This window comes from Synechococcus sp. M16.1 (genome assembly GCF_014279895.1).
Classification (GTDB): domain Bacteria; phylum Cyanobacteriota; class Cyanobacteriia; order PCC-6307; family Cyanobiaceae; genus Parasynechococcus.
Window position 1 is genome coordinate 761,961 of the sequence record NZ_CP047954.1, and the last position, 53,074, is coordinate 815,034.

General features: G+C 56.5%; 64 protein-coding genes, 1 tRNA gene and 1 pseudogene (1 of these 66 running past the window's edge). 28 read left to right on the forward strand and 38 right to left on the reverse strand.

Annotated features, from left to right (window positions below; genetic code table 11):
• The 3 genes from SynM161_RS04240 to SynM161_RS04250 all read right to left on the reverse strand — a co-directional run.
• Nucleotides 1-519 carry the 5' portion of a hypothetical protein gene (locus tag SynM161_RS04240; RefSeq protein ID WP_186542079.1) on the reverse strand. It extends 291 nt beyond the left edge of the window, so the window shows 519 of its 810 coding nt (coding positions 1-519); its start codon is at nt 517-519; its stop codon lies beyond the left edge, outside the window.
• Complete coding sequence (locus tag SynM161_RS04245) at nt 516-2,540, reverse strand: hypothetical protein (protein WP_186542080.1); 2,025 nt, start codon at nt 2,538-2,540, stop codon at nt 516-518. The genes SynM161_RS04240 and SynM161_RS04245 overlap by 4 nt, the downstream gene beginning before the upstream one ends.
• Before the next feature lie 472 nt (nt 2,541-3,012).
• On the reverse strand, nt 3,013-3,465 hold the full coding sequence (locus SynM161_RS04250; protein ID WP_186542081.1) for a hypothetical protein: 453 nt from the start codon (nt 3,463-3,465) through the stop codon (nt 3,013-3,015).
• A gap of 20 nt (nt 3,466-3,485) precedes the next feature.
• Here SynM161_RS04250 and SynM161_RS04255 point away from each other — a divergent pair, with 20 nt between their 5' ends.
• Complete coding sequence (locus SynM161_RS04255; RefSeq protein ID WP_186542082.1) at nt 3,486-3,866, forward strand: hypothetical protein; 381 nt, start codon at nt 3,486-3,488, stop codon at nt 3,864-3,866.
• A 61-nt stretch (nt 3,867-3,927) separates the two neighbouring features.
• Here the strand turns inward: SynM161_RS04255 and SynM161_RS04260 are convergent, their stop codons facing one another.
• The 4 genes from SynM161_RS04260 to SynM161_RS04275 all read right to left on the reverse strand — a co-directional run bounded on the left by SynM161_RS04260 (nt 3,928) and on the right by SynM161_RS04275 (nt 8,317).
• Nucleotides 3,928-5,394 (reverse strand): VapE domain-containing protein, encoded by a 1,467-nt coding sequence (locus tag SynM161_RS04260; protein ID WP_186542083.1) that lies wholly within the window; start codon nt 5,392-5,394, stop codon nt 3,928-3,930.
• Nucleotides 5,387-5,983 carry a hypothetical protein gene (locus SynM161_RS04265; protein ID WP_186542084.1) on the reverse strand — a complete coding sequence of 199 codons (597 nt, stop codon included), beginning with the start codon at nt 5,981-5,983 and terminating at the stop codon, nt 5,387-5,389. Before SynM161_RS04265 ends, SynM161_RS04260 begins: the two co-directional genes overlap by 8 nt.
• Before the next feature lie 445 nt (nt 5,984-6,428).
• Entirely contained in the window at nt 6,429-6,689 is a 261-nt protein-coding gene (locus SynM161_RS04270; protein ID WP_186542085.1) for a hypothetical protein, read from the reverse strand.
• A gap of 368 nt (nt 6,690-7,057) precedes the next feature.
• Nucleotides 7,058-8,317, reverse strand: a complete 1,260-nt coding sequence (locus SynM161_RS04275; RefSeq protein WP_186542086.1) for a site-specific integrase — start codon at nt 8,315-8,317, stop codon at nt 7,058-7,060.
• Between the two features lie 503 nt (nt 8,318-8,820).
• Between SynM161_RS04275 and SynM161_RS04280 the strand changes: the two genes are divergently transcribed.
• From SynM161_RS04280 to SynM161_RS04295, 4 genes are all read left to right on the forward strand, one after another.
• A complete protein-coding gene (locus SynM161_RS04280) occupies nt 8,821-9,189 on the forward strand; it encodes a hypothetical protein (RefSeq protein WP_186542087.1) in 369 nt (122 codons plus the stop codon).
• Between the two features lie 12 nt (nt 9,190-9,201).
• Nucleotides 9,202-9,414 carry a hypothetical protein gene (locus SynM161_RS04285; protein WP_186542088.1) on the forward strand — a complete coding sequence of 71 codons (213 nt, stop codon included), beginning with the start codon at nt 9,202-9,204 and terminating at the stop codon, nt 9,412-9,414.
• 282 nt (nt 9,415-9,696) lie between these two features.
• The gene (locus SynM161_RS04290) at nt 9,697-10,050 is read left to right on the forward strand and encodes a hypothetical protein (protein ID WP_186542089.1); all 354 of its coding nucleotides are present in this window, start codon (nt 9,697-9,699) and stop codon (nt 10,048-10,050) included.
• Nucleotides 10,043-10,348 carry an AAA family ATPase gene (locus SynM161_RS04295; protein ID WP_186542090.1) on the forward strand — a complete coding sequence of 102 codons (306 nt, stop codon included), beginning with the start codon at nt 10,043-10,045 and terminating at the stop codon, nt 10,346-10,348. Before SynM161_RS04290 ends, SynM161_RS04295 begins: the two co-directional genes overlap by 8 nt.
• Here the strand turns inward: SynM161_RS04295 and SynM161_RS04300 are convergent.
• Together SynM161_RS04300 and SynM161_RS04305 are read right to left on the reverse strand one after the other, a co-directional pair.
• Nucleotides 10,326-10,556, reverse strand: a complete 231-nt coding sequence (locus SynM161_RS04300; RefSeq protein WP_186542091.1) for a hypothetical protein — start codon at nt 10,554-10,556, stop codon at nt 10,326-10,328. The genes SynM161_RS04295 and SynM161_RS04300 overlap by 23 nt on opposite strands.
• A gap of 29 nt (nt 10,557-10,585) precedes the next feature.
• A complete protein-coding gene (locus SynM161_RS04305) occupies nt 10,586-10,930 on the reverse strand; it encodes a thermonuclease family protein (RefSeq protein WP_186542092.1) in 345 nt (114 codons plus the stop codon).
• Nucleotides 10,931-11,340: 410 nt separating this feature from the next.
• On the opposite strand from SynM161_RS04305, the gene SynM161_RS04310 reads away from it, so the two are divergent.
• Nucleotides 11,341-11,502 (forward strand): hypothetical protein, encoded by a 162-nt coding sequence (locus SynM161_RS04310; protein ID WP_255441928.1) that lies wholly within the window; start codon nt 11,341-11,343, stop codon nt 11,500-11,502.
• 129 nt (nt 11,503-11,631) lie between these two features.
• A complete protein-coding gene (locus tag SynM161_RS04315; RefSeq protein WP_186542094.1) occupies nt 11,632-12,327 on the forward strand; it encodes a ParA family protein in 696 nt (231 codons plus the stop codon).
• 105 nt (nt 12,328-12,432) lie between these two features.
• Here SynM161_RS04315 and SynM161_RS04320 read toward each other — a convergent pair whose 3' ends face one another.
• The 5 genes and pseudogenes from SynM161_RS04320 to SynM161_RS04335 all read right to left on the reverse strand — a co-directional run bounded on the left by SynM161_RS04320 (nt 12,433) and on the right by SynM161_RS04335 (nt 15,234).
• Nucleotides 12,433-12,600 (reverse strand): DUF4278 domain-containing protein, encoded by a 168-nt coding sequence (locus SynM161_RS04320; RefSeq protein ID WP_115160729.1) that lies wholly within the window; start codon nt 12,598-12,600, stop codon nt 12,433-12,435.
• A 347-nt stretch (nt 12,601-12,947) separates the two neighbouring features.
• Nucleotides 12,948-13,130, reverse strand: a complete 183-nt coding sequence (locus SynM161_RS04325) for a hypothetical protein (protein WP_186542095.1) — start codon at nt 13,128-13,130, stop codon at nt 12,948-12,950.
• 55 nt (nt 13,131-13,185) lie between these two features.
• Nucleotides 13,186-13,416: a DUF2973 domain-containing protein gene (locus tag SynM161_RS04330; RefSeq protein WP_186542096.1), complete on the reverse strand. Its 231-nt coding sequence runs from the start codon at nt 13,414-13,416 to the stop codon at nt 13,186-13,188.
• 1,408 nt (nt 13,417-14,824) lie between these two features.
• Nucleotides 14,825-14,965 (reverse strand): annotated as a pseudogene (locus SynM161_RS12000) (carbamoyl-phosphate synthase); the annotation flags it as partial.
• 89 nt (nt 14,966-15,054) lie between these two features.
• The gene (locus SynM161_RS04335) at nt 15,055-15,234 is read right to left on the reverse strand and encodes a hypothetical protein (protein WP_186542097.1); all 180 of its coding nucleotides are present in this window, start codon (nt 15,232-15,234) and stop codon (nt 15,055-15,057) included.
• A gap of 529 nt (nt 15,235-15,763) precedes the next feature.
• Between SynM161_RS04335 and SynM161_RS04340 the strand changes: the two genes are divergently transcribed.
• The 4 genes from SynM161_RS04340 (at nt 15,764) to SynM161_RS04355 (ending at nt 20,647) form a co-directional block, all read left to right on the forward strand.
• Complete coding sequence (locus tag SynM161_RS04340) at nt 15,764-17,356, forward strand: choice-of-anchor I family protein (protein ID WP_186542098.1); 1,593 nt, start codon at nt 15,764-15,766, stop codon at nt 17,354-17,356.
• Nucleotides 17,357-18,691: 1,335 nt separating this feature from the next.
• Entirely contained in the window at nt 18,692-18,937 is a 246-nt protein-coding gene (locus SynM161_RS04345; protein WP_186542099.1) for a hypothetical protein, read from the forward strand.
• Complete coding sequence (gene chrA, locus SynM161_RS04350; protein WP_186542489.1) at nt 18,937-20,121, forward strand: chromate efflux transporter; 1,185 nt, start codon at nt 18,937-18,939, stop codon at nt 20,119-20,121. The genes SynM161_RS04345 and chrA overlap by 1 nt, the downstream gene beginning before the upstream one ends.
• Nucleotides 20,122-20,329: 208 nt before the next feature.
• A complete protein-coding gene (locus tag SynM161_RS04355) occupies nt 20,330-20,647 on the forward strand; it encodes a DUF3303 domain-containing protein (protein ID WP_011364204.1) in 318 nt (105 codons plus the stop codon).
• Between the two features lie 756 nt (nt 20,648-21,403).
• Here SynM161_RS04355 and SynM161_RS12005 read toward each other — a convergent pair.
• Nucleotides 21,404-21,790, reverse strand: a complete 387-nt coding sequence (locus tag SynM161_RS12005; RefSeq protein WP_255441931.1) for a hypothetical protein — start codon at nt 21,788-21,790, stop codon at nt 21,404-21,406.
• 997 nt (nt 21,791-22,787) lie between these two features.
• Nucleotides 22,788-22,955 carry a DUF4278 domain-containing protein gene (locus SynM161_RS04365; RefSeq protein WP_115160729.1) on the reverse strand — a complete coding sequence of 56 codons (168 nt, stop codon included), beginning with the start codon at nt 22,953-22,955 and terminating at the stop codon, nt 22,788-22,790.
• Nucleotides 22,956-24,357: 1,402 nt separating this feature from the next.
• On the opposite strand from SynM161_RS04365, the gene SynM161_RS04370 reads away from it, so the two are divergent.
• Nucleotides 24,358-24,555 (forward strand): hypothetical protein, encoded by a 198-nt coding sequence (locus SynM161_RS04370; protein ID WP_186542100.1) that lies wholly within the window; start codon nt 24,358-24,360, stop codon nt 24,553-24,555.
• 36 nt (nt 24,556-24,591) lie between these two features.
• On the opposite strand, the gene SynM161_RS04375 is transcribed toward SynM161_RS04370, so the two are convergent.
• The 3 genes from SynM161_RS04375 to SynM161_RS04385 all read right to left on the reverse strand — a co-directional run bounded on the left by SynM161_RS04375 (nt 24,592) and on the right by SynM161_RS04385 (nt 27,241).
• Nucleotides 24,592-25,302, reverse strand: coding sequence for a hypothetical protein (locus SynM161_RS04375; protein ID WP_186542101.1), 711 nt, complete (start codon nt 25,300-25,302; stop codon nt 24,592-24,594).
• Between the two features lie 306 nt (nt 25,303-25,608).
• Complete coding sequence (locus SynM161_RS04380; protein ID WP_115008803.1) at nt 25,609-25,710, reverse strand: DUF4278 domain-containing protein; 102 nt, start codon at nt 25,708-25,710, stop codon at nt 25,609-25,611.
• Between the two features lie 1,369 nt (nt 25,711-27,079).
• On the reverse strand, nt 27,080-27,241 hold the full coding sequence (locus tag SynM161_RS04385) for a hypothetical protein (RefSeq protein WP_186542102.1): 162 nt from the start codon (nt 27,239-27,241) through the stop codon (nt 27,080-27,082).
• Between the two features lie 271 nt (nt 27,242-27,512).
• Between SynM161_RS04385 and SynM161_RS04390 the strand changes: the two genes are divergently transcribed.
• Nucleotides 27,513-27,740 (forward strand): hypothetical protein, encoded by a 228-nt coding sequence (locus SynM161_RS04390; protein ID WP_186542103.1) that lies wholly within the window; start codon nt 27,513-27,515, stop codon nt 27,738-27,740.
• A gap of 268 nt (nt 27,741-28,008) precedes the next feature.
• Here SynM161_RS04390 and SynM161_RS04395 read toward each other — a convergent pair whose 3' ends face one another.
• The 3 genes from SynM161_RS04395 to SynM161_RS04410 form a co-directional block, all read right to left on the reverse strand.
• On the reverse strand, nt 28,009-28,818 hold the full coding sequence (locus SynM161_RS04395; RefSeq protein WP_186542104.1) for a glutathione S-transferase family protein: 810 nt from the start codon (nt 28,816-28,818) through the stop codon (nt 28,009-28,011).
• Between the two features lie 434 nt (nt 28,819-29,252).
• The gene (locus SynM161_RS12205; RefSeq protein WP_370593111.1) at nt 29,253-29,483 is read right to left on the reverse strand and encodes a DUF4278 domain-containing protein; all 231 of its coding nucleotides are present in this window, start codon (nt 29,481-29,483) and stop codon (nt 29,253-29,255) included.
• A gap of 134 nt (nt 29,484-29,617) precedes the next feature.
• The gene (locus SynM161_RS04410) at nt 29,618-30,889 is read right to left on the reverse strand and encodes a hypothetical protein (protein ID WP_186542106.1); all 1,272 of its coding nucleotides are present in this window, start codon (nt 30,887-30,889) and stop codon (nt 29,618-29,620) included.
• 396 nt (nt 30,890-31,285) lie between these two features.
• Here SynM161_RS04410 and SynM161_RS04415 point away from each other — a divergent pair, with 396 nt between their 5' ends.
• Nucleotides 31,286-31,468 carry a hypothetical protein gene (locus tag SynM161_RS04415; RefSeq protein WP_186542107.1) on the forward strand — a complete coding sequence of 61 codons (183 nt, stop codon included), beginning with the start codon at nt 31,286-31,288 and terminating at the stop codon, nt 31,466-31,468.
• Between the two features lie 361 nt (nt 31,469-31,829).
• Here SynM161_RS04415 and SynM161_RS04420 read toward each other — a convergent pair whose 3' ends face one another.
• From SynM161_RS04420 to gloB, 5 genes are all read right to left on the reverse strand, one after another.
• Entirely contained in the window at nt 31,830-32,072 is a 243-nt protein-coding gene (locus SynM161_RS04420) for a hypothetical protein (RefSeq protein WP_186542108.1), read from the reverse strand.
• Nucleotides 32,073-32,090: 18 nt separating this feature from the next.
• Nucleotides 32,091-32,297 (reverse strand): hypothetical protein, encoded by a 207-nt coding sequence (locus tag SynM161_RS04425; RefSeq protein WP_186542109.1) that lies wholly within the window; start codon nt 32,295-32,297, stop codon nt 32,091-32,093.
• Nucleotides 32,298-32,571: 274 nt separating this feature from the next.
• Nucleotides 32,572-32,799, reverse strand: a complete 228-nt coding sequence (locus SynM161_RS04430; RefSeq protein WP_006850228.1) for a DUF3136 domain-containing protein — start codon at nt 32,797-32,799, stop codon at nt 32,572-32,574.
• Between the two features lie 45 nt (nt 32,800-32,844).
• Nucleotides 32,845-33,237 carry a RidA family protein gene (locus SynM161_RS04435; RefSeq protein WP_115009239.1) on the reverse strand — a complete coding sequence of 131 codons (393 nt, stop codon included), beginning with the start codon at nt 33,235-33,237 and terminating at the stop codon, nt 32,845-32,847.
• A gap of 64 nt (nt 33,238-33,301) precedes the next feature.
• Nucleotides 33,302-34,051 (reverse strand): hydroxyacylglutathione hydrolase, encoded by a 750-nt coding sequence (gene gloB, locus SynM161_RS04440; protein WP_186542110.1) that lies wholly within the window; start codon nt 34,049-34,051, stop codon nt 33,302-33,304.
• A gap of 40 nt (nt 34,052-34,091) precedes the next feature.
• Between gloB and hisG the strand changes: the two genes are divergently transcribed.
• Genes hisG through SynM161_RS04455 form a run of 3 tightly spaced genes read left to right on the forward strand, consistent with a single transcriptional unit; the run spans nt 34,092 to nt 37,020 of the window.
• Nucleotides 34,092-34,742: an ATP phosphoribosyltransferase gene (hisG, locus tag SynM161_RS04445; RefSeq protein ID WP_186495659.1), complete on the forward strand. Its 651-nt coding sequence runs from the start codon at nt 34,092-34,094 to the stop codon at nt 34,740-34,742.
• Nucleotides 34,742-36,520: an ABC transporter ATP-binding protein gene (locus SynM161_RS04450; RefSeq protein ID WP_186542111.1), complete on the forward strand. Its 1,779-nt coding sequence runs from the start codon at nt 34,742-34,744 to the stop codon at nt 36,518-36,520. The genes hisG and SynM161_RS04450 overlap by 1 nt, the downstream gene beginning before the upstream one ends.
• 14 nt (nt 36,521-36,534) lie before the next feature.
• Entirely contained in the window at nt 36,535-37,020 is a 486-nt protein-coding gene (locus SynM161_RS04455; RefSeq protein WP_115009240.1) for a GNAT family N-acetyltransferase, read from the forward strand.
• Between the two features lie 9 nt (nt 37,021-37,029).
• Here the strand turns inward: SynM161_RS04455 and SynM161_RS04460 are convergent, their stop codons facing one another.
• From SynM161_RS04460 to SynM161_RS04470, 3 genes are read right to left on the reverse strand one after another with little or no spacing between them, the layout of a single operon-like run.
• Complete coding sequence (locus SynM161_RS04460; RefSeq protein ID WP_186542112.1) at nt 37,030-37,719, reverse strand: TIGR04283 family arsenosugar biosynthesis glycosyltransferase; 690 nt, start codon at nt 37,717-37,719, stop codon at nt 37,030-37,032.
• A complete protein-coding gene (locus SynM161_RS04465; RefSeq protein WP_255441937.1) occupies nt 37,707-38,348 on the reverse strand; it encodes a TIGR04282 family arsenosugar biosynthesis glycosyltransferase in 642 nt (213 codons plus the stop codon). The genes SynM161_RS04460 and SynM161_RS04465 overlap by 13 nt, the downstream gene beginning before the upstream one ends.
• 1 nt (nt 38,349) lies before the next feature.
• Nucleotides 38,350-39,477, reverse strand: coding sequence for a trypsin-like peptidase domain-containing protein (locus SynM161_RS04470; protein WP_255441938.1), 1,128 nt, complete (start codon nt 39,475-39,477; stop codon nt 38,350-38,352).
• A gap of 83 nt (nt 39,478-39,560) precedes the next feature.
• Here SynM161_RS04470 and dnaA point away from each other — a divergent pair, with 83 nt between their 5' ends.
• Nucleotides 39,561-40,958 (forward strand): chromosomal replication initiator protein DnaA, encoded by a 1,398-nt coding sequence (gene dnaA, locus SynM161_RS04475; RefSeq protein ID WP_186542114.1) that lies wholly within the window; start codon nt 39,561-39,563, stop codon nt 40,956-40,958.
• Here dnaA and SynM161_RS04480 read toward each other — a convergent pair whose 3' ends face one another.
• The 3 genes from SynM161_RS04480 to SynM161_RS04490 are packed head-to-tail and all read right to left on the reverse strand — an operon-like array spanning nt 40,959 to nt 43,103.
• Nucleotides 40,959-41,627, reverse strand: a complete 669-nt coding sequence (locus tag SynM161_RS04480; protein ID WP_186542115.1) for a ParB-like protein — start codon at nt 41,625-41,627, stop codon at nt 40,959-40,961.
• A 23-nt stretch (nt 41,628-41,650) separates the two neighbouring features.
• The gene (locus SynM161_RS04485; protein WP_186542116.1) at nt 41,651-42,883 is read right to left on the reverse strand and encodes a glutathione S-transferase family protein; all 1,233 of its coding nucleotides are present in this window, start codon (nt 42,881-42,883) and stop codon (nt 41,651-41,653) included.
• A complete protein-coding gene (locus tag SynM161_RS04490; protein ID WP_041434546.1) occupies nt 42,858-43,103 on the reverse strand; it encodes a hypothetical protein in 246 nt (81 codons plus the stop codon). The genes SynM161_RS04485 and SynM161_RS04490 overlap by 26 nt, the downstream gene beginning before the upstream one ends.
• A gap of 116 nt (nt 43,104-43,219) precedes the next feature.
• Here SynM161_RS04490 and gorA point away from each other — a divergent pair, with 116 nt between their 5' ends.
• Together gorA and SynM161_RS04500 are read left to right on the forward strand one after the other, a co-directional pair.
• Nucleotides 43,220-44,581 (forward strand): glutathione-disulfide reductase, encoded by a 1,362-nt coding sequence (gene gorA, locus SynM161_RS04495; RefSeq protein ID WP_186542117.1) that lies wholly within the window; start codon nt 43,220-43,222, stop codon nt 44,579-44,581.
• 96 nt (nt 44,582-44,677) lie between these two features.
• A complete protein-coding gene (locus SynM161_RS04500) occupies nt 44,678-45,301 on the forward strand; it encodes an alternative oxidase (protein ID WP_170951931.1) in 624 nt (207 codons plus the stop codon).
• 8 nt (nt 45,302-45,309) lie between these two features.
• On the opposite strand, the gene SynM161_RS04505 is transcribed toward SynM161_RS04500, so the two are convergent.
• On the reverse strand, nt 45,310-46,410 hold the full coding sequence (locus tag SynM161_RS04505; RefSeq protein WP_186542118.1) for a calcium/sodium antiporter: 1,101 nt from the start codon (nt 46,408-46,410) through the stop codon (nt 45,310-45,312).
• Nucleotides 46,411-46,491: 81 nt separating this feature from the next.
• On the opposite strand from SynM161_RS04505, the gene SynM161_RS04510 reads away from it, so the two are divergent.
• From SynM161_RS04510 to SynM161_RS04520, 3 genes are read left to right on the forward strand one after another with little or no spacing between them, the layout of a single operon-like run.
• Nucleotides 46,492-48,141, forward strand: coding sequence for a SulP family inorganic anion transporter (locus SynM161_RS04510; protein WP_186542119.1), 1,650 nt, complete (start codon nt 46,492-46,494; stop codon nt 48,139-48,141).
• On the forward strand, nt 48,134-49,180 hold the full coding sequence (pyrC, locus tag SynM161_RS04515; protein ID WP_186542120.1) for a dihydroorotase: 1,047 nt from the start codon (nt 48,134-48,136) through the stop codon (nt 49,178-49,180). The genes SynM161_RS04510 and pyrC overlap by 8 nt, the downstream gene beginning before the upstream one ends.
• The gene (locus SynM161_RS04520) at nt 49,155-49,457 is read left to right on the forward strand and encodes a thioredoxin family protein (RefSeq protein ID WP_025362365.1); all 303 of its coding nucleotides are present in this window, start codon (nt 49,155-49,157) and stop codon (nt 49,455-49,457) included. Before pyrC ends, SynM161_RS04520 begins: the two co-directional genes overlap by 26 nt.
• 7 nt (nt 49,458-49,464) lie before the next feature.
• On the opposite strand, the gene SynM161_RS04525 is transcribed toward SynM161_RS04520, so the two are convergent.
• Nucleotides 49,465-49,553 (reverse strand) — tRNA-Leu (locus tag SynM161_RS04525).
• A 39-nt stretch (nt 49,554-49,592) separates the two neighbouring features.
• Here SynM161_RS04525 and SynM161_RS04530 point away from each other — a divergent pair.
• The 3 genes from SynM161_RS04530 to trpA are packed head-to-tail and all read left to right on the forward strand — an operon-like array spanning nt 49,593 to nt 51,052.
• The gene (locus SynM161_RS04530; RefSeq protein WP_115008824.1) at nt 49,593-49,844 is read left to right on the forward strand and encodes an NAD(P)H-quinone oxidoreductase subunit L; all 252 of its coding nucleotides are present in this window, start codon (nt 49,593-49,595) and stop codon (nt 49,842-49,844) included.
• Nucleotide 49,845: 1 nt separating this feature from the next.
• Nucleotides 49,846-50,202, forward strand: coding sequence for a DUF3007 family protein (locus SynM161_RS04535; RefSeq protein WP_115008825.1), 357 nt, complete (start codon nt 49,846-49,848; stop codon nt 50,200-50,202).
• Nucleotides 50,203-50,236: 34 nt separating this feature from the next.
• A complete protein-coding gene (trpA, locus tag SynM161_RS04540) occupies nt 50,237-51,052 on the forward strand; it encodes a tryptophan synthase subunit alpha (protein WP_115008826.1) in 816 nt (271 codons plus the stop codon).
• Nucleotides 51,053-51,123: 71 nt separating this feature from the next.
• Here trpA and SynM161_RS04545 read toward each other — a convergent pair whose 3' ends face one another.
• Nucleotides 51,124-51,495, reverse strand: a complete 372-nt coding sequence (locus tag SynM161_RS04545) for an AbrB family transcriptional regulator (RefSeq protein WP_186542121.1) — start codon at nt 51,493-51,495, stop codon at nt 51,124-51,126.
• 98 nt (nt 51,496-51,593) lie between these two features.
• Between SynM161_RS04545 and SynM161_RS04550 the strand changes: the two genes are divergently transcribed.
• Nucleotides 51,594-51,863 carry a YciI family protein gene (locus tag SynM161_RS04550; protein ID WP_186542122.1) on the forward strand — a complete coding sequence of 90 codons (270 nt, stop codon included), beginning with the start codon at nt 51,594-51,596 and terminating at the stop codon, nt 51,861-51,863.
• Here SynM161_RS04550 and SynM161_RS04555 read toward each other — a convergent pair.
• Nucleotides 51,839-52,195: a c-type cytochrome gene (locus SynM161_RS04555; RefSeq protein WP_186508898.1), complete on the reverse strand. Its 357-nt coding sequence runs from the start codon at nt 52,193-52,195 to the stop codon at nt 51,839-51,841. The two genes, SynM161_RS04550 and SynM161_RS04555, sit on opposite strands and share 25 nt — an antisense overlap.
• 19 nt (nt 52,196-52,214) lie before the next feature.
• Nucleotides 52,215-52,448, reverse strand: a complete 234-nt coding sequence (locus SynM161_RS04560) for a DUF3136 domain-containing protein (protein WP_114988622.1) — start codon at nt 52,446-52,448, stop codon at nt 52,215-52,217.
• 90 nt (nt 52,449-52,538) lie between these two features.
• Between SynM161_RS04560 and SynM161_RS04565 the strand changes: the two genes are divergently transcribed.
• Complete coding sequence (locus tag SynM161_RS04565) at nt 52,539-53,060, forward strand: Nif11 domain/cupin domain-containing protein (protein ID WP_186542505.1); 522 nt, start codon at nt 52,539-52,541, stop codon at nt 53,058-53,060.
• Nucleotides 53,061-53,074: the final 14 nt, after the last annotated feature.

The window sequence follows — 53,074 nt, forward strand, 5'->3', positions numbered from 1 at the left end:
GCTAGTAAGAGAGACATTACCTGATTCAGTTTGGAAGTTATTAGAGAGCTGGATGGATGGACCGTCTTCTTCATCGATATCAACTCTTGCTATTCTATTGCCTAAAGCAGCTGGAATCATAGGCAATAAGCTTCCAGTGTTAGACGATATTGTCATTAAAAATGATTTAGATTGACATACAATTGCCTTTGAAGAGTTGTCAAATAAACGAATACGAAAGTATGGCTTGCCATCGATATTTATAAACTTCTGGGATTTAAGATCTAGAATAAGAGGAAACTTAAGGGGCTCTGAAAGGGGATAGTTTTTATATGCTGTCTTTGGCGCACTATCCCAAGCATAAATTGATAATGTAAGTTTCTCGATATCAAGATCTTTAAAGTATGCTTTTTGATCAATACTAGTGATTATCAACTTGTCGAAATTTGGTGTGATGTTCCATGAGAAGGCATGTTGGGGCAGAAGTTTAATTTGACGAGGAGTCGTTCTGCTTTTTGCTGTGGATTTAATGTTATTCATTGCACAACCTCATCAAGTGACTCGTTATTTAGGTCTTCTATGGGCCTTCGTATGAGTTTATATCGTATAACATAACCCCAATAAGGATGAAGACCATCAAAAATTAGTTCGAATTCAGAGCCGTATGGACGTATTTCGATTTTATTCAAGTCTGCCGTAAATGCGCATCCATTTTCTTCAAGCAGTCGACACGTCGATAAATTGAAATCAAATGGGTCATAGTCCTTGAAAGGATTGCCATTTCCTTCAAGGCAATCTGCTGCAATTTCAACTTTGAACATATCACCCTCTTCGTATTCATATTCTTCATTAGAAGTAACTGCGATTTTACCCTCTGACTGAGAAACTGAAATGGCGGAACGCCGTGGACTATTGATTTCGATATCAACCACATCTTGTGTATCCTTTTTGTCGGTATTAGATTTATTTTTTTTCAACTCCGATGGTAGTAGTGATTCAACAGAAACTACTGGGAAAAGATCCGAAAAGTAATCAGGGTCTGAATCATTCTCTGCATCAAGAACATAGGTTAGAAATTTATTCGCTGAATTTCGAAATAGTCTCAATATCAGTAGAGAGGAAGTCTTTTGAAAACGAACAGCATCTGCATTGAAATCTATATTCTTAGCATTAAATTTTAAATGACTTGGTTCTTCAAATAGCTGTAATAAAGAATCTATTCGGGGTTGAAAAGTAGTTGTCAAGACGTGTAGATCATCTCTTTGTGATGCGATCTTTAGCATTGGCCTTATTTCTTCCCATATAATTTGGTCGCTTCTCATCATCAAACCCTTAGAGCTTGATTTTTTTAAGCCGGGTTTGGCTGAAGATGAAGTACGTTCTACATTAGATTTCTTTTGAATGAATACTGAATATAAAGGGAAGTTGGTTGGAGTGTCATTTTTGTATTTTATTGGTGGACTAAACTGAACTTCTATCATATTGCCGTTTTTGATATTCTGAAAAATTTCTTCTGGAGTTGCATTTTCCTCAAAGAAGGATGATCTTAAGGGTGACTCGAGTTCTTCAGGTTTTAGATTACTGCGGAGTTTATAGATGTTTTTGCCTATTTGTTCTTTGCCCCTATTCGCGCGAGCACTTAAGCAAAAGTCAATTAAGTCTTTGTTGACATAGCTCTTGGCATCGTCTGTTACTTCTGATGCAATTATTTGCATCAAAGTATTCTTATCAAGGATTTTATCGTCTAAGTTCACGACAAGCTTGTCTTCTAGAATAGGCAAAGCCCAGTTATTAATTAGTGCACTTAGGAGATTATTGAAGTCATATTGGTCGGCTTCTAGAAGTACAAAGTCAGTGCCAGTATCAACTTCATTTCTGCTTGACATTTCAAAAACTCTTTCGAATGCTTCATTCTCTTCGTCACTAACAAAATGATCCTCGTTATTACTTCCCTTTCTAAAATATGCGTCACATTCGCGAATTTCTAATGCATTGAGTTTATGTGGCTTTGCCATAAGGCATTTCCCTTGGACTTTGGTTTTGCCGCCTTTTAGCTTTGTTCTGCAAAGTACAGTCCAAATTGAGGATAATCCCCAAATGGCTACCTTGCCTTGGTTCGCTGAACCAAGATTTTGTGATCCTTTACTCCCTGTATGAACTTGACCGGAGAAGTGAAAATATTTTTCCCAATCCTCATCTTGTAATCCAGTAGTTCCTCTATCAGATAGAATCACAACGCTGTATTTTCGGTTATACATTTCTCCTATGTCGCCACTATCTTTAAGCCACTGCAGTAGGCGGCTTGAGACGATCTTGTCGTATAACTTGTAGTTTTGCTTGTCTATGTGCTTGAAGCTGATTGAAACTACGGCTTTTTGGGAAGAAAGGCTTCTGGCATCTAGAGAATTCTGAATTAATTCGCGTATGAAAATTTCCGACTCGTCACGATTTTCGGGGCGAAAATTTTTCTTCTCCAAAGGTGTCCTTGAGACTCCTGCCGATATTTTCCGCGTGTTTGCCTCCCAGGCAAATTTTGATAGTGGTCGATTAAATAAGTCCATCAGTCAATCTTGAAGGGCTGGAAGGTTTCATTAGAGGCCTCAAACTTTTTGCACACTTCTTGTACCTTTGCTCGCAAGGCTTTCTGAATCGCCTTGGCTTGACTTTCTGAGTAGGAGTAATTGCTCTTATTAGAGAGATTTCCCACCAAATCCAAAGCTTTAAGCGCTTTTGGAACGCGCTTGTTCGCCAGTTCTACGAAGTGATCTGAATTGGGCTTCACAAGAAAATGTATCCTTTTCTTTCTTATAGACGCATCTAGAGCTGCCTGTCAAGCGCTCGTAGTGATCTGAATGCTGCATTCTGACGCGTACATATGCCAAATGAACGGCGTTACAGCCTTTAAGGGCTTTGACTGGAGATGTCTCGCTGTCCTGACTATCCAGTGTCTATAGGCTTTTTGAAGTTTCTGCTCGCGTTGCGCATCGCATAGTGCTGACACTCGTTTTTCGTTCAAGCCTTTGCGTTGGGCGATCACTCCCCCAATGCATCCCCTCGGATAAGCCTGATATCGGCAACCCGGCGGCAGTAAGCGATGAATTCCTCAGGGGTCATGTCCCCTTTTGCGTCATTGGTCTGCCAGCTGACGATTTGAAAGTCAGGGATCGGCTCAGCTTTGACGTGATCAATGGTTGGCAGCATTGCGAAACGCCTCTTGTAGGCTGCGCCTTGAGCCTTGGCCTTGTCGTTTTTGTACTCGCCCAGCAGCTCTGGATCCAGCTTGGAACCGTCGTAGGGATCAAAGCCGTTGCAGCGATGAAATGCCTGATGAATGGCCTCTATCGCTTCCTTGACGCTGTATTTGCCATCACGCTTCTTGTCGCGCCTAGTAACTGCTACAGCCTTCTTCCGAATTAATTCGCTGTAGTCCTTATCGTTTTGTTTAACCCAGTCAGGAGCACTCCAACTCACGCCAACACCAGTCATCCACTGCCCCCTATGTAGCCATGACCCGCAAGAGAGTCACCGCTAGCGAGAAGAAACAACGCCATGAATGGGCGGTGCGGCAGATTGACGCCGGAATGGGTCTGAGTGAATTAACTGCCTTTACTGCCGAAACATGGGGGTGCAGCCGTAGAAATGCTCGTGATGTCGTCTGTGCAGCCCACAAGGACTGGCTGGATGCTGCCTACGGGTCAGAGGAGATCGACCAGCGGGACTTGCTCTTCCAGCAGGTGGGACGACTTGAACGCATTGCCCGCAAGGCTGAAAATGCAGGTCAGTTTTCAGCGGCTGTCGGTGCTATTACGGCGCTGAATCGAATGATGGCCCTGGGTGCTGACCAGAAGGGCTTCCGTGGTCACTCAAACCATCACCACCGCCGCTAAGACAGGACCAACACAACTGTCCTGCGCACCTGTTACCTCAGCAAGCACGCAGAGCTTGACTTCAGAACAGGCAGTTGAGGTTGAGCGGCGGTAATGTCTCGGGCTTGGAGCCACCCGAGTCAACGTCGAACCCAGACCCCAAAGGGAGTTCGGGGTGCTGTCTCGCCGCCTCACCCTTTTTCGCAAATCCCGGCAGGGACTGTTGATGTCCCTCTGTTTCTTGTCCTTCACTCCTTTCTCTAAAAGGAGGTGAGGCATGAGACAAATCGCCCGGACCCCCTGCTGCCGCTGCTGGTTGAGGAGCCTCACGCACCCTTGCAGATGGTGAGGCTGCCGAGGCAGCTCGGTAGTGGGTCCACAGCCTGACCTTCACGCCGTGGCGGCGAGTCTGTCGCTTGGGTGGTTTGCAGCCGTGCTCCTTCAACGCCTCCTTGACGTGGTGGCGATCGCTATGTGGAAGGTTGCACCGGTCTATTCCTTTCAGGCACTCATCGAAGGTGAACTCATCATTTGGGATCAGGCCGAAGCGGAGCCAGTGCCCCACGCTTGCCTCAAATGGGTTCTCCAGCTCGAAGCTCTTGTTCCGCTGGTTGCTCGCTTCCTGGTCCTCCGCTGCCAGGAAGGGAAGCTGCCCAGCCTGATAGGCCAGGACAGCGCCAAGCCAGATGCGGTCGCGATCTGCCTCAATCCGATCGCAGTCGATCTGGTCAACTTCAATGACAAGGAAGCGCCGGTGGCCGGTGGCATCCCTGAGGAAGTCGTCTCGGTTGCAGGTTCCGACCATGATTGATCGGCGCGGATGGGCCTCAATGAAGCGCCCATACGGTGCGAGGAAGGTGTCCACTGATGAACTCAGCAGGCCCTTGATCAGTCCCGATTCCTTGCGGCTGGTCATGTAGTCCAGCTCCGCTGCCTCGTAGCACCAGCAGCTGTGCAGAACGATCAGCTGATCCTTGTGCTTTGGCTGCTGAGTATCGACCAGCCACTTCGGCCCAAACAGTTTGCGGAGCGAGGTTGATTTGCCTCTGCCCTGCTCTCCTTTGAACACCACCATGGTGTCGAATTTGGCGCCGGGGTCATAGATCCTGGCAACGGCTCCCAGCAGCATCACCCGCAGCATCCGGCACGACAGCGGATCGTCCTGGACACCCCAGTAGCTGCCGATTTGATCCAGGTCGATGGGTTCTAGATCGGGAGCCTTGACCAGGGTCTCGAGGTAGACCGCGACAGGGTGAAATCGGTTCTCCTGGGCGACGCGGAGCACAGCATCTTCCGCTGGTTTCTGAGCGATCCGCCATCCCCGCTCCGACAAGGCGACGTACAGCTGCTCCAAGGCTGTCCCTGGGATTGGTTGCTCTCCCAGTTCTGGTTGCAGCAGGAGTTCGTTCCATCGCAATCGTTTCCCAAACTGCGATCTCAACTTCACGCAGAGATTCCCCGGCGTCAGAGCGCTAAGCCTCTTGTTGCCCTTTTTGTCGGTTGTCCAGCCTTCGATCAGCCAGTCGCCGACGTGCAGGAGATCAGTCACGGTGCTGCCTCCTGAGTCGTTGGAGGGGAGAGCCGAGGTTTGCTCTGTGGAAGATGGCGAAGGTGCCCCAGCCGACGTGCTGATCGCGCTTGTATCGCCACTCCCCTGTGCATTCTCCGGGGGTGAGCTCAGGTGGGCAGAAGGTGCTGCCTCTGAAGCATCGGATGGTTTCGCCATCGGTATGGATCTGACAAACAACGTTTGTGTCGCGCCCGCAGATCGGGCAGTGAGCTAATCGCCTCCAGTTACAACGCACGGTGTTCACGGTGCGGTGCTTTGGAACTGACGTGTGCTCGTTGTCGATGGCCAGTTGAAGAACGGTGTCCCACCAGAAATCGGGTGGAGCTGACAACGCCTCAGGGCCGCTGCTATCAGGCCAGTAGTAGTGACCGCCTGACGACCAGTGTTTTCCCAGCACGATCACCTGCCGTCCAGGAGAGAAAAACTGCTCGAGCTGCTCGCCCGCTCCGGTGCTCTCGTTGAAATGGAAGTGTCCGGCGGTCAGCCCTTGATCAATCGCCTGGTCAACCTGCGCCGGGCTAGGAGCAAAGAGCAGCTTGAACCGTGAGAGATCTGTATCTCGCTGCACGCGCCAGGTTGAAACGCCTTCTGGGTGGAGGCCCAACTGCCGAGAACGCTCGATTGCTGATGCGCCGTCAAAGTCGACGCACCACAGCCGATCGCAGCGGACACCGCAAGCAACCACCCCGGGGTGGGTGGAAACCTCTGAGACGCTGAATCCAGGGTGAGTCGTCCACCCGGAAAGCATCGGAGCCTTCCTTGATTGACCCCAACCAACGGGCAGGAGGCAATGCTGAAGGCTGATGGGCTCAAGCCGTTTCAAAACGGTGGGGTCGATCATGACCACCTCCGATTTGGCGCACTGTTTGGAGCACATTGAGCCCACTCAGGCAGATTTTTTTCAACTCCTGCAAGGGTTCTCAGTGCCGTGACGTACTGCTGCTGTGGCAGAAGGTCGCCTAAATTGACCACATCCTTGGCAGGGAGTGGCCCACGACCGTTTGGTCGTTGGGTCATTTTTTTGTACCCAACAGCTGATCGCCTTTGATGCGATTCATGCCGTGGTAGCGCATGGCTTCCAGCACCAATGGCACGTTCCAGCGGATTGGTGACGTTGGCGTGATGCCAGGAATCCAGTGCTTATCGACAACAAGGAACCCACCGCTGATGTCGCGGTTGTCCTTCAGCCAATAACCGGAGACACCCAGCAGCCTTGCTGCTTCAGATGTCTTGAACAGCTCGGGGGTTAGCCCTCTTCCAGCGTTTGATGTCATCGGAAACGGAGACGTTCCCGATAGACCGCATGGCCGCCTTAAAAGCCCGTGGAGTACCTGCCATCTGAGGGCTGGCGAAGACCTGGTCCCACTGCTCTGGCGTTACGCCACGCAGTTGAAAGGCCACCTTGTTCAGCAACTCACGGTCTTCATCAGTGCAGCCTTTCGGCAGTGCAATGGAGCGACCATTAATGGCGTACTTGTTGGCGCGGCGGGTCATGCCGATCTGATCGGGGTGTAGTAACTCCGTCAACCCGCCGAAGCAGTCGTGGTGGAGGTGGAACCTGGTGATTGCTCAGCCAGGGCAAACCTCTGAGTTGATCAACTTCTAATAGAACTTGCGGGAACTTGCAAGCGCTAAATCTGGTTTAAGCGACGGCAGCGTTGTGCATCCCCACCGCTTCTTCAATGGCAGCTTCATCAACCCAAGCGCCGTAATGCCTGTGGTGAACTTGCATCGTGTGCCCCATTAATGCTGCAGCAGTTCGTACCGGAAGCTTGTTTTCGCCAATTGTTGCCCGCCAGGCAAATCCGTGGCGCAGGCTGTAAGCGGTGATGCGCGGGTCCATATTTCTCATCGCCTGCCAATGCTTACAGCGTGAAAGTTGCTGGGCAAATTCAGCGCCAACGTCCTGAAAACGTCGTTTGTCCTCAACTAAATCAATCTGCTTCCGTAGTGCCTTCGGCAGCTTCACCAGGCCACTGGCGAACTGGGCAACAGCACGAGCGCCTTCGTTGTTTCTGCCTTCAATCTCAAGCGGCATCACCAGCCGTGGCGGCTTCTCTGTCTGCTGCATCGTTTGGATGTTGCGCTTGATGCTGCCGACCCTTGCCTTGCCGTCATCGCCAACCCGCAGCACTGCCAGCTCAGCAGGGCGCAACCCGAGGTAGCCAACCAGCGCCACTGCCAGTTTCAGGTCATGGCGACTGTCAGCTTCCAACGCATCCAACAGAGCGGTGAACTGGTCTGCCTTGATCGGTGGGGTGAGACGTTCCGTTGTTGATGTCGGGCTGGTGCCGATCAACTCATTGATGCGGTCTTTGGGCGGTGGCAGAAAACGGTCTGGTGCACCGCAGCGGTCAACAGCGAACTGAAGGAACGCCACAACGTCGTTGAGATTCCGTTTACGCCCCTGACCACCTGGTGCCATCTCTTTGAAGTAGGCGGCTGCGTACGCTTCCAACACGCTCATACCGTCGCGTGGTTTGGGCTTCTGGTTGATGACAGCAACAGCACGTTCAACCCGCAGCTTCAAGTCCCTGAGAGTGCTGCTGCGCCTGTCACCACGGCTTTTGAGGAAGTCAGCAGCAACTGCATCCCAACCTTTGTCCGCCACCTTCTTCGTGCTTGTGGCTGGCTCTGCCAACGCCTGAGTGTTCAGCCGGGCAGCTTCTTTCAAGCTGACCTTGCGCGAATCCATCAGGTCGTGGATTGCACCAACCGTGTTGAGGATCGCTGTGGCGTTATCGGCTGTCCAAGTCAGTGGCAGGTAAACGGCACTGCGTGAGCGGTCTTCAAAAATCCGAGTCAGCTGTACCCGGCCACGGTGGTCTCTGACTGACCAACCTTTGCCGTGCTCGCGCTTCAGCACCTGTCGCAGGTTGTCCGACCAGATGGCTTTGGCCACGTGATGCAGGTGGTCAGTGCTTGTGCGCCAAATTGTGCGCCAAAACCTTGCAAGAAGCAATGAGAACCCGCAAGTCCTGTGCGCCGAGTTTTCTCTCGGTCTAGTGTTGAAGCGGCTTATTGCCTAGTATTTCCGGGGTTTTGACCGTTGTTGTTTAGCGGGAAACTAACTGCATGGCATGCAGGGGGTCAGGAGTTCGAGTCTCCTTGGCTCCATTCTTTGAAGCCCAGTCTTTGACTGGGTTTTCTTGTAGCCGGGTATATCGCCTTCTGAGGTGTCTCGGATTATTTAGCGCGATTCTTAGCGCGACACTTATTTGCACGCCACCAATGGTGGTAGGTGCCCCTATTTGCTGGTTGCCATAGCTGTCAGAAGCGCATATGTTTTTTGCAACGTTGCGCGTGGCTAGTCCTTAGTGGCACCACTCCTGTCCTAAGGGCAGCACGATTCCGCCCAAGCGGTCTAACGGCGATTCAACGGTTTCCGCCTTTGCAAGTACTGGCGTGCGCAAAAACCGTCTCGCACTACCACCGAAGACCACAATCAATGGTCAGGACGTTTTCGTTTCTGCGAAGCGTGGCCCTGAGGAGCTTCCTGCTGCGGTGATCGAAGACTTGTTGCTCACAGGCAATGCGTCTGATGGCGATGAGTGGAAAGGGCAATCACGCCCCTGTGATCGCATTTGGCAGGCGTATCAGGAACGTGGTGGAAGTAAGGAACGCTGGATGTTCAGGAACGTCATTACGACGTTGCCTAACGGCATCACCGTTCACACTCGCGGCGAACGGTATTTGGGCTGTGAGCCGAACCCTTTTAGGAACGTCACTGAGCCCCATCTGCGCGCTGCATTGAAAGCAAAGGGATACCTCTAAGGAATCCTTTCAATGAACCTGCCCACACGAGCGGCGGCGGCGGCATTAGGCCGTTCGCCTGATTATTTGAAGCGCCTGCGTGACAGCCATGGTGGCTTTCTTTTGCATGGCACCCACTACTGGCTTGGGCACAGCTCAAATGCCCCAATCACTTGGGACATTGATGCGGTGCGTGAGGCGATTGCTAAACGCGGCATGCAGGCACGACGCATCGTCGAGTTCTGAGCCATGCAGACATCAAGTCCTGCGCGGCCTTGCCCGTGTTGCGGGAGAACGCGTGATAGCGACTGCCGCTGGAACGACACCACGATCCTTTGCCATCAGGGCCAGTCACATGGCCCTCCATCGCATCTCAAGCGCGGCGACACCATCAACATCGGCGGTAAGCACTGGGCCGTCATCCGTTTTGACGGCGGCTTCGCTGGCTGCGCCATGGTCCTCAAGCCGCATCGTGGCAAGGCCCGCTCACGCGTTTACAGCCGTCTTCTGGGGGCCACAGCGCCCCCGATGGACAAGGTCGGTCGCCTTGCTGCCGAGGAGATTGAGAAGGCCATTGCTGACATCGATCGCGCTTTAGCGGTTCCGCCATTTGAGTTTCTGCGGCCCGATGAGATGCGCAGGGATTTTGCGCTGGCGTTGGAGACCTACGAGGCGACAAATGCCTTCCGAAAAACCGTCGGCAAGTTGGCCCGCGCGCGGCCCTGCCTACGGGAGAGAAAAGCCGTCCTCGACCGTGCGTTGAAAACGCTGTGGTGGATGTGCAGAGCGGTGGAGGAGTTCCGCCGCAACGAGCTGGGCGAGTGCAACCAGTTCGGAGAACCAATCGCTTGCAGACCGTCCAAGGAGACAGGACATGGATGACCCCAGAGAGTTTTTAGAAGAGGCCGCCGCCGCCGAAGAGCCAGAAGTCCTCGGCCACATGCGAGCCGAGATGACTCGCATACGAGCAAGCCTTCCTGCCGAGGGCCCCCCCCTTGGGGATGTAGGGAAAGTGCCGAGCGCGGCGGACTTTCTTAAAGACAAAGAACCAGACGACTGGTTGATTGATCAATTCGGCATGCGCGGCTCACTGGTCGTCCTTGGCGGGGCAACAGGAGCCAGCAAAAGCACGTTGGTTTACGGGATGGCTCAAGCCATCAGTGAGGGCAGTGTGCTGTAGCCAGAACTTCCATTAATTCTGCAACCTCTCCCCACATGGTCATTTGGATGTCCATGCAGGATTGGTGAAACTCTGAATACTTTGCAAGAGTCTCTGATTGATCAGTAGAAAGTTTCGGCTTTTCCTCTTTGTCATACCAACCCCCATCAAAGGCAATGACTGGATCTGCCAACACCAGTGGGGCCAAGAGCAGCAGTAGTCGTTTCATGTCGTCATTTTGCTGATGACGCCGGTCCCTTATCGACCCTCTGTCCAAGAACATTGATCTTGATACCTCCAGTAGATCTCTGCGTGGCCACTGACGACCATCTCTTGCTGAACGTTTGTCGTCCCTAGGAACAACTCCACCACCGTTCGTCCGTAGCGGTCCTTGGTGATCCGACGGATCCCAACCTTCTTGCCCACCACAAGACTTCTCAGATGGTCTCGAGCAGCTCTGGCTGGCACTGGCTCAGCTCTCATCCCAACTAGTTCAGGGGTGTCGATGCAGGCCAGTCGAACCCGTTCGCCTGTTGTGGTGGTGCAGGTATCGCCGTCGTAGCAGGTGGCGATCACAACGGATGCAAGAGAACCAAAGAGCATCAGTGACGTAGGTGGGTGTGACCAATGTCTGAGTCACCTCTACAAGGACGTCGAAATCCTCTATGAGGTACTGACCTTGCGAAGCATCCGCTGTCTATTCGGTCTCTCTACGTCTTGCTTGTCGTACTCCTAAGCGGGTGGGTGCTGGGAGCTGCTCTCCGTTTGAGCTCTGAGTTGGGCGGATGATGAGTTCGCTGAGTGACGGCGGCTCTGTCTTTGGGTGTCCTTGGCGGCACCTGCATCCTTGGTGATGTGGAGCTGAAGGATCGACCTGCTGCTTTATCTATAAGCACAGGGATGACAGAAGAGAGAGGTGGGTTGATCAGCGATATGGGCGCATAGCTAGATAGGGTCCGCACCTTGGGTCCAGCTCAGCCGTGATCAAGAACCCGATCCTTCTGAAGGCTTGGATGCTCATCACCTGGCGCTGGCGGCTTCAGCTGGCGATCAATGCTCCTTTTGGCCTGTTGTGGGTGGCAGATAAGACCAATCCAGCGGTTCATGCCTTCGACATGTCAGTGCTCGCAGCACTTCATGCCGAGTGGCTAGCTCCAATGATGGGGATCGCTTGAGTAGCCAATCCAATAACAACGCAGGACCGGAAGCTGGGTGACACTGACAGGGCTGAAGCCGAAACAACCCAAGTATTGCCTTCCGTAGAAAAAACGCGATCCTGAGAATAAGTCATTGGCTGCCGCCTGATGTTCATCACTGTTTTTGGTCAGAAAGGTGGTGTTGCAAAAACATGTAGCAGCGTTCACATAGCCGCAAGCTGGAGCCATCAGCAAAAACGGGTCGTGCTGGTTGATGCCGACCGCAACAGATCTGCGACTGCCTATGGCGCCAGAGGCCTCTTGCCTTGCCCAGTTGTCCCGATTGAAGCAGCAGCTAAAGCGACTCGATTGGCTGAGATTGTCATTACAGATGGGCAAGCAAGCACCAACGAAGAAGAGATGAAGAATTTGGTAGAAGGTGCTGACTTTATTTTGCTGCCTACAACTACACAAAGTAGATCAATTGAATTGACAATTGAGATGGCGCAGACAATAAACAAATATAAGATCCCCTATGCTGCGCTACTTGTAAAAGTTGACTCACGCAAAGAAGCTGCAGCTAAAAACGCCAAAGAATGCCTTGAAGGATTCGATATCAAGGTTCTCGACGCACAAATTCCATTGCTAAGCGCATTTGAACAAGCAGAAACAGAGGGAGTCACTGTTGATCAAGCGATTGACCAACGCGGGCGATCAAATCCACGCCGAATGACTGGATGGTCTGCCTATTGCTCGGCCTGTAAAGAGATCGAAGAGCTATACGAAGAGCACAAAAAACTGAATCCAATTCAGTCGCCGATTGGATGGGACTTCACGCCCATGGAACAGCGTATTGCCGCTTGAGTCTGTTACCCAGCCCATCTCCTTTTGCGAGGTCGGAGCTGCCTCAGAGGCAAAAAGAAACCCCCGCCGCGGGCAGGGGCTTGGGATCTTCTGATTAAGCCTTGATCACTTGGCGTAGGAAACACCGCGGTAGGTCAGGCTTGGATGAGCATTGTGAGCGACTTCTTCGCGGCAGGTGTTGTAAGTCTCGCGGCGGTAGGTCAGCTCAATACAAGCTTTGGGCGAGGCTGCTGGAGCCTCGTAGGAGTGACCTCTGTAGAGAAGAGCAGTCATGGTTAGTTCCTCAGAAAATTCCAAGTCCCCGTTCCGTGGCTTGGAGTGTCTGCGCCCCTTCAAAAGGGGTGAACGTGATGTAGCGGTTGCTACAAATAAACTATACGCCTAAAGCGAGCCCTGGGTTTCCTGCCTTGCCCGGTTTCAGGAGCCCAGCCGATAGAAGGGTCTGACGGCCCATGGGAACGCCAAGGTGATCGACATTCAGCGGTCGTCCTCTTTAGATCTTGGATCGTTCTCCTTGTATCTCGGCAGGTCAGTGGGCTGAGCCAGGACGTAAACGACTGCCGCAGAGATCACCACTGTCACGATGACGAGTGCAGTGATGGCTGATGAATAGTCGGTCATCAGGCTTCAACCTCAGCCTTTTTATCTCCTGTGTCTTTGATTTCTTCTGTTGTTGCTTCGGCTGATTTGGACTTGCTGTAGGAGCAACCGCCAGCATTGGCGACGTTGGCAAAAGCAGCCATAACCATGATGGCGATGATTACGGTGCCGCCAAAAAAGGCCAGATTCGGGTGACGATTCACGTGAGGCTGACCTGAGAGTCAACGGACCCTACTGGCTGAATCCATAATTCGATGCTCATGCCTCAGGGAGAACTAAGCCTTCGTCCGAGAAGCGAACAGCCCAAAGCTCTTCGTTGGTCACCTCACCGTTCTCATCCAGCAATTCTGGGTGTGTGGTTTTGAGACCTGTTCGGTCGTTCGAAGTGCTGGGTTTAGAAGTCGACGATGGGCGCATCATCCGAAAAGCCTGCAGGAGCAAGCACGTCAAGACAGCTGCGTAAGCGATTGGGAAAAGACCTGCGATCACTGCTTATTCAATGCGATGTTAAGAAACATTAACCACTTCTATCGCTGACTGAGTTTGCTAATCGCTACTAGCAGCCCTGCTTTACCTCTCCAGCGTATTCCCGCTCCAGGTAGTCAAGGCGGGCCAGGCACTCTTCTGCTTCAGCCCAGCGCCCATAGCGGCTGAACCATTTGCTGCGTAGCCCTTCCCATCTAATGCCCCAATGCAAAGACTCTGCATAGGTTCGACTTGTTGCACCGCTGTAGGTGAGGCGACTTCGCATTGAACGTTCAGACATTGGAGCTCCCTCCATTGAGGAGACCCCTCATAAGAGCGTCCTTTAGCAATTTCTAGTGGAATTGACCCGTCAGCTGTGGGTGAACATCTGTCTCAGTTGGACTAGAGCCGTTTCTCGTAGGTAATGCCTCTGTAGGTGAGGCTCACAACCTTGTTGATCGCCATTTGAGCTTGCAGTCGGTTCAGGATGTACTCCCCCCTCCTGTATTGCATGAGGTGGATTCGCTCAGAACTTTCAGCGACCAATGCTCACCACCAAGAAAACGGGATGAAAGCACTGATTCGCCCGATGAAATCTGTAGCTGAGTGGAAGGATTAACGGAGGCGGAGGACGAGGCCTCAGCCTTTGACTTGTAACTACCGCCACGGTTTGTGTTGTTGAGTTCAGCACATTGTTCTGCTGGTACAGATGATTTTTTGAAATTCGTGCACTGTTCATTTGTACGACGAGCCTGTATTTGTTTTGAATGATTCTCGATCGGCCGAGAACGAGATAATTCAGCTGATGCTTTACCGAGAAGCATTTCTTCCCCCAGGCCCCAGTGCTCGAGAGCTCTATGGACCTCTTTTGCGTAAAATAGAGGCATTGGACCGGAAGCTTGCTGATGCTCATTTGCGGACATTTGAAGATTCTGAGGATGCGGATTCCCAAGGCGCTAGTCATGATCTCTACGCTTAATTCTTGTTTGGCATGAGCTGGCACCTGAGAGAAGAGATCATGATTCTTCGATTGATGCTTTACCGCGTAGAGTGCCTGCACCCAGATTCTATTTGCTCACACAATGACAATCTTATGAGCAAGATAGTGGAGTTAGAAAAAGAGCTCGCTGTTTATGAAGATCAAATGTCTGCTTAGTTTTAGAGAGGGTTGCTTTCCAAGATATTGAGGGATAAAAATAATCTGCGCTGGTTGGTATGTGGGCAGCCTTTACTGTGTAAACCGAAATCGATGGTGAACTACAAGCTGACCTCTCGATGTGGGAAGGTTCTGAACATGAGTCAAACCACGAAAGAGATTCCGATTTGGGTCGGCGGAGAGTCAGGGCAGCGGAAGCGGTACCTGAGATTGTTAGAGAAGGAGCTGGCAGCTGAGCTGGGACCTGATTGGCGCGACAAGATCGCGGATTGCTCTGAGAGTTAATCCGACGACGTCCTTGAGGCTGATGCTCATCACATCACCAAGGTCTTCTGCGGTGCCGTCCTGTGCCTTAGTAGGCAACGGAGCGATAGCCAGAGCAGAAGCCAACAGTCCTACGGAAAGACGGCGGAGCATCGGACAAGGTCGATTCCACGCACTGTGAAGACGATTGGCTTGGTATGCCAGGCATCTATTGACAGTTGTTTATTTGAGTTTCCTCTTGATCACAGCAGGCCGTGGGCTTGGAACATGTCGATCACATCATTGAGCTGCTCATCAGACCAATGCTCTGAAAGCTCATGGATGCAGCGTTCCACCTGACGCTTGGTGATGCCCTTAGGTCGGGACAGCCTTGGTGACAACACAGGACCGTCATCACAGATGTCGTCGAGAATGTTGGCCATCTTTCAGGTGGGGCGTGCGAAGGGCATTGCTGGCGTTATTGGTGTTGACAGCACTGCCTGCAGAGGGGGCGGAGCCCATCCGCCTGCAGGTGATTCCTTATCAAGTGAGAAACCAGGAGATACCGGTCCTGCCGTTCTTGCTGCCGCCACCTCCGTTGCTCTTGGAACCAGCCAAACCCAAGAAGCGCAAGCGAAATAGCGGTAGGGATCAGGACTGGGATGACGATTTTGATTGGCTGATGGATTAGTCACACCCCTAAAACCAGCTGCGTCAAATACTGATTACAGCCGATCCAGGAGATTGATAGCAGCGTCACGGTTATCAACACCACCATCACCTATCAAGTGGAGAGCCTCGTTGCGGCGTTGATGTTTAGTGGTGACAACCATGTGATTTGGATCACATCAATGATGTTGTTTTTGCTCATTTAATGAATCGATAACCGGTTGTTTCACTTGTATTAAATTCTGTCAGTCGTTTAGTTGATTGACTAAGTGTTGAGATCTTATTTTTGGGCTTGTGGCTGGTTTGAACAACACACCCGTCAGCATTGAGCTTGGTGGCGCGGAGATTGTGTCCTGGGTCCCTGGTGCGAGTATTGCTGCGGTCTGCGGTGGGGACAACACCGTGAGCTTTGTCAAGTACGACGCAAACTTCCAAAATCCAGAGGTGGTTCTGGAAAAAGAATTCGAGGGTAGTGTTCAATCTGTTGCAGCCTTTGGTCGTTATATTGCTGTGGCTGAATCCCCTAGCAAGACGGAAGCAGGCAGCGTCAGTGTTTTTCGATTCAACAAAAGGAACGAACTGCGCGAAAAATTCACTACTAATGTCGGTTTTTTGCCGGACTCCATTGATTGGAGTTCTGATGGCAAGAAAATTGTGGTAGCCAATGAAGGTGAGCCAAATGATTACTACGGAACATCTGATGGGGTTGATCCAAAAGGATCTGTTTCGATCATTAGCGTAAAGAAGAGCAAATCACTAAAGAAAACAAAGACCCTAGGTTTTGATGTATTCACAGCCCAGCAACTGAGTGATAATGGGGTTCGCCTTTCTGGCGAATATGCTAATAATCCTGCAAGAGATATTGAGCCTGAATTTGTTAAGATTACGCCAGATAGCCAGCGCGCCGTTGTAACCTTGCAGGAAAATAACGCCATGGTCGTCGTGAACTTGGCGACGGGGGCGTTGGAGACGCCTGTGGGCTTGGGTGCCAAGGATTGGGTGGGGTTGTCGGTGGATACCTCCGATGAAGATGGTGGCTATCTGCCTGGAAACCGCAACTTCAAGAGCCTCTATATGCCCGATGGCATGGATGTTTTCACCGCAAGCAATGGCACGACCTATTCGGTGATGGCCAACGAAGGTGATGGTCGTGTGCGTCCAGATGATGTGAATTTTGAGGCGGATGCTGATGGAATTTTCACGCTCCACAAGAGCAAGGAAAAAGGTGCTGTAGCTGAGATTGAAGATCCGTTGACGGGTATGAAGGTATATGTGCACCGCGACATGCGGGGTAAGAACTCCACCGCATTTGAAGCAGAAGCCGGTGATGAATTTTTCATTACCTGGAAGTTCGGCGCTGTGGCTGATGATGACTTCTATTCCGACGAAAAGCGCGCTGGCAAGTTGGATGGCCCTCAGGGCAACAGCATCGTTAGCGGTGATGGAGAAGGCCGCCTGAAGACGGTGGCGGATCAAAACACTGCCGACAGCATCACCGGCTTTGGTGGTCGTTCCTTCACGATTCGCGACCTTGGCGGCAACATCGTTTGGGATTCAGGTGATGACTTGGATCGCATCGCTGCGGAGTACGGCGTTTATGACGACGGGCGTAGCGACGACAAGGGTGTTGAGCCTGAACACGTGGAAGTCGCCACCCTGGGAGATCGATCCTTTGCCTTCATTTCGCTCGAGCGCGGAACCAGCACTCTGATTCCGGTTTATGAGATCACCAACGTGGATGCGCCTGAGCATGTGTATACGTTCCAGGCGGCGAACTCGATCTCTCCTGAAGCATCCGAATTCGTTAAGACCAGTGCGGATGGCGGCATGCTTCTGGTGTCGAGCGAAGTGTCCGGCACGTTGGATGCTTTCAACTTCAGCACCAGCCTGGTCTGAGTTGAGTCGTCCGCCGCGTTAGCAAAGACGGGGTGAATGTTCTGTAGTTAGGCTGGTTGCTCAGCGCAGCGATAAGGGCCGCTTCGGTGGTCCTTATTTAATACTTTCAGCCTTACAATGTAAGCTTGAAAAAAGGCAACTTCCCAGTGCTGGCCTGGCACAGGAGACACAGGCGCCGCCAGGTAAGCCTGTGTCGACCTTGCCCTTTTAAGGCATGGGTTTTGAGCGACTTGGCACTCAGCACATGTGTTTTTGGCAAATGTGCTGAGCTGTCTCTGGATGTGATTAGAGGACCTGGATTCCTGCTGTGTTGGTGTGCCGCCAAAGTGACCAGACAGGTGAGGCAAAAATCCTTGATATCCATACGGGCAATGCGAGAGTCCCGCAGCTTGCACGTCGCCTTTGAGTCACTTCGTCCCCAGGGTCTGAGTTGAGCCGATAGGGTCCGCTGACTCTTAGACCTGCCTCTCGTGAAGTGTCATCCGAACATTGCCTTCTTCGGTGGCACCGTGATCATCGCGATCATGGTCATGGCTGCATTCGCCAACGTCGCCAACGTCGCCAACGCTTGCCATCGCAACGCTGAGACAGCCGAGCAAACCTCCACAGAGGCTCCTCGGAAGGATGACCAAAAGACTGAAGTCGAGGCTTGAGGGAGAAGCGGGCCGAGGGGTGGCCTTCCTCTTTCCGTGAATGCAGTACTACAGCCAGACAACACGTGGAAACAGCTCCTGCCAGTCGGTTCTCTTAATCAGTCTGAAATCCAGTCTTGACCTTTAAGCCGTAGAAATTCAAATCGAAAAGCGCAGGCACTTTGCAAGACCTTCTCTTGAGATCTCCCTTTTGGTCCTGGCTTTTTGCTGCAGGCATAGTTTGGGGACCAGGTTTGTTGGCGCTGCACTTGCAGAAAAATCACATGTTGCCGATACCCCCTGATCAGTCCCTAGCGGTGCAACAGAAAAGCGAGGATGTATCCGACCATTAAACCTTTACCAAAAGTCAGCCAAAGGTACTGATACTTGCTCAAGCCAAGCTTCTTCCTAAACCGCTTAATGAAGCGCTTGTGCCAGAGAACCATTGACCTGCTCGATTGTGCTCTGTATCTATCCTTACATCAAGGCGAAGCTGATCTACTTCGGTGAATACGAATGGTCATTCACGTTAATCGCTTGACTTAGATCACACTACCCACTCTCTTATCTATTCTTTTACATACCATTAACCAAGTGATGGCATCATCTTTTCGGCTGTCAACAGGGCTTCAATTCCCCTGCGCAATCAATGCCGCCAGACTTTAGTGACGAGGCACTTCAGGACTCTCTTGCGGTCCGATTAGTGAGCATTCGCCGCAGCCGTTACTGGATGAACATCACAGATATCGGCGAGGCACTACATGATTTGCGTCCCGCGGTCATCGACCTTATTGCTCTGTTGGAGGAGGTGCAACAACAAAAGCCAGAGACCCTCCCCCACGATCCCAGCTACGACTCCGACATTGCTCTTCTAGAAGACACCACCGACCTCCTCGCCCGCCTCGGAAAACTTATGAAACAACAGGACGAAATACACCCAACCAAGTGATCTCCCGGACGTTGCAGGTATTTGTCCAGTTCTTCGTGTTGGGGCTGACCTCCTTCGGTGGCCCCGTGGCGCACCTCGGTTATTTCCATGAGCGTTTTGTGCAGCGGGAGCGTTGGATCACCGCTGATGCCTATGCCGATCTCGTTGCGCTCTGCCAGTTGTTGCCTGGACCCTCGAGTTCCCAGGTAGGCATGGGTTTGGGACTGATTCGGGCCGGGTGGCTTGGCGGGTTGGCCGCCTGGGCAGGGTTCACCTTGCCCTCGGCTGTGTTGATGCTGCTGGCGGCGTCGCTGCTCTCAGCCCATCCCATTTGGATCGACGGTAGCTGGGTGCATGGCTTGATGGTGGCGGCTGTGGCCGTGGTGGCCCAGGCCGCTCTGGGCCTGCAGCGAAAGCTGGCTCCCGACCGGCAGCGGGTCAGCTTGATGGTGGCGGCTGCTGTGCTGGTGCTGTTGGTGCCTCGCGTCTGGTCCCAGCTGTTGGCCCTGCTGCTCGGTGGGTTGGTGGGGTTGTGTGCTCTGACGCCACCTGAGCTGGAGCCATCGGCACCGGAACGTCTTGTGGTTCCGCTGCGGCGTTCGGTGTCGGTGGTTTTGCTTGGTCTCGCTGTGCTGCTGTTCGTGGCTATGCCCTGGCTGTCTGCTGAGGCCAGACCGCTGCTGGTGCAGCAGCTCAGTGGTTTCTTGCGCACCGGTGCCTTGGTGTTCGGTGGTGGTCATGTGGTGCTCCCCTTGCTGGAACAAGCCTTGGTACCCAACGGTTGGATCGACCTGCAGCAGTTTCTCGCGGGGTATGGCGCAGCCCAGGCGGTGCCAGGGCCGATGTTCAGTTTCGCGGCTTTTCTTGGCTTTGATATGCAGCCTGGCCTTCAGGGCATCGCCGGTTCTGTATTGGCGCTGGTTGCCCTGTTTTTTTCATCGTTCTTGTTGGTTGGTGGGCTCTTGCCCTTCTGGAGTGACCTGGGCCGTTTGGCTCCTATGCGTCGAGCCCTGCTGGGCATCAACGCATCAGTGGTGGGCATCCTGCTGGCGGCGTTGTTTCAGCCCGTCTGGCAGACAGGGATCCGCGGGGGTGCTGAGTTCAGCTTGGCGTTGGTGGCGTTTGTGTTGTTGGTGTGTTGGCGCCAACCGGCTTGGCGGGTGGTGCTGTTCTGCGCCGGAGTGGGAGGTTTGACCCTGGCCTAATCCATGCCTCTACAGAATCACTGCATTTATGGGAAGCATGGTGGCTGGAGCTGGTCTGAATCCTGCTGTGTTGGCGTGCCTCATAAAAGATCCATTCGTTGTGATGCAGGACCCGATCGCGTATCTCTTTTGTCACGACGCGAGCACCTGATGAGTTGAGAGCAACGGTGGTGGCTACGACGTGGCTGTCCCCTGGTTTTGGCTTGCCATGCAGATGTATCTCGCAGATTGCGTGTTTCCTGAGATTGAAGGCCAACTGGCTGCCTACAAGAGCTTCTGTGAGCTGTGGGATTCAGGCGAAATGGCAAAGCTGGACAACTTTGATGGCTTTGAAATGTTGTTCCGCGTGCACGCTCCTGGCGCAGGCCGAGTGACGATCCTCTTCAAAGCTGAAAGTGATGCTCAAATCTTTGAGCACTTCGCACCATGGCGTGCTCAGTTCGGCATTGAAATGGACTTCACTCCTGTTATCGGCTGTCAGGACGTGGTTGATTACCACAAGAAGCTCTTCGCCAAAATGTCCTGATCTTTTGAAAGGACCATGAACTTAGGGTCGGCGTCAGGCTGGCCCTTTTTCTATGTCGTACTTCCGAGTCAGGACAAGCTTTCTGCCCGTTCCGCTGCAGTAGCTGCAGACGTGCATGTAGCCGTCATATCTGCTCTTCTTGTAACCACTACCTCCGCAGTGCTTGCACCTGTGACTTGTGATCTTGGTGTTGAACAGAGGCAGCGCCATTTGTAGTGCTGTTGCTTCTGAAGTCATGTCTTATTTCCAACGACAACTCACCACTAGCTCTGGTCAATCAGCCATTTCAATAGACATAGACTTAGTAATAACTATCAGTGTCAACAGTGCAGCTTATTGATGACGACTCCCCGAAGGTGCCTACCCCCCCGGATGACTCATTGAGCAGTCCTCAGTCACGGCGCTATTGGCGCGAACAGGGTCCTTTTGAGCCAAATCAACGTGGGTCATCCGAAGGCGTGTTGACCCTCTAGACAGTGGTTGTCAAAACATTGGACACTTAGAGACATCGGGAGACAGAGCATGCAACTCATGACTGTGAGTGCCGCTGCAAGGCACCTCGGGTATAAAAGCCGTTCCCAGCTTTACAAGCTCATGAATGACGGCTGGCTGGACGCGCACGTGCATGTTCAGATGCCTAGTGGGCAGCGTTTGCTTGACGTTGATGGATTACAGAAGACGCTGCAGGGCTTATGCCAGTGGAGAGTAGACAGCGTTTCCCTCAGGCGTTAGCGGTTGAGCTCTAGGAATTTGGGACTATTCATGCTCGTCTTCTAAGCGTTGACGATGCAGTGGAAGAGCCCACCAGATGAAAGCTTCTTTTTTGCTAATTGTGCCTTTGTTAGCACATTCAATGTCAGCAGCATTCTTGTCTGCCCAAGTAATAGTTGCCAAGCCCTCAAGCTTGGTGTATTCGCAGTAGCAGTGTGCTGTAGCCAGATCTTCAATTAGTTCTGCAACCTCTCCCCACATGGTCATTTGGATGTCCATGCAGGATTGGTGAAACTCTGAATACGTTGCGAGTGTCTCTGATTGATCAGTAGAAAGTTCCGGCTTTTCCTCTTTTTCATGCCAACCTCCATCAAAGGCAATGGCTGGATCTGTCAAGACCAGTGGAACCAAGAGCAGCAGTAGTCGTTTCATGCCTTCATTTGTTGTTTCGGCATCTGCACCTGACGCTTGCTGCGTGATGCCTGGTGATTGCCGCTCGCCCTCTCATAGACCTTATGACCCGGCTTTCCTTCGGAGTTCATCGAGATCAACCTGTTGAGGCGGAAGCTTGTAGGAGCGTGCATAAGACCTTCTAACGATCCTCCTCAGCAGCAGGAAGGTCATTGCCATCAACAGCAGTAGAAGAGCTTCCACGACAACAGTGTGGCGCTAAACGTGGTAATCCCTGATCAGGCAGATGGCGCTGTCAGCATCACTCATGCGATGAGGGGCCTGCCGTGACGAACGATCGAGGTCACTTCGTTAGTGGTCGCGTCAACCACCATGTAAGTGCACATCAGCGCCTTCGACTTTGTGCGGGCACACAGGTAAGCCCTGAATTCCGTTTGGAAGTAGAGCTCCTTGACCCAACGGTCGGGAGCTTCTTGCTTGACGACGTTGTACACGGCTATTGCCTGGACCCTTGCTCTAGCAATGCCGTGGATGTGTCAGTCCAAATCACGGAATTTCCGCTGTTTAGGCAACAGGACTTATCCAACGAGTCGGTCATCTTCAGCCAGGATCGCTTTCCCTTTTGAAATCCTCAGCACCTCACCTGAGTTGTCGGGACTTTCGTACATGACTCGATAGAGCCCGAAAGTATTCAGCGATTTGGCTCGGGCGTTGGTGAACGCCTTGAACTCAGTCTCGAAGCACTGTTCCTGAAACCAAATGTCGGGCCCATCGCTTCGTTCAACACAGAACATCATCTGTTTCCCTTGAGGTTCTCAGCTTGGAGAGGGCAGAGCTGCTCGCTTGCTATCTCCAAATGAGCTTCGGGATCATGTCTTCAGTTGGCGACCAGCGAGCAAGGGACCCAGTCAGCCTTAGGAGCCCAGCCCATCTCCTTCTGGGAAGTCGGTGCTTAGATGCAGGCAAAAAGAAACCCCTGCCGTGGGCAGGGGCTTGAGATCTCCTGCTTAAGCCTTGATCACTTGGCGTAGGAAACACCGCGGTAGGTCAGGCTTGGATGAGCATTGTGAGCGACTTCTTCGCGGCAGGTGTTGTAAGTCTCGCGGCGGTAGGTCAGCTCAATACAAGCTTTGGGCGAGGCTGCTGGAGCCTCGTAGGAGTGACCTCTGTAGAGAAGAGCAGTCATGGTTAGTTCCTCAGAAAATTCCAAGTCCCCGTTCCGTGGCTTGGAGTGTCTGCGCCCCTTCAAAAGGGGTGAACGTTGTGTAGCGGTTGCTACAGATCTTTTATACAGGGTCGTCATCCCCCCTGTCGTTCATATGGATACACAGCACTTTTCTGGCTGGATCCAGCTCAGTGCCCTCATCCAATTCCAGGCAAGCGGAGCCCCGAGCGATTGAAGCTCCGCTGCACCGCCAGCTCTGCCAGTTGCGGTGCAATTCCGTCGTAACCGCACTGACTTCAGCTAAATCGCGTTACTTACTACGGAATCGCAGACAGGGTGATCCGCTGCAGCTCTATAGAGCAGATCACCTGAGCCAAGCCCACCACCCTCTCGTGGGGACGTGTCTCTATTGAGGTCATAGCTCTAATGGTCTGGGCTTTGCCACAGCCAGACAGGAGTTCAGTCCACGAGTTCAGTGTCTTTGCGGACAAACCAGTCGTTCTCATCCGCAAATCTCTTATCGATACGGCGCCGAGTCTCAACAACGTGTCGGCGTTGTGCCCACAATTCGCCAACGAACTTTGCGAGTCGTTCCCGGTGACCCACAGACTGCATGGGCACCAAGGGATCTTGCTCCGTTATTTCGGGATATCCAGAGGTCATCTAAATCGGGATGGTTGAATTTCAACCCTTAGCTAGATCTTTGGTTTGTGGCCATTACCCAAAAAGAAACCCCGGAGGTTTCTCCGAGGTCGCTAACCCTTTCGGTTGATCCCCATCACCCGACCGGACTGGACAAAACTAGCCTCGTTGGACTCAGTAGTGCCAACAAATCCATATTCCGGACATAGTGCGGTGAAGTCCTGTACCGACTCTTAAGACACCAAGTGTGGGGCTAGGCAGTGGCTAATGGCTGGGCCATATTGTCAGTTCCCCCATCACCTGGCCCGATGTGCGCGTCACAGCGGGTTTTTTTATGCCTTGAAGCACTAGCAGTAGTGCTTTTGAGGCGTTTCGAGGCTCGAAGCTGCAGGTAGGGCCACTTGGTATGTGGATAACGCGAGGCAAAAAGAAACCCCCGCCAAAGGCAGGGGCTCAAAAACGTCTCTCGGGAGTGTGACCTTGTTTCCACCCCGTGAGGCGTTTTTCCTCACACATTCACTATCTCTACCCAACTGGCACTGTGACAGTTGTTGGTGGACGGCTTGTCGCTTGTCCTTAGTCAGTTTCTTGAGCTCAGCCATCTCCATAACTCCTCCCGTGGTTGGTTTTTGAGCTTTCCGCCACTACGGGCCTCGGTTGAGAACGGGGCCACAAACCATTTCCACGCAGGGGGATCTAGTCAGCCGTCGAGCAGATCCCCCGAGCCAAGACCGCCGTTCCCTCGGCTATCTCGTCTCATCTCCACAACTAGCCACGGATCATGAATCGCGACTACATCGACTGGCTGGAGACGTTGCCCTGCAACCTCAATCCGGAGAAGGTCAACGTGTGGATAGGTAGCTGGGCGCCACTGCCTGAAGAGATTGATCTGCCTGCTTACGAGGATTGGCAGGATCGCGAGAATCAGCGAAATCCCAAGGGTCTGATGTCTCGCCTGTGGCGTTGGTTTAGGAGCTGATGCAAGCGTTCGATTGGTACATCGATTGCTCAGTAATCACTCTTGAGCCTTCGCCCTCTGCTTCTCCAGCATGAGCTTGGCCTTGTCGTAGCGCTTTTGAAAACCAGCTTTCAGTCCCGAGTGCTGTGCCATCAGCTGCGCCCGAGCTCCATCCTTTCTCTTGGTTTCATAAACCCGATCACACAGCTGCCAATACAGCTCAATGATTCCGATCTCGCGTGCGTAATCCTTCTGCTTGCGCAGGATGATTGCCACCCGCTTGAAATAGGCAGGAGCAGGGAACCAAAGGTTGATCTGAGACGACTCCATCTCGGCCTTGCAACAGGCCAGCATCAGATCAAGATCGTGCTTGCTCTCCGGAGAGTCCTTGAGAACCTCCCAGGTCTGCTTCCCATCGACAAGAGTCTGAGGAAACATCATTCCGAGGATCTCGCCGGAGGTCTTACCTGCATTGCATTGCTCGACGTACCAGTCCGTACCGAACTCAGTCGTTTCGACTAAGGGCGGTTCAGAAGCTTTCGGTGACTTCGCAGCAAGCATCGACGTTTGAGGCGTCAACGCTGGAGCCTTCGCAGCGTCCTCAGGAAAAGTCACTCCTCTGGCGCGGGCATCGTCCCTCAGGCCTTCCATATAGGCCTCCCACTCGGCGTCGCGCTTCGGAGTCTTCTCAGCCTTACGGCTGAAGATCAGCTTTGCGAAGACAAAAGCAATCGCAAGGACTGCCAGCAGAAACCCAAGAAGCTCCATTGCTGATCAGCTGTGAAGCAGGAAGGCCAGGACATAACCAATCACAAGACCTTTGCCAAAGGTGAGCCAGAGCATTTGGTACTTGCTCAGACCAAACCGCTGCCTGATCCGTTTGAGGAATGTCTTATGCCAGAGAACGAGCGAGTTCCCCGTGTTCTTTTTTTTGGATTTCTTGCCCATACATCCATCCTGCCCTCAACCAGCCTCAGGAGCCCAGCCCATCTCCTTCTGCGATGTCGGCGCTGACTTGTAGGCAAAAAGAAACCCCCGCCGAAGGCAGGGGCTTGTGGTCTGATCAAGCCTTGATCACTTGGCGTAAGAAACGCCGCGGTAGGTCAGAGCAGGCTTAGCGGAAGCGCCAGCCACTTTCTGCTGGTCGTACTTCTGGCCGCGATAGGTCAGGGTCATTTGAGGTTCCTCAGAAATCCAGGTCCCCGTTCCTTGGCCTGGTGATCTGCGCCTCGCAGAAGCGAGGTGAACGTTGTTGGTAGCGGTTGCTACAGATCATTTATAGGGGAGGCGTCAACCCCTTTGTCGTTCGGGCGGATACACAGCGAGTTTTTGGTTGAAGCTCCGCTTCGTGCATTCACCTCTCCTCCCTCTGTCGTGATGTCTAGCCCGTAGCGTTGGATCAGGTGAAGCCAACCGTGATCGACGTTTGAGTGCAAATGTCGTCGCCTACACCGCAATCCTTGTCCAATATCGAGATCTTTATTCGACGCGGCTGGGTCAGGCAGGCCACTACGCGAGAACCACATATCAAGCCAGTTCAATGAGCCGAAGAGGAATCCACCCACTGCTGATGGGTTTGGACAAACCGAAGCCCAAACCACATTCCAAAAAACAGACAGATCTGAGTGGTTTCGAGTCAGCCCAGAGAAAACGGTTTCTGCGGGCGGAAATAGAAGAGGAAAAGCTGGCTGCGGCAGCCGGGCGCCGACATCTCCTCAAGCTGGAACGGCAAGTTGCATGATCGACGTCTGATGGCTTTTGGGCACGGGCTGGTAGGCGTCTCGTCGGTAGTCCGAGATACCACTGAACAGACGTTCACGGAAGATTTTCTGGAAACTAAAACCTGTCCAAAAAGTCGCTGCAAACCCCGGCGTTAGCCCCCATATTTGGTGCCCAGGCAGCAGACGCGTATCACGTGACACTGTCCAGGCAGTACCGGGAGAGCGACCTGGTAACTGGCAGAAATAGCTCCCTTGGCACGAGCGATTGCCAGGGGTAGCTTTCTGCGCTCTTCAGATCTCTGAAAAGAGTTGGTGCATTCGCGCTAAAGCCTTGTATAGGGACGAACTTGTTTTCAGCGGATACCGCATCGCTCGGGGAGAACGTCGTTCTCCTCGCGGTTCTGTGGCCTCACATCATTGATTCGGTAAGGCTGTTGGAAGTCAGCCCGACCGATGGAAGGGGCTGCAGAGCCGAGTGCTGATTGCTATCTGGTTTGGTTGCGATTTATTGGGTCAGCTGCTTTGTGGCGATGACTCGCGTTCTTCGTGACCAGTGGGCACCGATGGCGATTGCAGGAGCATCACTAGTGGCGTTGGTGTGGCTTGAAGCCTTTGTTTGGTGAGTCGGCGGGGCAGCCTGAAGAAAACAGAGGGCTTAAGTAGACCGCTCAAGTGGCAGGCGCATCTTGAACTTGCAGCCCGAGGGGGTCTGCACTTGGGAGTCGAGGACCACTTGGCCTCCTCCCTATTAACCGGGGAATCGAGGACCGTAAGGACTCTTCCCCACACCATTCCAAGCCGTCAGCTCAAAAGCTGGTGGAAATTCACCGCACGTAGCGGGCATAACTGGGCAGTCGTTTCAATCGAATCTGAGTCGAATAACCCGTCGGCGTGATGATGTTCACCACTTCAGGGGCAGGGCTATTCAGCGTGTAGCCACGTTGGGTCAACTTCTCCCAGGATTGTTTGAGTAATTCAGTGTCCATAAGTTTTCGATAACACATCTCATCAAGCTTCCGCCAGTTTTGATCAGTATGTGCCACTTGATGCAATTTTGAACCTCAAGGGTTTTAGCTTTGTGATGCCCCTGGCTACTGGTTTTGGCATTCGACGAACTCGATAGGACAACCAGGCATATCCGTGATGCAAGGGCTCGCGCGCTGGAAGTGCTGAATGAAGCCTCCCCCAAGCTCACCGCACTTGAGAAGGCCATGTGGATGAAGTTGAAGCGAGGGGAATGCCCCTGCAAAAACAGCAATGGCCAATATCCCCGAAGAAAGCATTGACGCAGAGGCTGCCAGTTGTCTGCAATATGTGGCACTTGATGCATTTAAGGACAAGGAATTAACGGACCATCAGGAAAAGCAGAAGAGAGATGATCCAAGAATTCAGCATGATTTCTCGGCCGCCGCCGATGGTGCATCAGCTTGGCGACAAACGCTTTGTTGTCTGTGTGTCGAGTGGGCTGTGCTTGGAATTTGCTGACCGATGGGATGCCGAGTGCTGCCTGAAGAGCCTTCAGGTTGCCAGTGTTTTGCCTAAGTAGTGAGGCTGCACGACGCCTCGGATACAAGTCCAGATCTCAGCTCTATAGACTTATCAACGACGGCTACCTGCATGAGCATGTCCATGTGCAGCAGCACACGGGACAGCGTTTGGTTGACATAGAGGGGCTGAGGGAGAAGCTGCAGTGCATCTGCCAGTGGCGCCCCGACAGCGTGTTCCTAAGGAAGCCTCTTTAACGCCTGGCAGCTCAACTGGGAGATTTAGAAATCACAGCGAACTGACCGGCGTTACGCGCAATCTCTACCTCGATTTCCTCCGGTGTTGCATACGGAGGGCCAAAGAAAGCAGGCCGAGAGAAAGGCACGGTGAGACCGGTACTAAAGGACGGACGCTGGTGGAGCATCTCGATCCAGGCGAGCAGATGGCACATCGCCGAGATATCGACATTTGCCCAATAAGCACTAGCGCAGTAAGGGAAACAGGCGACATCCACGAGTGTGCAACGCTGACCGAGCACAAACGGGCCGCTCGATGACGCGAGCTGGTCGTCGAGCATGCGCAAACAGCGCTCCGCTTCGGCAATGAAGCGACCAATCGCGAAGGGATCGTTTTGGCCGCGAACCTTGGCGATTCGCTGAAAGTACATGGCCTGCCCCATCGAAGGTCCGAGGGCGCTGACCTGCCAATGGAGCCATTGCTTCGTCTGCAAGTGCAGCTGCAGGTCCTCATCGGCAGGGGGCAGCAAAGGGCTGACGAAGCGAGCCGCGCTGTACTCCAAGATGGCTGCCGACTCGGCGACTGTTACTCCGCGCGCACGATCAATCAGTGCCGGAATCCGACCATTTGGGTTGATGGAAAGAAAACCTTCACTGCGCTGTTCACTCTTCTCAAAGTTCACCAGTGCCCAGTCATAAGGCACACCCATTTCTTCAAAAAGGATTGGGAGCTTCCAGCCGTTTTGGGTGGCATATATCAGACAGCAAATTTCACTGTGTTCTGAAGACGACCACGCTTCGTCAAGCGTCACCTGCCTGGCGAGCCTTGATTTTTGGCTCATGTCATCGCCTCTCTAAGTCCTCCATCTCTGATCAACGCTAGGGATCCGATCCGATCGTTCAACTGAGTGCTCCAATCCTGAACTCAGATCAAATCAACCATGTGGTCACTTGCTGTAGGAACAACGCCATTGAGGCTTGGCAGGCGATGCAGAAGACGGGCTGGAGGCGCTGCCCCCCGCCTGTGCGCTGAGGACCAATCATTTTCGTCATGACAAACGGACCCAGCAGTTGCCGCTGACTTGGGTCCGCGTCCCGGCCGGAGCCCTCCAGAACGGGACGCACCTCAAATACGCCAGTGACGCCAATCGATTCAGAGTGAATCGATACCAACCTCGACTTTTTGTTGCCAAGAGAAAAAACTGCCGGAGGCGCTGCCCCCCCGCCTGTGCGTTGAAGCCATTAAGGGCGGAAGCATCCGCCCCATCCACTCGACTTAGTGGGAGTAGCTGACCCCGCGGTATGTGAGAGCAGTCACAGCGCGAGAGGCATTGCTCATTGATGCCTGGTAAGCCTTGCCCATGTACTTGAGCTGAACAACAGTTTTCTCCTTTGGCTCGTTGCACGTGGTGTACTTGTTGCCGAGGAAATTGAGTTCCATTAGGGGGGGTGGGGGATGCAAACGCTTAGATCTCAGCCCAAGGAATCGGATAAAACAATGTTCCATCCGTTACTTAATAATTTAGTGATAATTATTTGTCGCTCTGCGGATACACCTGATCGTCTCAGTGTGTTCTGGCAAACATCTTTTTGATGGCAATTTTCAGTTGCTTGTCTGAATTCATAGATGAAATGAAGTGACTACTGCTGTTGCTGCATCTGCTGCTGACGCTTGCTGAGCGTCGCCGCCACAGCCATGTTGGCGGCGTCCACTTCCTTCTCCATATCCTGGTCGTCGATCCACTGGCCGTAGTGCTTCATATGAGTGCGAACGTCATGGCCCATCAGCCTTGCGGCCGTCCGGATGGCGATGGGTGTGTAGAGAGCACTGCGCCAAGCGAAGCCATGGCGGAGGCTATATGGCTTCAAACCTTTAATTTCTTCTTTCAGCACTTCATTCCAGAAAGGATGGCGATCGAGGTATTGCCCAAAGGCCGCCCCGCCGTCCTTGAAGTTTTTGGCGTTGCGGATGCTGGTCGGGAGCTTCACCAGCCCGCTGTGCCACAGCTGCATCAGGCGCTCACCTTCTCCAGGTAGCTCTTTCAGGTTGAGAGCACGAGCAGTGCGGGGCTTCTTGGGTGTTGCCGCTGTTCTGCTGTTTCGCTTGGTGTTGCCGACCTTGAGCTTGCCGTCCTCAAAGGACAGCACCATCAGCTCAGCAGGACGTAATCCATAGAAAGCGACCAGCCCCACGGCTAAGTGCAGCTCAGGGTTGCCCTCAAGGCTGTCCAGCAGCCTGATCAGCGCCTCTGGTTTCACTGGTGGCGTGTCTTCCTTGGGTGTGGTCCTGACCCCAATAAGAAGAGCCACCTCCTCATCGTCAGGGGGCAGCCAAAGGTTGTCGGCGGCGCATCGTTTCACCGCAAAACGCAGGAACCGGCAGACATCCAGCAGGTTGCGTTTACGCCCTGATGAGCCTGGCGCGATCTTGGTCAGGTGCTTCTCGGTGTACAGGCGAAGCAGAGCACCAGCATCATGCGCAGCACCAGCGCGAGCCGTTATGAGATCGACGACACGCTTGATCCGGTACGCCTCATTCGTGTTGTAGTTCGACTCCGAGACGGTCCCTGAATCAACCCGGAAACTGCGGTATCGCTCCGAAACCACAGTCCAGTTCGTGGCTTCACCAGTCAGCTCAGGGCTGTCTGAGATCAGTTGATATGCGTCCTTGAGGCCGATGTTCTGGTCGGCCATGGTCTCCCGCAGCTTTTTCACCAGCGCGGTGACGGCATCGCAGCTGCTTGGCGCGAAGGGTAATGGTGTGGATATCGACGGGCGTCTGGCTGAGCGCCGCGTCCCTTCGATCTTCTGGATCTTGAAGCGCCCGTACTGATCCTCCAGTACCCAGCCGGGACCATTGCTGCGTCGCACGACAGAGCGCAGATCCTTCAGCCACTGAGCCGCCTTCGCCATGACCCCCTTCTGCTTTGCAGGTGGTCAGAGCTTGGCGGTCATGAGTGTGTTTTGCAAGTGTGTTTTCTGCCCTTATTCGCCCCAGCATGCAGTCGCAAGTTAAGTGGTGTTCCTTGAGAATCCTTAGTGTGTCTGGGCTTTTTCTAGATATCGCAGTCAGTCTCGGCGATCAAAAAGACTGCATGGCATGCAGGGGGTCAGGAGTTCGAGTCTCCTTGGTTCCATTCAACAGAAGCCCAGCCTCTGGCTGGGTTTTTTTATTGCCAATGCGCGGTGATGATTCCGCTCGATGCCCTGTGTTGGTGCAAAAAGATGAAGCGCGGCAAGCTCTGGGCGCCCACCTGGACAAAGGAGCTGAGCTGGGCACCTGAGGATGGTTGAGGGCAGGATGGATGGATGGGCAAGAAATCCAAGAAGTCAAAGAAGGCGAAGCAGAGCTGCTCTGTCCTGCTGTGGCATAAGACGTTTATCAAGCGGATCAGACAACGCTTTGGTCTGAGCAAATACCAAATGCTGTGGATCACCTTCGGCAAAGGTCTGCTGATCGGCTACGTCCTGGCATTCCTGGTTCATCGCTGAATGGACTCCACCCAGAAGCTCGTGGAGAAACTGGTTGAGAGGCGGATGCGGGTCACTGGAGAGTCGCAGGCGGTAGCCACTGCCAACGTGATGGCAGCTTTCAAGAAGCTGAGGAAAGACAAGGAGTAGCCAGACCCGCTGCAAGCTTTGGGCTCCAGAACCGGGCTCGATCGGGCTGCACCGTGGCGGCATAAGAAAGCCGGGTGCTGTCTCCAATCGCAACCCGGCTGACGCATTCACCTTGATGTAGCTGGTCTTAGCCCGTGCCGCAGAACCTCAGTTATGGCTCAAATGTTCAGCTCGATACATGAGCTAACTGGCGCATTGACTTAGGGCGCCGGCGGCACCGTGGGGTGGCTGATCAAAATCCGCGGCCGTCACGCTCTCGCATTTCCAGGCGGAGTTGTTGATAACGAAGCAAGGACCGCTCTTCATCCAGCTGAGGAAAGAGCAAACGGGCCTCCCCCAGGCTCGGCGGCTCCAAGAGCCAGTCATCAGAGCGATCCGGGGCCACTTGCTCAGGCTTGCGTTCCCACAGCTGTCGTCCTGGAGCGACCCAGTCAAACCAGCGACGAAAACGGTCGAACAGCTCGAGTGGGTGCATCAAGTCACCCTAAGGAGATCACGAATCCAGGCGTTGGGATGTCTGCATGGCGTACGGCTTCGGGCGATCAGAAACAACAGACTCGTTCTGGGGCATCAGGCTCTGCGGTTGCCGCTGCCTGGGATCCTCCCCATTGCGCCAGGGGGTGAACATCAGGAAATTTCCGGCCACCAGCCCAGCCGTCACGATCACTGCGGCAATCTGCTCGAGCTGTTCGATCTCCATCCCTGCATTGTCCCGCGTTCTCCCAGCAGGGGTGTCCCCTGCATCGTCGAGGGCTTGGGATTCAGCTCGCTCTGCAGTTCCAGGCAAAGGGCCGCTCCCAGCATCACCGTGACTACGCCCAGTCCCTGACTCAGCTTGAGTCGCCTTTTGGGCTTGCGAAAAATACAGCGGGTCATTCCAGGCCCTTGATTCTCAGCCTGATTTAACGCTTGTTTTCAGTTCAAATTGAAGCGTTGACCACGAGAACGCTGGGAAAACGCTGAGACAACCGCTCTCAATCCTCTTTTGGGTTCTCCAGGTCGCGGCGGATCAGGGCCAGCAGGTAGGAGGGCGATTTGTAGCGGGTGGGCAGGCAGCGGTTCAGCGTTTCCAAATGCCCCCAGCAGACAGTGCGCTCAATGTCTTGAACGGTTTTTCCCTGCTGGAGGAGACGCCGCAGCGCCTTGCAATACATCGGATATCCCGCCTCTAATTCACCGATGGTGAGTTTTGCCTGAGGCATAGGACCACTGAAGCCAGTTCCAACCTATGCCCCCGCGGGCCAGGCTCAGCTGCCGAGCCAGGCGACGCAGTCGATTTCCACCCGTGCTCCCTTGGGGAGGGCTGCCACCTGAACGCAGGCGCGCGCTGGGCTGACCCCCTCGCCGAACACCTCGGCATAGATGCCATTCACGGTTGCGAAATCGCCCAGGTCCGCCAGGAACACCGTGGTGCGCACCACCTGAGCCGGGGTGGCGCCAGCTTCTTTCAGCACTGCACAGAGGTTTTTCAGCACCTGATGTGTTTCCGCCGCCACATCACCGTTCCCCACCATCGCGCCGGTGGCTGGATCCAATGGAATCTGCCCGGAGCAATAGAGCCACTCGCCGGCCAGCACTGCCTGGTTGTAAGGCCCAACCGGTGCAGGGGCGTCTTGAGTGGTGATGGCCTTGGCGCTCATGGGTTGGTTCTCAACAGCATTCATCACGATCATCGCCGTTGGTGATCCCCTGCTCCGCCATCGCTCATGCCGGCCGCCACTGGTCCTTGTGCTGGCGCAGCACGGCCAACTCCGCGGCTGAACCGGCCTGCATGAACAGGTTTGTGCGGCGTTCCATGGCGATGCTGCTGGGCAGGCTGAGTTCTCCTTGGGCACGGAGCCTCCGCACCTCCCGGTAGCGCTCAGCCAGAACGGTGTCGCTGGGGCGTTGCTCCACGGCCCATTGCAGGTTGGCCTCGGTGTACTCGTGGGCACAACAAACCCTTGTGGCCTCGGGCAGTTCCGCCAGTTTCTGCAGGGCCTGATGCATCTGTTCAGCGCTGCCTTCAAACAGTCGGCCACAGCCCCCGCTGAACAGGGTGTCCCCGCAGAACAACAGGGGCCCGATCTCGCCGCCCTCCGGGTTCGGGATGAAAAAGGCGATGTGGGCCCGGGTGTGAGCCGCTACATCCAGCACCTCCACCTCATGGCCAAGAACAGTGATCCGGTCCCCATCCCGCACCGGCATCGTCTGGAACGGGATCCGCTCCCGGTCCTCAGCGGAGGCAATCACCGCAGCCTGGGGCCAGCGTTTCAGCAATTCCGGTGTGCCGCCGATGTGGTCGGCGTGGTGATGGGTCTGCAGCACGGCGGCCAGGCGCAACTGCCGTGCATCCAGCCACTCGCGCACCGGCGGCGCCACGGCAGGGTCGATCACCACGGCCTCCGCGCCCCTCACCCAGATCCAGATCAGGTTGTCCTGGAGCACCGGCAGGGCATGAAGTGAGGAATGCATCGTTAAAGTCCTGCCTGGTTAACCGGTCAGCGCTGGACCCATGATCACCGTCGCGTTGGCCAAAGGAGCGCTGCTCAAAGATTCGGTGGCCCGCTTTGCGGCGGCTGGTCTTGATTTCTCCGCTGTTCTTGACAAGAACAACCGCCAGTTGATGGTGCCCACCCCTTGCGGGCGCGCCCGGGCCCTGCTGGTTCGCAACGGCGATGTGCCTACCTATGTGGCCTACGGCCAGGCTCAGCTGGGGGTGGTGGGTTACGACGTGCTCAAAGAGCATCAACTCCCCGTTGCTCAACTGGTGGACCTGGGCTTTGGCGGCTGCCGCATGGCTGTGGCGGTTCAGGAGAGCAGTGGTTACACCCGGGCCGCTGATCTGCCCGCCCACTGCCGCGTCGCCAGCAAATTCACCCACTGCGCCCGGGAATATTTCGATGCCCTCGACCTTCCCGTTGAGTTGGTTCACCTCAATGGCTCGGTGGAGCTGGGGCCCATCACGGGAATGTCGGAAGCGATTGTCGACCTGGTGGCCACCGGTCGCACCCTGCGTGAGAACGGCCTGATCGCCATCGAAGACCTGTTCCACTCCACAGCTCGACTGGTGGGGCACCCCCTGTCGGTTCGCCTCGATCACGGCCCCTTGGCCTCCATCGTTGATGCGATCCGCGCAGCAACACCCGTCGGGAGCTCCAGCTGATGGGGGCCGTCGCCGACTGGCGCCGGGTCCGTCGTCTCGGTCGTTATCTCGTGCGGGATCGCCGGCGGCTGCTGGTGGCCCTGCTGCTGCTGCTGCCCTTGGCCTTTGCCGGAGCACTGCAACCCGTTCTGCTCGGGCAGGCCGTCAGCGTCCTGCGCGGAGAGCCCAGTCTTCCCTTCCTTTCGGGGATGAGCCTCTCTGCCTCGATCCGCGTGATCATCGGGCTCTACTTCGTTTCCGTGCTGCTGCGGCTCGCCCTGCAGGGGGTTCAGCAATTCAGCATCCTGGCCGTCGGACAACGGCTCACCGCCCGCATCCGCGACGACCTCTTTGAACATGCGTTGTCGCTGTCCCTGCGGTTTCACGACCGCATGCCGGTGGGCAAGTTGCTCACACGGCTCACCAGCGATGTGGATGCCCTGGCTGAGGTGTTCGGCAGTGGTGCCGTGGGCGTGCTCAATGATCTGGTGAGCCTGCTGGTGCTGGCCTCAACGATGTTGTTCATCGAGTGGAGGCTGGGGTTGCTGCTGTTGTTCACGCAGGTGCCCGTCACCCTGGCCGTGCTTTGGCTGCAGCGCCGTTACCGCAAGGCCAATTACCGCGTGCGTGAAGAGCTTTCCCAGCTCAATGCCGATTTCCAGGAGAACCTCCAGGGCCTCGAGGTGGTTCAGATGTATGGCCGTGAAACGGTCAACAGCGCCCGTTTCCTGCGCACCGGCATGCACTACCGCAGCGCTGTGAACGGAACGATCTTTTTCGACAGCAGCATTTCAGCCTTCCTGGAATGGGTGGCTCTGGCCGCCATTGCCCTGGTGCTGGCCCTTGGCGGCTTGATGGTGACCAATGGCGCCATGGGTCTGGGCACCCTCACCACGTTCATCCTTGCCTCCCAGCGACTGTTTGATCCGTTGCGTCAGCTGGCGGAGCGTTTCACCCAGATCCAGGGTGGGCTCACGGCGGTCGAACGCATCGGCGAGTTGATGGAGGAGCCCCTTGAGATCGCTGAGGCCAAAGGGGTTCTCCCCCACGTGAGTGGCGGTGGCGGCGAGGTGATCTTCGAGAACGTGAGCTTCGCCTATCGGCCGGACGATCCGATCCTCCGCAACCTCTCCTTCCGCATCGCCCCCGGAGAACATGTCGCCCTGGTGGGCCCCACGGGGTCGGGCAAAAGCACGATCATCCGCCTGCTCTGCCGCCTCTATGAACCCCAGCAGGGACGCATCCTTCTCGATGGACGGGACATCCGCACGATCCCGATGGCCGATCTCCGGCGTGAGCTGGGCGTCGTGCTTCAAGACACGTTCCTGTTCAGCGGCAATGTGGCCGACAACCTTCGGCTCAATGCGTCGGTGAGCGATCGAGAGCTGGCTCAGGTCTGCGCTGAGCTTGGTCTCAACGAGCTGCTGGCCAAGCTTCCCAACGGCCTGGAGACGGAGCTGCGCGAGCGGGGCGGCAACCTCTCTTCAGGAGAGCGCCAACTGCTGGCGGTAGCCCGGGTGGCGATCCGCAAACCAACGGTGTTGGTGATGGATGAAGCCACCGCCTTCATGGACCCTTCAACGGAAGCGACGCTGCAGGCTGATCTCGATCGCCTGCTGCAAAAGCGCACCGCCATCGTCATTGCCCATCGCCTGGCCACGGTGGAAGCCTCGGACCGCATTCTTGTGCTGCGCCGCGGTGAACTGATCGAGCAGGGAACCCATCGCGAGCTCAGGGCCCGCGGCGGGCTCTATGCCCAGCTGGCTGATCTGCAGGAGCGGGGGTTGGCGCGACTGTGATCGCTCCTCTGCCCATGCCTGCTGATCCTCTGTTGGAGCAGTACGGCCAGGGGGCGCGTCTCTGCCCCTGTGCCAATGATCAGATCACCTTGGTGTTCAGCCAGGAGTACCCCTTCGATCTGGTGGAACTCGAGCAGTTGCTGGAAGCGGTGGGCTGGAGCCGCCGGCCGATTCGCCGGGTGCGCAAAGCCCTCAGCCACAGCCTGCTCAAAGTTGGCCTCTGGCGGCACGACCCACGGGTGCCTCGTCTGGTGGGATTTGCGCGCTGCACCGGGGATGGTGTTTTCGAAGCCACCGTCTGGGACGTGGCCGTGCATCCCCTGTACCAGGGCAATGGTCTGGGCAAGCAGATGATGGCTTACATCCTCGAGGCTCTTGATCAGATGGGAACCGAGCGGGTCAGCCTGTTCGCCGATCCGGGCGTCGTCAGCTTTTACCAGGGCCAGGGCTGGGATCTCGAGCCCCAGGGCCATCGCTGTGCCTTCTGGTACGCCAACTGATCGGATCCTTCAGCGCCGGTAGAGCCGCAACAGCTGCTCCGTTGATCGCCCCTGCCGCCACAGCCAGCGCAGCCGGGCATTGCGCCAGGCCTGCACCAGCACGCTTCGCTTCTGCCAGCGCTCTGCGCTGGTGAGCAGGGCACAGTTCAGTGAACGGAGGGGAGCGACCTGGCTCAGGCGTTCCACCAGGTCCAGGTCTTCCATCAGCGCCAGAGGCCGGTAGCCGCCCACGCGCTCATACAGCTGGCGCTGAATCAACAGGCCCTGATCGCCGTAAGGGCGTTGCAGCCAACGGCTGCGCAGGTTCACCATCCGCTCCAGCAGCCACAGCATCGGCCGCCTATGCGCCTCCACCTTGAAGTCGAAGCACCAGGCGCTCAGGTGAGCTTCTGGTCTCTTCAGAATCGCTCCCACCTTCTGGTGCCAGGTGTCCGGCAGGCGGCTGTCGGCGTGCAGCACCAGCACCCAGGCATGGGAGCTGTGGCCAACGCCCCAGCGCAGCTGTGGACCCCGTCCGGCGTTGGGACTGTTGAGCACGGTGGCGCCGGCCAGCTGAGCCACCGCCCGGGTGTGATCCCTACTTCCCGCGTCAGAGACGATCACTTCCAACTCCCCCGGCCATCGCTGCAGATCCGCCAGCAGCAGCGGCAGCCTGCTGGCTTCCTCCAGGGTTGGAATTACAACGCTCAGCCCTGCCATGGCCTCAGATCGCTCCAGTGATCCAGATCATTCCTTTGGGCCACGAGGGCCGATGAGAGCTGCCGCCTGCGCGCCGCCTCCAGCGTTGCCTCCAGCACCCTGGGGCCGCCCCAGGGAATGCCGAGCAGCGGCCAGTGCTGCGGGCTGCGGATCAGGGATGCGCCGATCCCTAGCAGCCAGTAGCCCCCATCGGAGGCTGGCCCCAGCACCAGGTCATGCTGCTTCAACCGCTCAACGGCCTGCCTCAAATCATCGGGATTGAGTTCGGGCAGATCCGTGCCGATCACGAGGCAGGGCCTGTTGTGGCGATGGCCGTGCATCAATTGCCGTCGCAATCGGGTGCCGAGTTGCCCCCTCCCCTGCAGCCGCACCTGACCCATTCCCAGCTGTTGCCCCCAGCGCGTGGCCGCACGGGGGCCGAGTCCGCTCACCGCCAGCACCGGCTCGATCTCCATGGCGCCGGCGAGGTCCCGCACCACCGCAGCGGTGTGCTGCGTGAGCCGCCGTTGGATCCTTGTGGCGCGTTCGCTGCTGTTGGCCAGGCCCAGCTCATGGTTGAGATCGCGGCTCAAGCGGCGTTTGCATCGGCCCGGTGATGGCCAGCGGGCCATCACAACGATCTGCACCATCTCAGTTGTTGCGGGGCAGTTCCCGCGGGCGCACCTGCACGATCAGCTCTTTCCCATTGCGTTGAAGGGTGAGCTGCATCGGTTCCCCCACCTGGCCGCGGTCCACGGCGAGTTGCACTTCGGTGGGGGTTTGAACGGGGTTGTTTTCCACCTTGAGGATCAGATCGCACTGGCGGATGCCGGCCGCAGCGGCCGGAGTGCCTTTCACCACCTCCTTCACCAACACGCCATTCAGCTCGGGCACCGTGCAGGCGCTGTTGGTGGCATTGATTTCCCGCGCCAGCTGCGGCGTGAGGTTCATCAGCTGCACGCCGATGAAGGGATGGGAGGCCTGGCCGGTGCTGACGATCTGTTGCGCGATCCGCTTGGCCAGGTTGATCGGAACCGCAAAACTCAAGCCGCCACCTGGGGCTGTGCGGATCGCTGTGTTGATGCCGATCACCTGACCGGCGGCATTGATCAACGGGCCGCCGCTGTTGCCGGGGTTCACCGCTGCATCGGTCTGGATGTAGGGAACCCGCTGGCCGTCACCGATCGCATTGAGGCGGCCGACGGCGCTGATGATGCCGGCCGTCACGGTGTTGTTAAGCCCAAACGGATTGCCGATGGCAATGGCCCATTCCCCCGGCTTGAGCTGGTCGGAGTTGCCCAGGGCCGCCACCGGCAGGTTGTCGGCCACCACTTTCACCACCGCCACGTCGGTGAGGGGGTCGGTGCCGAGAACCTTGCCCTTGAAATTGCGTCCGTCCGGCAGGGTTACCGCCACCTGATCGGCACCACGCACCACGTGCTCATTGGTGAAGATCAGGCCGCTGGCCCGGGTGATGAAGCCGGAGCCCTGGCCCTGCTGCCGCTGGCTGGAGGGACCCATCCCAAAAATCCCTCCGAAGGGGTTGGAGATCTCCTTCACCACATCGATGCGCACCACCGCTGGACCGACGCGATCCACCGCCTTCACGATCACGTTGTCCCCCGGTTGCAGAGGGGCGCTGCGGGGCTGATCGTGCACCACCGGTGGCGCCGTCATCGCTGGCTTGGGGGTCAGACCCAGCTGGTCTCTCACCAGGCTGCAACCGGAGAGTGCGCTCCCGGCCAGGGCGATGGCGAGCCAATGCTGGGCGTTGGGCATCACGACGAGATGTGTGCTGATGCATTTAAGACGGCCTGAGCGGATCGGCATGCGTAGATTCAGCGCTCGGGCGATGGGCGGTTTTGGCGCAGACGGGCGAAGAGCTCTGGATCAAGGTGCGGGATGGGTTGCAGGCGAAGCTGAGCAAGCCCACCTTCGAGACCTTCATTCGCCCCACGGGTTGCAGCGGCTTTGCCAATGGAGAGCTGAAGCTTCTGGCCCCGAATCCCTTTGCCAGCGTTCGTCTGCGGGAGCAGCTGCTCCCCACGATCGCCGAGATGGCCAGCAGCATCAGCGGTCAGCCCGTCCAGGTGACGGTGCTGGCGGAAACCGCCTTGCCGCTGCCGGACGCCACCGATGAGGCCTCAGCCGCTGCAGATGCGGCGCCGCCTCCAGCGGCCCAGGAGTTGGCATCGGCTCCAGCGCGGAACGGCTCCCCACGGCGCTACCTGCCCGGGCTCAATCCCCGCTACGTGTTCGGCCGTTTTGTGGTCGGCCCCAACAGCCGGATGGCCCATGCGGCAGCTTTGGCTGTGGCTGAAGCACCGGGCCGGGAGTTCAACCCCCTGTTCATCTGCGGCGGTGTGGGCCTGGGCAAAACCCACCTGATGCAAGCCATTGGCCATTACCGGCTGGAAATCGACCCCGGGGCTCGGGTGGCCTATGTCTCCACCGAAACCTTCACCAATGACCTGATCCAGGCCATCCGCAAGGACGGCATGCAGGCCTTCCGCGATCGCTACCGCGCCGCGGATCTGATCCTGGTGGACGACATTCAATTCATCGAGGGCAAGGAGTACACCCAGGAGGAGTTCTTCCACACCTTCAATGCCCTGCACGAGGCAGGCCGTCAGGTGGTGATCGCCAGTGATCGTCCCCCCAGCCAGATTCCACGGTTGCAGCAGCGCCTGATCTCCCGGTTCCAGATGGGCCTGATCGCAGACATTCAGTCGCCTGACCTGGAAACACGCATGGCGATTCTTCAGAAGAAAGCGGAACAGGAGCGCATGTCGCTGCCCCGTGATCTGATCCAGTACATCGCCGGTCGCTTCACCTCGAACATCCGCGAGTTGGAAGGGGCCCTGACCCGGGCTGTGGCCTTCGCCTCCATCACGGGGCTGCCGATGACCGTGGAATCCGTGGCACCGATGCTCGACCCCACGGGGCAGGGGGTGGAGGTCACGCCGCAACAGGTGATCGACAAGGTGTCTGAAGTGTTTGATGTCACGGCCGAGGAGATGTGCAGCAGCACCCGTCGCCGCGCCGTGAGCCAGGCCCGTCAGGTGGGGATGTACCTCATGCGCCAGGGCACCGACCTCAGCCTGCCGAGGATCGGCGACAACTTCGGCGGAAAAGACCACACCACGGTGATGTACGCGATCGAGCAGGTGGAGAAGAAACTGGCCTCCGACCCCCAGCTCGCCGGTCAGGTGCAGAAGGTGAAGGATCTCCTGCAGATCGATTCCCGCAAGAAGCGCTGATCAGCAGCAGGCTTTCTTGTCACCTTTCCAGCCCGGCATGTCCTGTGCAGCGGCTGAGCAAACCAGCTGGCGGGCTGCTGCGAGTGCCGGCTCCAGGCGCCTGGAGCTGAAGGGGGGCAGGGGCCGGCTGCGCAGCCAGGCACCCCAACGAAACTCGTGATAGGGGATCAGGGGCTGAGGCTTGATCCACCCCTCCTGCTTCAGCTTCCACACGAGGCTCCTGTAGGGATCGTCGTCCAGTCCCAGCAGGCTCGTGGGCAGCTGCTCGGCCGGGCGCGGGCCGTTGCCTCGTCCGTCGTAGAGGTAGAGCCAGCCCTGGTTGTGCAGATGGGCCAGCACAGCGTTTCGGTCGGCGGTTGGCAGCTCCTCCACCACGTAACCCCAGGTGGTGGCCCCTGGATCAATGCCGATCAGGCCTCGCAGCCGGTGGTGCCGGTCCAGCATCCACATGGCGCCATCGGCAGATCGGATCAAAGGGACCGGTTTGCCGCGCAGGTAGTCAAGACGTTGCTGACGGGTGTCCTGGGCGAAATCCTTCTCGCGCGACCAGATCTCCGCCAGTCCCACACACCACTGGGTCGGCTGCAGCTGCGCCGCTGACACCTCAATCAGATCGGTCCTCCGATCGGGGGCGGGGATCGGTTGGTAAGCGGGCAGCCGCAGGGGCACGACTCAGCGTTGGCGCCCTCGCACTATGACCCAATTAAGAAGGGTCGGGGATCCTGATCAAAGCGATCCCTCACCGGCAAGGGCTTGGCCTGCTCAGGGCCATCCAGCTGGGCGGTGGCTTCAAGGGCTTGACGCAGCAGTCGAGCGGCCGGGAGCGGCATATCCCTTGGCACCGAAATGCGATCGCGCAAATAGCGCAGCCCGGCGGCACTCCCCGCTGGAGGCGGGCAGGGGGTGTCGCGAACCAATCGGGTGAGGGCACAGCGCAGGGGCTGGTCAAAGGCTGCAGCACCCATGGGGTTCACCTCGCGCAGCCGTTGCTGGTGACGCAGCACCCGGCTCAGGGCGATGACGGCCTGATCGGCTTGATGGTCCACATCCCAGCAGGCTTCGTCCTCGCCGAGGCCATCACCTCGGTCGATCCGTTCGGCCAGGCGCTTTGCTTCCGCTCCATCGTCGGGCCAGCAGCCGCCCATCTGGGGCGGCAGGTCATGGGCATGGGTGTGGAAGTCGCTTTGGGTACCGCGGTAGGTCTCCAGTTGCTCCAGGGCACGGAACCAGCGGTCAATGGCTGGATGCTCAGCCCTCAGCCGGTATCCCTTGTAGTAAGCCAGCGAGGCATTCATCCGTTCCACGTAGGGAACGAAGATCAGATCCACGGTCTGCGGCTCCGGGCCCCGCAGCCACGGTCCTTCCTCCCGGTTCAGCTCCCGTTCGAAGCGCCGGGCGATGTCTTGAAACTGCTCTCGGGCCAGAACCTGTTGCCTCGGACTCAGCCGTGGTGAACACAGCCAGATGCACCAGGCCTGAAACAGCAGCCGTTCAAGACGGCGCAGCTCCAGAGCTTCCGGCGCTGTCATCGCCATGCCCAGGGAGCCGAACTGCTGTTCGAGGGCCAGCAGGATGTCGTCGCTTTCGGTGATCAGCCGCCCGTTGAGCTCCAGGGCCGGCAACATCCCTGAGGGCACTTTCTCCAGGAACCACGGCTCCTTCGGGCCGTAGCAACGCATGGTGACTTTGCGGATCCGGTAGGGGATGCGCTTGAACTCCAGCCACAGCCAGATTTTTTGGCAGTAGGGGCACCAGGCGTGGTGGTCGCGGTACAGCGTGACCATCACGTTGGATTCAGGCTGTCCGAACAGGCGCAACGTGGCCTGGGCACTGGTCGGCCCTTCAATCCGATTCGGTTCCGGCATCGCCAGGCTGGCCAGGTCCGACCAGCTCAGGGGTTCAGCTGATTCCGATGAAAGGGGCATGCAGGATCGGCGCAAGCGTTGCCCGTCCATAGGACTGCCAGTCACCCAGTTCGTGCATCAGCGCCAGACAGTCCTGCTGGCGGCCCTGATCAGCCAACTGCTTCAGCCGCAGTTTCATGTCGTCGCTGGTGATCATCATCACGATCTCGCGGCGTTGCGAACGTTTGAGGCGCAGCTCAGGTTCAGGCGGCTGCCTGCGGCGCTTGGAAGAACGGTTCATGGTTTAAGGACGCGGTTGAAATACGACCGACTCGTCTTGGGCCTTTATGGCCCCCCCTCCCCGGACCATAACGCCATCTTTACGATGACGCCCGTCGTCTCGAGCACCCTTCTGTTATGGGCGCTGATCTGGATCTGGTTGTGCTCGGAGCAGGCTCCGGTGGTCTGGCCGCTGCGAAACGCGCGGCCCGTCATGGAGCCCGCGTCGCCATCGTGGAGGGCGATCGCGTCGGCGGCACCTGCGTGATCCGCGGCTGTGTTCCCAAAAAGCTTTTGGTGTACGGCGCCCAGGCCCGCCATCAATTGGCGGATGCCTCGGCCTACGGCCTTGAGATCGGTTCGGTGCGTTCGGATGTGCCTGATCTCCTGCGTCGGGTGCGCGCCGAGGTGGATCGGCTCAATGCCCTCCATCTCGGATTTCTGGAGAAGGCCGGCGTTCAGTTGATCTCCGGTTGGGGACGCTTCACGGCAGCAGATCGCATTGGCATTTCCGATCAACGCGGTGGGCCCGTGCGAGAGGAACTCTCGGCCCCGCGCTTTCTGGTGGCGGTTGGTGGCCGGCCGGCCCGGCCGGAGATTCCTGGGGTTGAGCACACCTGGGTCAGTGACGACATGTTCCTTCTGGAGGATGTCCCCTCAGCCGTGGTCGTGGTGGGCGCAGGCTTCATTGCCTGCGAGTTTGCCTGCATCCTGCGGGGCCTTGGTGTTGCGGTCACCCAGGTGGTGCGTGGTCCGCGCTTGTTGCGCGGTTTTGATGCTGAGTTGGCCGATGCCGTGCTGGCTGGCATGCGTGAGCAGGGCATCGAGGTGCTGTTGGAGCAAACGCTGGTGGCCGTGGAGGGAGAGCCCGGGGCGCTGACGGCGCGGCTGGGCAATGGTGAGTCTTTGGCTTGCGGCGGTGTGTTGATGGCCACCGGGCGTCGCCCCTGGCTTGCGGATCTTGGCCTGGATGCTGCCGGCGTGGCGGTCGAGAACGGTCGCATCAGGGTCGATGCCAACTCCTGCACCTCGGTACCCCACATCCATGCCGTCGGCGATGTCACCGATCGGGTCAACCTCACGCCTGTGGCCATTGATGAAGGTCGTGCCTTCGCCGACAGCGTCTTCGGGTCGCGTCAGCGGCAGGTGAACCACGACCTGGTGGCCAGTGCCGTGTTCAGCGATCCAGAGCTGGCGACCGTGGGCCTATCAGAAGAACAGGCCATCGAACGCCATGGCGTGGATGGTGTTGTTGTGCATCGCGCCCGCTTTCGGTCAATGGCGCGGGCCCTGCCCGCCTCCGGTCCACGTTGTCTGCTCAAGTTGGTGGTGGAGAAGGCTACCGATCGGGTGCTGGGCTGCCACATGGTGGGCGAGCATGCCGCGGAGATCATTCAGATGGCGGCGATTGCCGTGGGGATGGGAGCCACCAAGGCTGATTTCGATCGCACCATGGCGCTGCACCCCTCTGTTTCAGAGGAGTTCGTCACGATGCAGTGATCCGGCAATCCTTTCGACAGTATGAAAGGTGCAAGACAATGCATATATGGCGAACTAGACCACGATTAGATCGATATATATGACGTGGAATCATTCATGCAGACTCGAGGTCATAAGGCTGATTTTGCTCATTTTTTGATTGAATCAGGGGAGCAGTTGCTCAGCCTTTTTTGGCCTGCAGCTGACGCTCGCCGGGCAGCATCTTTAGAGATTATTGCTCGCACGGCCTATACAGCTGAGGAAAGTGCTTGTCATTACCTTGAGACGATTGGCCTCGATCAGAGTGGCGCTATTCGTAAAACTCTGGAGCTGGCACGTCGGCAGGATAGTAATGAGCAGACGCATGAAGACATTTTTTCTCGTGATCTTGGTGGATTGTCTTTATGGGTAGATCGCTTTGTGGCAAGGCATGTAGCTGTCCTTGTTTATTGGGTATTTGCTTTTACTACCTTGTTGGATCACGAGTTGGCCTCTTTGCTTGGAGAAGCTGTTGAGGCCGAAGCTGTCAAAACGTACCGGCGCATGCTTCTGGAGCAGCCAGAAGAATGGTTGCAGCAGCCCGTAACTCCCATTGCAACAGCCTATTGGAGAAAAGAGGGAAATATGTGGGCTGCCCGGGATGAATGTGAGCCAAAAACTCTTCGAGATGTAATCGAATTGATTGCCAGAGATGAGTTGGACCATGTGGCGGCTAATAGCCAAAAGGCAATCGCTTTTTAGTCAATGATTTAAGTGGTTGGACTGTTCTGGTTGTCCCGCCAATAAAAAACTGCCTGAGTGAAAATCACAATCATCACGATTGGAATTACAGCGCAGAGCATCACAAGGCGAAATTCATCGGCCCAGGTGGCCATGGCCGTTCGGGGCAAAACATTGTCGACCAGATACAGAACATAGAGGCCGAGAAGTAGCCCTCCCTCCAAGCGGGATATTCGACCTTTCGTCCAAAAAATTGGCATACAGGCCAGGCTGGTGAGCAGCATTACCGGCAAGTCGTCCTGAATCAGTTCCGGGCTGACTTGAAGTCCGTTGCCAGCTGCCGCTATGGCTCCGCCGCCCAGCACCAGCATCAGGTTCAACAGGCAGCTGCCCACCACGTTGCCGATCGCCAGATCGGTGCGCCCGCGCAGGGCGGCCACCAGGGAGGTGATCAATTCCGGCATCGACGTTCCAGCGGAAACGATTGTCAGACCGATCACTGCCTCACTAACTCCCAGAAGGGTTGCGGCGCTGACCGCGCCATTCACCAGAACCCTGGATCCGATCGAGAGAACGCTGATGCCGGCAATCAATCGCACTGAAGCTGGGATCAATCCACCTTTGTTTGCTTCGTCACTGATTTCGGGTTCAGCGCTGCCGCTGTCGTCCGGTTCTTCACGGGCGGTGCGGATCTCCCAGACGGTGTTGATCACAAGCCCCAAGAGCAAGGCCAGGCCCGCTTGCCAGGTGACCCGTCCTGCGGAGGCCATACCCCAGACCGCCGCCGAGATGGCAATCATCAGAGGCACATCTCGCCTCACCAGGCGGCTTTCAACCCGCAAGGGCAGAACAAGGGCACTGCTGCCCAGCACCACCATCACGTTGAAGATGTTGCTGCCCACCACATTGCTCACGGCGAGGGCGTCAGCTCCCTGCAGCACCGAACTCAGGCTCACGAACAGTTCAGGGGCGCTGGTGCCCAGCGACACCACCGTCAGGCCGATCACGAGCTGGGGAATCCCGAAGATCACCGCCATGGCGACGGACCCCTGAACGAACAGTTCCCCGCCACCGAACAGCAGTCCGATGCCCAGGAGCACTTGGATCGAGGCCTGCAGAAATTCAGGCATGGGGTGAGCTCAGCTGTACGGGGATTCTGCTTTGAAGCGAATTAACCTAAGGTCACTCACCTGGGTAATAGATAAGAAACCTTGTTGAACCGGATCAGCACCAGCAACCTCCGGGGTGACGCCTTTGGTGGCGTGACCGCCGCGGTGATTGCTCTGCCGATGGCCCTGGCCTTCGGGGTCGCCGCAACGGGTGACCCTGCCCCTGGGCTTTGGGGCGCCGTGATCATCGGCTTGGTGGCGTCTCTCTTCGGCGGAACGCCCACCTTGATCTCTGAACCCACCGGTCCCATGACCGTGGTGTTCACGTCGGTGATCCTGAGCTTCACCGCCACAGCTCCGGACAAGGAAACGGCCATGGCCATGGCCTTCACCGTGGTCATCCTGGCGGGTCTGTTTCAGATCCTTTTTGGTGTGTTCCGTCTGGGTCGATACGTCACCCAGATGCCTTACACAGTGATCTCTGGCTTCATGTCGGGGATTGGAGCCATCCTGGTGATTCTCCAGCTGCCCGCTTTCCTGGGGCAGACCGCATCGGGCGGGGTGATGGGAACCCTGTCCAACCTGCCGGGTTTGATTGCCGGAATTCAGCCGATGGAGCTGGCGCTGGCGTTGATCACCGTTGCGATCCTCTGGTTCACCCCAGCCAGCGTGAAGCGTTTCTGCCCGCCGCAGCTGCTCGCTCTGGTGCTGGGAACGGTGCTGTCGATGACCCTGTTCCACGACGCCGGTCTCAAGACCATTCCGCCGTTCAATGCTGAGCTCCCCAGCCTGCATGTGCCCACCTTTTCGGGCGGACAGCTGCGTTTGATGTTCGTGGATGCTGCAGTGCTGGGCATGCTCGGCTGCATCGATGCGCTGCTCACCTCAGTTGTGGCTGACAGCCTCACCCGCACGGAGCACAATTCCAACAAGGAATTGGTGGGTCAGGGACTGGCCAACATCGCGTCGGGCGTCTTTGGCGGACTGCCTGGAGCGGGAGCCACGATGGGCACCGTGGTGAACATTCAGGCCGGCGGACGCTCAGCCCTGTCGGGCATTGTCCGAGCGCTGATTCTGATGGTGGTCGTTCTGGCTGCCGCACCCCTTGCGTCCACGATTCCCCTCGCTGTGCTGGCGGGCATCGCCCTGAAGGTGGGCATCGACATCATTGATTGGGATTTCCTCCAACGGGCCCACCACCTCTCGGTGAAAGCTGCGGTGATCACCTACGGCGTGATTGCGCTCACGGTGCTGGTGGATCTCATCACTGCAGTGGGCATTGGAGTTTTCGTGGCCAACGTGCTCACCATTGATCGGATGAGCGCGTTGCAGTCCAGAAAAGTGAAAACGATCAGCACCGCCGATGACGATGTGGAGCTGACTGATGAAGAGCAGGTGTTGCTGGATCAGGCCTCCGGCAAGGTTCTGTTGTTCCAGCTCGCCGGGCCGATGATCTTCGGCGTGGCCAAGGCCATCTCGCGTGAGCACAACGCCATCGGCAATTGTCAGGCGGTGGTCTTCGACCTCTCCGAGGTGTCCCACCTGGGGGTCACCGCTGCAATCGCCCTCGAGAATGCTGTTAAGGAAGCGATTGAAGAGAGTCGTCAGGTGTTCCTGGTCGGTGCAACGGGCAGCACGGAGAAGCGCCTGCAGAAGCTGAAGCTGTTGGATCGGCTCCCCCAAAGCCACATCACTGGTGATCGCCTCGATGCCTTGCGCCTTGCCGTGAACGGTTTGCCGCTGAATGTCTGATCAGATCTCGATCATCGCCCCAGATGATTGGCACGTGCATCTCCGCGACGGGGAGATGCTCAACCAGGTTGTGGCCCATACCGCCCGCCGTTTTCAGCGGGCCATAGTGATGCCCAACCTGCGTCCCCCGGTGACCACGGTGGCTGCTGCACGGGCATACCGGGACCGGATTCAGGCGGCGTGCCCCGCTGATCTGGAGTTCACGCCCCTGATGACGGCGTACCTCACGGATTCGATCGCTCCTGCCGAGTTGGAGACAGGATTTCGAGAGGGCGTTTTTGCTGCCGCCAAGCTTTATCCCGCCAACGCCACCACCAATTCCGCCGCAGGGGTGACGGATCTGCTGCAGATCGATCCCGTGCTGGAAACGATGGCCCGGATCGGCATGCCCTTGCTGATCCATGGTGAAGTCACGGACAGCGAGATCGATATCTTCGACCGAGAGGCGGTGTTCATCGAACGCCATCTGGCACCACTGCGGTACCGCCATCCCGAGCTGAAGGTTGTGTTCGAGCACATCACCACCGAACAAGCGGTGCAATACGTCAGCTCAGCGGATCGTCATCTCGCCGCCACCATCACCCCCCACCATTTGCACATCAACCGCAACGCGATGTTTGCCGGCGGGTTGCGCAGTGATTTTTATTGCCTCCCCGTGGCCAAGCGGGAATGTCACCGTCAGGCCCTGCGCCGGGCGGCCACCAGCGGTGACCCACGCTTCTTTCTCGGCACCGACACGGCACCGCACGAACGGGCATCCAAGGAAAGTGCCTGCGGATGCGCCGGCATCTTCAATGCGCCCTTCGCCCTGGAGAGCTATGCCCAGGTTTTTGATGAGGAGGATGCTTTGGAGCATCTCGAAGCCTTCACCAGCCTGAATGGGCCGGCCTTCTACAACCGTCCAGCTAACACGCGTCGCATCACGTTGCAACGCCGTGACCATCTCGTGCCGGAACTTGTGAATGGACTGGTTCCTTTCCATGCTGGAGAGATCCTGTCCTGGGCCGTTGCCGATGCACCTGATCAAGTTCAGCTCTGAAGACTGCGGCACCTGTCACCGCATGAGTCACTACGACGGCAAGGTGGCCGAGGAACTCGGCTGCAGCTTCATCTCCGTGATGCTGCAGGACACGGAGATGTATCGGAAATACCGGAAGATCCTGCTCAAGCAGTACCCCAACAAGGAGGGGATGGGCTGGCCCACCTACCTCCTGGTGAACGATCCCGATGGAGATTTTTCGATTGAGGGAGAACTGAAGGGCGGCATGCCCAAGGGAGATTTCCGCACCAAGCTGGCTGAGTTGCTGCCGTCTTGAGCTCAGGTGGTGGGGGCAGGGGGACTTGAACCCCCACAGGCCTTTCAGCCCAAGCGATTTTAAGTCGCGTGCGTCTACCGATTCCGCCATGCCCCCGCCCGGACATCTTAGATTTCCCCCAGATGTCCTCAGGCCTTGGACCTTTCGTCCCTGCTTTCTCAAGTCCCACAGGACACGTTGTTGGTTCTGTTGGCCTACACCGTTCTGGGCGGCCTGTATCTCGTTGTGGTTCCCCTCGCCCTGTACGCGTGGATGAACCAGCGTTGGCATCGCATGGGCAAGCTGGAGCGTCTGGGGATCTATGGCCTGGTCTTCCTCTTTTTCCCGGGGATGATTCTGTTTGCCCCTTTCCTCAATTTCCGGCTGAGCGGGCAAGGAGACGTCTGAATTGACGCGTGGCAAGGTTCTTCTGATCGGACTTGCAGTCCTCCTGCTGGGCGGGCTTGGGCAAGTCGGCTTTCAGGCTGCAGGCTTTGAGGGGTTTTCGGCAGGGATTGCTGCGGAGGCCCTGCTGGTTGTGATTGTGGTGGTGTGGACAAGCTCTTACCTGTTCCGTGTGGTCACCGGCCAGATGACCTACATGGATCAGCGGCGTCGCTACCGCGAGGTCTACGACAAACAGGAAGCTGAGGCGCTTCAAGCCCGTTTTGATGCTCTTCCCGAGGAGGAGCAACAGGCGCTGTTGCGCAAGATTGGAGCGGATGCCTCGGTTCCCGCGGACGGCGATGCCCCCGTCGACTCATAGGCTTCCGAAGTTTGTTCCTGGTCGGTTGACCGAGATGCCCAATCAGCAGTCCTCTTCCATCGCCCAGCGCTTTGAGCAGCTGAAGCAGGACGGTCGCCTCGCCTTGATGCCATTCCTGATGGCCGGCGATCCGGATCTCTCTGTCACCGCTGATGTGCTGCTCAGCCTGCAACGTGCAGGGGCTGACATGGTCGAACTGGGAATGCCCTACAGCGACCCCCTCGCTGATGGGCCGGTCATTCAGGCTGCTGCGTCCCGGGCCCTTGCCGCCGGAACCACGCCAAAGGGTGTTCTGGACATGTTGCGCTCGTTGAAAGGCCAGCTGCAGATTCCCGTGATCCTGTTCACGTATTCCAATCCACTGCTCAATGTGGGGATGGAGGCGTTTTGCCAGTCCGCAGCGGAGGCTGGTGCGGCGGGTTTGGTGGTCCCTGATCTACCCCTTGAGGAAGCGGAGCGGCTGTCGACAATCGCAGAGCGTCATGGCTTGGATTTGGTGCTCTTGGTTGCACCCACCACTCCCCAGGATCGGATGGGTCGGATTGCTACATGCAGCCGAGGTTTCACCTACCTGGTGAGTGTCACCGGTGTCACCGGTGAGCGAGCTCAGATGGAAAGCAGGGTTGAAGGTTTGGTGCAGCAACTCAAACAAACCTCACCGGTTCCTGTTGCGGTTGGTTTTGGGATCTCCGGTGCCGAGCAGGTGCGTCAGGTTCGGGGTTGGGGTGCCGATGGAGCGATTGTGGGCAGTGCACTTGTGAAACGGATGGCAGCAGCGTCGCCCGGGGACATAGCTCAGGAAGCTGGTCGTTTTTGCGCTGAGTTGCGTGCCGCTGCCGATCAGCCCTAGGGGCTGCCATCCCGCTCAAGCCATGAAAAACCCCGGCGTTGGCCGGGGTTGCACTGCTTTTTAATGTTGAATCACTCGTCGTCTTCTTCGGTGGCACCCACCGGTGTCAGACGAATCTGTTTGCGACCCAGTTTGATTTCAAATTCATCTCCAGGTTTCAGGTCGAGCAGCGCTGTATAGGCCTTGCCGATGAGAAGATTGCCGTTGCCTTGCACAGTGGCCACATAGCTGAGTTTGCGGCCGCCTTTGCCCACGCCGCCAACTCCACCCACGCCAAGACTGACGCCTTTGGCCTCCAGAAGTGCTTCATAAAAAGCGGTGAAATTCAGACGTTCACCACCATCTTTTTTGGTGGAGACATAGCCACAGGCACGAACAATGTCAGACTTGCTGATGTCACCCAGGTCTTTGACTTTATTGAGAAGGTCGCTCCCAGTGAGCATCGCTTTCGAGAGATATCAACCTTCACAACATAGCCATGGTTCAAGCGGCTATGCCATCATTTTCTACTGAAAAGTTCGCTGTTATTTCATCCTTCGCTATGGCACGTTTCGTTTTGTGGGGCACTTACTGCGCGGATGCTCTTGAGAAGCGTGCTCCCTATCGGGATGAGCACCTTGCTCGTCTCCAAAGTCTGAAAGAGCAGGGAACGCTGGTCACGCTCGGACCCACCGAGGGAAGCACCCATGTTTTCGGGATCTTCGAGGCCGACAGCATCGACGTCGTCCGCAGGCTGGTTGAGGACGACATCTATTGGAAGCAGGGGATCTGGACGGCGCTCGAGGTTTATCCCTGGGTCCAGGCGTTCTGAGCCTGCATGAGCACCCATTCAGCCACGAGCTGATCTCCATCGCTCCCGAGAACATCGGCGTAACCACTCATCTGGCCTCGCCCTTCCCGGGCGATAGCTGCGATGGCGTCCACCGTTGCGATCTGCTCACGCTCGAGGGTCTTCAGCTTCAGGTTTTTCCCCCGGCGAATGATGTTGCCACCGTTGATGTGGCATCCCGCGCAGTGCTGTTCGAACAACAGGGCGCCGGGGCTGGCGTCAGACCCGGCAGCCAGCGAAGCGCCGGCTGAACCAAGGCTCAGCAGCAGAACAAGAAACGCACCAATGCAGCAGCGCAGGAGGTGGCTCAGCACAGGGATGATTTGGCTTGGATCAGTCTGCTTGAGCAGGCGATGCCTCCTTCTGGAACCGCTGGATCAGTTCATCGGGAGAGCGGTAATCCTTCGGAAGCGAGGTGTGCAATCGGTTGAGGTAGTCCCAGCAGACCGTCCGGCGAATGGCGTTGAGGTCGCGTCCATCGGCCACAAGGCGACGCAGGGCCTGGCAGTAGGTCGAGAATCCAGCCTCCAGATCTCCGATGGTGAGTGCCTTGGTTGCGGACGGCATGAAACAGAAGGTCAGGATCTTCTGACTTTTGCGTCGATCGCCTGATTGGTCTGTTGTCAGGATCACTGTTGAAGCTGTGCGGTGGTCTCCGTGGCGGAACAGGATCTGATCCGTTTCCTCAACAAGATCTCCCAACTTCAGGCCCTTGCGGAGCGTGTGCGGAACGACTCCAGCAGCCGCGAAAAGCTGGCGGCTTGTGCGGACCACAACCAGGTTGTTCAGTTGGCCCGATCCTGGGGGTTCGACATCGGTCGGCGCTGGGGTGAGCGTGACCATCGGCCGGGGGGAGAGGCCAACCTGCTGGCAACCCCGTGCCCTCCACCGGGTGAGGAATCAACCCAGGTGGTGGCGTCTGCTGAAACATGGAGGCTGCTGTTGATCGCCTCCAACGTCTTCAGCTCCCCCCGTGACGAATGGATGGATCAGTCCGATCACGAGTGGGTGCTTGTGCTGCGGGGGAGTGCCTGTGTTGCGTTGCAGAACCCCGATCGGATTGTGGATCTCAGTCCAGGGGATCATCTGCTGCTTGCGCCCCATCAACGCCACCGGGTCGAGCGCACCGATCCCGATCCAGGAACCCTGTGGCTGGCCTTGCACTGGAATGCTGCTTAAGCCTGGCGAGGCAC

Coding starts and splice junctions, on each gene's coding strand:
- SynM161_RS04255 (WP_186542082.1), top strand. CDS start 3,486: ATGACCCGCAAGAGAGTCACCGCTAGCGAGAAGAAACAACGCCATGAA.
- SynM161_RS04310 (WP_255441928.1), top strand. CDS start 11,341: ATGCTCATCACCTGGCGCTGGCGGCTTCAGCTGGCGATCAATGCTCCT.
- SynM161_RS04250 (WP_186542081.1), bottom strand. CDS start 3,465: ATGACTGGTGTTGGCGTGAGTTGGAGTGCTCCTGACTGGGTTAAACAA.
- SynM161_RS04390 (WP_186542103.1), top strand. CDS start 27,513: ATGGCCAATATCCCCGAAGAAAGCATTGACGCAGAGGCTGCCAGTTGT.
- SynM161_RS04385 (WP_186542102.1), bottom strand. CDS start 27,241: ATGGACACTGAATTACTCAAACAATCCTGGGAGAAGTTGACCCAACGT.
- SynM161_RS04355 (WP_011364204.1), top strand. CDS start 20,330: ATGCAGATGTATCTCGCAGATTGCGTGTTTCCTGAGATTGAAGGCCAA.
- SynM161_RS04425 (WP_186542109.1), bottom strand. CDS start 32,297: ATGGAGATCGAACAGCTCGAGCAGATTGCCGCAGTGATCGTGACGGCT.
- SynM161_RS12205 (WP_370593111.1), bottom strand. CDS start 29,483: ATGGAACATTGTTTTATCCGATTCCTTGGGCTGAGATCTAAGCGTTTG.
- SynM161_RS04470 (WP_255441938.1), bottom strand. CDS start 39,477: ATGCCCAACGCCCAGCATTGGCTCGCCATCGCCCTGGCCGGGAGCGCA.
- gloB (WP_186542110.1), bottom strand. CDS start 34,051: ATGCATTCCTCACTTCATGCCCTGCCGGTGCTCCAGGACAACCTGATC.
- hisG (WP_186495659.1), top strand. CDS start 34,092: ATGATCACCGTCGCGTTGGCCAAAGGAGCGCTGCTCAAAGATTCGGTG.
- trpA (WP_115008826.1), top strand. CDS start 50,237: ATGCCCAATCAGCAGTCCTCTTCCATCGCCCAGCGCTTTGAGCAGCTG.
- gorA (WP_186542117.1), top strand. CDS start 43,220: ATGGGCGCTGATCTGGATCTGGTTGTGCTCGGAGCAGGCTCCGGTGGT.
- SynM161_RS04370 (WP_186542100.1), top strand. CDS start 24,358: ATGAATCGCGACTACATCGACTGGCTGGAGACGTTGCCCTGCAACCTC.
- SynM161_RS04410 (WP_186542106.1), bottom strand. CDS start 30,889: ATGGCGAAGGCGGCTCAGTGGCTGAAGGATCTGCGCTCTGTCGTGCGA.
- SynM161_RS04455 (WP_115009240.1), top strand. CDS start 36,535: ATGCCTGCTGATCCTCTGTTGGAGCAGTACGGCCAGGGGGCGCGTCTC.
- SynM161_RS04300 (WP_186542091.1), bottom strand. CDS start 10,556: ATGAAACGACTACTGCTGCTCTTGGCCCCACTGGTGTTGGCAGATCCA.
- SynM161_RS04420 (WP_186542108.1), bottom strand. CDS start 32,072: ATGCACCCACTCGAGCTGTTCGACCGTTTTCGTCGCTGGTTTGACTGG.
- SynM161_RS04430 (WP_006850228.1), bottom strand. CDS start 32,799: ATGCCTCAGGCAAAACTCACCATCGGTGAATTAGAGGCGGGATATCCG.
- SynM161_RS04415 (WP_186542107.1), top strand. CDS start 31,286: ATGGGCAAGAAATCCAAGAAGTCAAAGAAGGCGAAGCAGAGCTGCTCT.
- SynM161_RS04485 (WP_186542116.1), bottom strand. CDS start 42,883: ATGCCCCTTTCATCGGAATCAGCTGAACCCCTGAGCTGGTCGGACCTG.
- SynM161_RS04270 (WP_186542085.1), bottom strand. CDS start 6,689: ATGACATCAAACGCTGGAAGAGGGCTAACCCCCGAGCTGTTCAAGACA.
- SynM161_RS04290 (WP_186542089.1), top strand. CDS start 9,697: ATGGACAAGGTCGGTCGCCTTGCTGCCGAGGAGATTGAGAAGGCCATT.
- SynM161_RS04520 (WP_025362365.1), top strand. CDS start 49,155: ATGCACCTGATCAAGTTCAGCTCTGAAGACTGCGGCACCTGTCACCGC.
- SynM161_RS04460 (WP_186542112.1), bottom strand. CDS start 37,719: ATGGCAGGGCTGAGCGTTGTAATTCCAACCCTGGAGGAAGCCAGCAGG.
- pyrC (WP_186542120.1), top strand. CDS start 48,134: ATGTCTGATCAGATCTCGATCATCGCCCCAGATGATTGGCACGTGCAT.
- SynM161_RS04545 (WP_186542121.1), bottom strand. CDS start 51,495: ATGCTCACTGGGAGCGACCTTCTCAATAAAGTCAAAGACCTGGGTGAC.
- SynM161_RS04560 (WP_114988622.1), bottom strand. CDS start 52,448: ATGCCGTCCGCAACCAAGGCACTCACCATCGGAGATCTGGAGGCTGGA.
- SynM161_RS04375 (WP_186542101.1), bottom strand. CDS start 25,302: ATGGAGCTTCTTGGGTTTCTGCTGGCAGTCCTTGCGATTGCTTTTGTC.
- SynM161_RS04465 (WP_255441937.1), bottom strand. CDS start 38,348: ATGGTGCAGATCGTTGTGATGGCCCGCTGGCCATCACCGGGCCGATGC.
- SynM161_RS04395 (WP_186542104.1), bottom strand. CDS start 28,818: ATGAGCCAAAAATCAAGGCTCGCCAGGCAGGTGACGCTTGACGAAGCG.
- SynM161_RS04285 (WP_186542088.1), top strand. CDS start 9,202: ATGAACCTGCCCACACGAGCGGCGGCGGCGGCATTAGGCCGTTCGCCT.
- SynM161_RS04295 (WP_186542090.1), top strand. CDS start 10,043: ATGGATGACCCCAGAGAGTTTTTAGAAGAGGCCGCCGCCGCCGAAGAG.
- SynM161_RS04435 (WP_115009239.1), bottom strand. CDS start 33,237: ATGAGCGCCAAGGCCATCACCACTCAAGACGCCCCTGCACCGGTTGGG.
- SynM161_RS04490 (WP_041434546.1), bottom strand. CDS start 43,103: ATGAACCGTTCTTCCAAGCGCCGCAGGCAGCCGCCTGAACCTGAGCTG.
- SynM161_RS04245 (WP_186542080.1), bottom strand. CDS start 2,540: ATGGACTTATTTAATCGACCACTATCAAAATTTGCCTGGGAGGCAAAC.
- SynM161_RS04450 (WP_186542111.1), top strand. CDS start 34,742: ATGGGGGCCGTCGCCGACTGGCGCCGGGTCCGTCGTCTCGGTCGTTAT.
- SynM161_RS04315 (WP_186542094.1), top strand. CDS start 11,632: ATGTTCATCACTGTTTTTGGTCAGAAAGGTGGTGTTGCAAAAACATGT.
- SynM161_RS04305 (WP_186542092.1), bottom strand. CDS start 10,930: ATGCTCTTTGGTTCTCTTGCATCCGTTGTGATCGCCACCTGCTACGAC.
- SynM161_RS04380 (WP_115008803.1), bottom strand. CDS start 25,710: ATGACCCTGACCTATCGCGGCCAGAAGTACGACCAGCAGAAAGTGGCT.
- SynM161_RS04320 (WP_115160729.1), bottom strand. CDS start 12,600: ATGACTGCTCTTCTCTACAGAGGTCACTCCTACGAGGCTCCAGCAGCC.
- SynM161_RS12005 (WP_255441931.1), bottom strand. CDS start 21,790: ATGAAACGACTACTGCTGCTCTTGGTTCCACTGGTCTTGACAGATCCA.
- SynM161_RS04500 (WP_170951931.1), top strand. CDS start 44,678: ATGCAGACTCGAGGTCATAAGGCTGATTTTGCTCATTTTTTGATTGAA.
- SynM161_RS04365 (WP_115160729.1), bottom strand. CDS start 22,955: ATGACTGCTCTTCTCTACAGAGGTCACTCCTACGAGGCTCCAGCAGCC.
- SynM161_RS04505 (WP_186542118.1), bottom strand. CDS start 46,410: ATGCCTGAATTTCTGCAGGCCTCGATCCAAGTGCTCCTGGGCATCGGA.
- SynM161_RS04335 (WP_186542097.1), bottom strand. CDS start 15,234: ATGGCCAACATTCTCGACGACATCTGTGATGACGGTCCTGTGTTGTCA.
- SynM161_RS04550 (WP_186542122.1), top strand. CDS start 51,594: ATGGCACGTTTCGTTTTGTGGGGCACTTACTGCGCGGATGCTCTTGAG.